General features: G+C 67.4%; 59 protein-coding genes and 1 tRNA gene (2 of these 60 only partly in view). 33 read left to right on the top strand and 27 right to left on the bottom strand.

Going from position 1 to position 53857, the window contains the following annotated elements; translation table 11 throughout:
• The 9 genes from RAH32_RS14835 to RAH32_RS14875 form a co-directional block, all read left to right on the top strand.
• Positions 1–175, top strand: the end of a protein-coding gene (locus RAH32_RS14835; protein WP_306608750.1) for an Lrp/AsnC family transcriptional regulator. The gene continues 281 nt to the left of window position 1, outside the view; the window shows 175 of its 456 coding nt (coding positions 282–456); the start codon falls outside the window, past its left edge; it ends in the stop codon at positions 173–175.
• Entirely contained in the window at positions 172–642 is a 471-nt protein-coding gene (locus RAH32_RS14840; protein WP_306608752.1) for an Lrp/AsnC family transcriptional regulator, read from the top strand. Before RAH32_RS14835 ends, RAH32_RS14840 begins: the two co-directional genes overlap by 4 nt.
• 49 nt (positions 643–691) lie before the next feature.
• Entirely contained in the window at positions 692–1168 is a 477-nt protein-coding gene (locus RAH32_RS14845; RefSeq protein ID WP_306608754.1) for a DUF305 domain-containing protein, read from the top strand.
• A gap of 47 nt (positions 1169–1215) precedes the next feature.
• On the top strand, positions 1216–2442 hold the full coding sequence (locus RAH32_RS14850; RefSeq protein WP_306608756.1) for a glutathionylspermidine synthase family protein: 1227 nt from the start codon (positions 1216–1218) through the stop codon (positions 2440–2442).
• 12 nt (positions 2443–2454) lie between these two features.
• Positions 2455–3033 (top strand): DUF1190 domain-containing protein, encoded by a 579-nt coding sequence (locus RAH32_RS14855; RefSeq protein WP_306608758.1) that lies wholly within the window; start codon positions 2455–2457, stop codon positions 3031–3033.
• Between the two features lie 73 nt (positions 3034–3106).
• Positions 3107–4012, top strand: coding sequence for a glycine betaine ABC transporter substrate-binding protein OsmF (gene osmF / locus RAH32_RS14860; RefSeq protein WP_373429722.1), 906 nt, complete (start codon positions 3107–3109; stop codon positions 4010–4012).
• Positions 4013–4015: 3 nt separating this feature from the next.
• Positions 4016–5155: an ABC transporter permease gene (locus tag RAH32_RS14865; protein WP_306608760.1), complete on the top strand. Its 1140-nt coding sequence runs from the start codon at positions 4016–4018 to the stop codon at positions 5153–5155.
• Positions 5152–6072, top strand: a complete 921-nt coding sequence (locus RAH32_RS14870; protein ID WP_306608762.1) for an ABC transporter ATP-binding protein — start codon at positions 5152–5154, stop codon at positions 6070–6072. The genes RAH32_RS14865 and RAH32_RS14870 overlap by 4 nt, the downstream gene beginning before the upstream one ends.
• Positions 6069–6803, top strand: coding sequence for an ABC transporter permease (locus RAH32_RS14875; RefSeq protein WP_306608764.1), 735 nt, complete (start codon positions 6069–6071; stop codon positions 6801–6803). The genes RAH32_RS14870 and RAH32_RS14875 overlap by 4 nt, the downstream gene beginning before the upstream one ends.
• Before the next feature lie 116 nt (positions 6804–6919).
• Here the strand turns inward: RAH32_RS14875 and RAH32_RS14880 are convergent, their stop codons facing one another.
• The 5 genes from RAH32_RS14880 to glgB form a co-directional block, all read right to left on the bottom strand.
• Complete coding sequence (locus tag RAH32_RS14880; protein WP_306608766.1) at positions 6920–9304, bottom strand: glycogen/starch/alpha-glucan phosphorylase; 2385 nt, start codon at positions 9302–9304, stop codon at positions 6920–6922.
• 173 nt (positions 9305–9477) lie between these two features.
• Entirely contained in the window at positions 9478–11553 is a 2076-nt protein-coding gene (gene glgX, locus RAH32_RS14885) for a glycogen debranching protein GlgX (protein ID WP_306608768.1), read from the bottom strand.
• Positions 11550–12977, bottom strand: a complete 1428-nt coding sequence (gene glgA / locus RAH32_RS14890) for a glycogen synthase GlgA (RefSeq protein ID WP_306608770.1) — start codon at positions 12975–12977, stop codon at positions 11550–11552. Before glgA ends, glgX begins: the two co-directional genes overlap by 4 nt.
• A complete protein-coding gene (gene glgC, locus RAH32_RS14895) occupies positions 12974–14230 on the bottom strand; it encodes a glucose-1-phosphate adenylyltransferase (RefSeq protein ID WP_306608772.1) in 1257 nt (418 codons plus the stop codon). The genes glgA and glgC overlap by 4 nt, the downstream gene beginning before the upstream one ends.
• The gene (gene glgB / locus RAH32_RS14900; protein WP_306608774.1) at positions 14227–16422 is read right to left on the bottom strand and encodes a 1,4-alpha-glucan branching protein GlgB; all 2196 of its coding nucleotides are present in this window, start codon (positions 16420–16422) and stop codon (positions 14227–14229) included. The genes glgC and glgB overlap by 4 nt, the downstream gene beginning before the upstream one ends.
• 114 nt (positions 16423–16536) lie before the next feature.
• Here glgB and RAH32_RS14905 point away from each other — a divergent pair, with 114 nt between their 5' ends.
• A complete protein-coding gene (locus RAH32_RS14905) occupies positions 16537–18138 on the top strand; it encodes an alpha-glucosidase (RefSeq protein ID WP_306608776.1) in 1602 nt (533 codons plus the stop codon).
• On the opposite strand, the gene RAH32_RS14910 is transcribed toward RAH32_RS14905, so the two are convergent.
• Together RAH32_RS14910 and RAH32_RS14915 are read right to left on the bottom strand one after the other, a co-directional pair.
• On the bottom strand, positions 18139–18321 hold the full coding sequence (locus RAH32_RS14910; RefSeq protein WP_306608778.1) for a hypothetical protein: 183 nt from the start codon (positions 18319–18321) through the stop codon (positions 18139–18141).
• 65 nt (positions 18322–18386) lie between these two features.
• On the bottom strand, positions 18387–19355 hold the full coding sequence (locus tag RAH32_RS14915; protein WP_306608779.1) for a LysR family transcriptional regulator: 969 nt from the start codon (positions 19353–19355) through the stop codon (positions 18387–18389).
• Positions 19356–19407: 52 nt separating this feature from the next.
• Here RAH32_RS14915 and RAH32_RS14920 point away from each other — a divergent pair, with 52 nt between their 5' ends.
• From RAH32_RS14920 to RAH32_RS14930, 3 genes are read left to right on the top strand one after another with little or no spacing between them, the layout of a single operon-like run.
• Positions 19408–20349 (top strand): ring-cleaving dioxygenase, encoded by a 942-nt coding sequence (locus RAH32_RS14920; protein WP_306608780.1) that lies wholly within the window; start codon positions 19408–19410, stop codon positions 20347–20349.
• Positions 20350–20370: 21 nt separating this feature from the next.
• Positions 20371–20931 (top strand): NADPH-dependent FMN reductase, encoded by a 561-nt coding sequence (locus RAH32_RS14925; RefSeq protein ID WP_306608781.1) that lies wholly within the window; start codon positions 20371–20373, stop codon positions 20929–20931.
• Positions 20928–21686, top strand: a complete 759-nt coding sequence (locus RAH32_RS14930) for a VOC family protein (RefSeq protein WP_306608782.1) — start codon at positions 20928–20930, stop codon at positions 21684–21686. The genes RAH32_RS14925 and RAH32_RS14930 overlap by 4 nt, the downstream gene beginning before the upstream one ends.
• 47 nt (positions 21687–21733) lie before the next feature.
• Here RAH32_RS14930 and RAH32_RS14935 read toward each other — a convergent pair whose 3' ends face one another.
• The gene (locus RAH32_RS14935; RefSeq protein WP_306608783.1) at positions 21734–22051 is read right to left on the bottom strand and encodes a GNAT family N-acetyltransferase; all 318 of its coding nucleotides are present in this window, start codon (positions 22049–22051) and stop codon (positions 21734–21736) included.
• Positions 22044–23567 (bottom strand): VOC family protein, encoded by a 1524-nt coding sequence (locus RAH32_RS14940; protein ID WP_306608785.1) that lies wholly within the window; start codon positions 23565–23567, stop codon positions 22044–22046. The genes RAH32_RS14935 and RAH32_RS14940 overlap by 8 nt, the downstream gene beginning before the upstream one ends.
• Before the next feature lie 165 nt (positions 23568–23732).
• Between RAH32_RS14940 and RAH32_RS14945 the strand changes: the two genes are divergently transcribed.
• The 5 genes from RAH32_RS14945 to RAH32_RS14965 all read left to right on the top strand — a co-directional run bounded on the left by RAH32_RS14945 (position 23733) and on the right by RAH32_RS14965 (position 26983).
• A complete protein-coding gene (locus RAH32_RS14945) occupies positions 23733–24674 on the top strand; it encodes a pirin family protein (RefSeq protein ID WP_306608787.1) in 942 nt (313 codons plus the stop codon).
• 3 nt (positions 24675–24677) lie between these two features.
• Positions 24678–25223: a DUF924 family protein gene (locus RAH32_RS14950; RefSeq protein ID WP_306608789.1), complete on the top strand. Its 546-nt coding sequence runs from the start codon at positions 24678–24680 to the stop codon at positions 25221–25223.
• A gap of 40 nt (positions 25224–25263) precedes the next feature.
• Positions 25264–25887 carry a GntR family transcriptional regulator gene (locus tag RAH32_RS14955; protein ID WP_306608791.1) on the top strand — a complete coding sequence of 208 codons (624 nt, stop codon included), beginning with the start codon at positions 25264–25266 and terminating at the stop codon, positions 25885–25887.
• A gap of 89 nt (positions 25888–25976) precedes the next feature.
• Positions 25977–26540, top strand: a complete 564-nt coding sequence (locus RAH32_RS14960; protein WP_306608793.1) for a biotin transporter BioY — start codon at positions 25977–25979, stop codon at positions 26538–26540.
• Positions 26537–26983, top strand: a complete 447-nt coding sequence (locus RAH32_RS14965; protein WP_306608794.1) for a DUF1284 domain-containing protein — start codon at positions 26537–26539, stop codon at positions 26981–26983. The genes RAH32_RS14960 and RAH32_RS14965 overlap by 4 nt, the downstream gene beginning before the upstream one ends.
• On the opposite strand, the gene RAH32_RS14970 is transcribed toward RAH32_RS14965, so the two are convergent.
• Both RAH32_RS14970 and hmuQ read right to left on the bottom strand, forming a co-directional pair.
• Positions 26959–28581 (bottom strand): acyl-CoA synthetase, encoded by a 1623-nt coding sequence (locus RAH32_RS14970; RefSeq protein ID WP_306608796.1) that lies wholly within the window; start codon positions 28579–28581, stop codon positions 26959–26961. The genes RAH32_RS14965 and RAH32_RS14970 overlap by 25 nt on opposite strands.
• A 21-nt stretch (positions 28582–28602) precedes the next feature.
• On the bottom strand, positions 28603–28923 hold the full coding sequence (gene hmuQ, locus RAH32_RS14975; RefSeq protein ID WP_306608797.1) for a heme-degrading protein HmuQ: 321 nt from the start codon (positions 28921–28923) through the stop codon (positions 28603–28605).
• Positions 28924–29062: 139 nt separating this feature from the next.
• On the opposite strand from hmuQ, the gene RAH32_RS14980 reads away from it, so the two are divergent.
• A complete protein-coding gene (locus tag RAH32_RS14980; protein WP_306608799.1) occupies positions 29063–29878 on the top strand; it encodes an MBL fold metallo-hydrolase in 816 nt (271 codons plus the stop codon).
• 54 nt (positions 29879–29932) lie between these two features.
• Complete coding sequence (locus RAH32_RS14985) at positions 29933–30622, top strand: fumarylacetoacetate hydrolase family protein (protein ID WP_306608801.1); 690 nt, start codon at positions 29933–29935, stop codon at positions 30620–30622.
• Positions 30623–30700: 78 nt separating this feature from the next.
• Here the strand turns inward: RAH32_RS14985 and RAH32_RS14990 are convergent, their stop codons facing one another.
• From RAH32_RS14990 to RAH32_RS15000, 3 genes are read right to left on the bottom strand one after another with little or no spacing between them, the layout of a single operon-like run.
• Entirely contained in the window at positions 30701–32053 is a 1353-nt protein-coding gene (locus RAH32_RS14990; protein WP_306608803.1) for an efflux transporter outer membrane subunit, read from the bottom strand.
• Positions 32050–35160, bottom strand: coding sequence for an efflux RND transporter permease subunit (locus RAH32_RS14995; RefSeq protein WP_306608805.1), 3111 nt, complete (start codon positions 35158–35160; stop codon positions 32050–32052). Before RAH32_RS14995 ends, RAH32_RS14990 begins: the two co-directional genes overlap by 4 nt.
• Before the next feature lie 4 nt (positions 35161–35164).
• A complete protein-coding gene (locus tag RAH32_RS15000; RefSeq protein WP_306608807.1) occupies positions 35165–36367 on the bottom strand; it encodes an efflux RND transporter periplasmic adaptor subunit in 1203 nt (400 codons plus the stop codon).
• 106 nt (positions 36368–36473) lie between these two features.
• Between RAH32_RS15000 and RAH32_RS15005 the strand changes: the two genes are divergently transcribed.
• Positions 36474–37067, top strand: a complete 594-nt coding sequence (locus tag RAH32_RS15005) for a TetR/AcrR family transcriptional regulator (protein ID WP_306608809.1) — start codon at positions 36474–36476, stop codon at positions 37065–37067.
• A 97-nt stretch (positions 37068–37164) separates the two neighbouring features.
• On the opposite strand, the gene RAH32_RS15010 is transcribed toward RAH32_RS15005, so the two are convergent.
• The 3 genes from RAH32_RS15010 to RAH32_RS15020 all read right to left on the bottom strand — a co-directional run bounded on the left by RAH32_RS15010 (position 37165) and on the right by RAH32_RS15020 (position 38554).
• Complete coding sequence (locus RAH32_RS15010; RefSeq protein ID WP_306608811.1) at positions 37165–37389, bottom strand: hypothetical protein; 225 nt, start codon at positions 37387–37389, stop codon at positions 37165–37167.
• Entirely contained in the window at positions 37386–37991 is a 606-nt protein-coding gene (locus tag RAH32_RS15015; RefSeq protein ID WP_306608813.1) for an RBBP9/YdeN family alpha/beta hydrolase, read from the bottom strand. Before RAH32_RS15015 ends, RAH32_RS15010 begins: the two co-directional genes overlap by 4 nt.
• An 89-nt stretch (positions 37992–38080) precedes the next feature.
• Entirely contained in the window at positions 38081–38554 is a 474-nt protein-coding gene (locus RAH32_RS15020; protein ID WP_306608815.1) for an Lrp/AsnC family transcriptional regulator, read from the bottom strand.
• A gap of 140 nt (positions 38555–38694) precedes the next feature.
• Between RAH32_RS15020 and RAH32_RS15025 the strand changes: the two genes are divergently transcribed.
• Positions 38695–39147, top strand: coding sequence for an RrF2 family transcriptional regulator (locus RAH32_RS15025; RefSeq protein WP_306608817.1), 453 nt, complete (start codon positions 38695–38697; stop codon positions 39145–39147).
• Here RAH32_RS15025 and RAH32_RS15030 read toward each other — a convergent pair.
• The 4 genes from RAH32_RS15030 to RAH32_RS15045 are packed head-to-tail and all read right to left on the bottom strand — an operon-like array spanning position 39144 to position 41236.
• The gene (locus tag RAH32_RS15030) at positions 39144–39794 is read right to left on the bottom strand and encodes a pseudouridine synthase (protein ID WP_306608819.1); all 651 of its coding nucleotides are present in this window, start codon (positions 39792–39794) and stop codon (positions 39144–39146) included. The genes RAH32_RS15025 and RAH32_RS15030 overlap by 4 nt on opposite strands.
• Positions 39791–40417, bottom strand: a complete 627-nt coding sequence (locus RAH32_RS15035; protein ID WP_306608821.1) for a LysE family translocator — start codon at positions 40415–40417, stop codon at positions 39791–39793. Before RAH32_RS15035 ends, RAH32_RS15030 begins: the two co-directional genes overlap by 4 nt.
• Positions 40414–40791: a GFA family protein gene (locus tag RAH32_RS15040; RefSeq protein ID WP_306608823.1), complete on the bottom strand. Its 378-nt coding sequence runs from the start codon at positions 40789–40791 to the stop codon at positions 40414–40416. Before RAH32_RS15040 ends, RAH32_RS15035 begins: the two co-directional genes overlap by 4 nt.
• Positions 40784–41236, bottom strand: a complete 453-nt coding sequence (locus RAH32_RS15045; RefSeq protein ID WP_306608825.1) for a GAF domain-containing protein — start codon at positions 41234–41236, stop codon at positions 40784–40786. The genes RAH32_RS15040 and RAH32_RS15045 overlap by 8 nt, the downstream gene beginning before the upstream one ends.
• Positions 41237–41322: 86 nt before the next feature.
• Between RAH32_RS15045 and RAH32_RS15050 the strand changes: the two genes are divergently transcribed.
• The 5 genes from RAH32_RS15050 to RAH32_RS15070 are packed head-to-tail and all read left to right on the top strand — an operon-like array spanning position 41323 to position 45008.
• Positions 41323–42645 carry an ATP-binding protein gene (locus tag RAH32_RS15050; protein WP_306608827.1) on the top strand — a complete coding sequence of 441 codons (1323 nt, stop codon included), beginning with the start codon at positions 41323–41325 and terminating at the stop codon, positions 42643–42645.
• A 9-nt stretch (positions 42646–42654) separates the two neighbouring features.
• Positions 42655–43278, top strand: coding sequence for a response regulator (locus RAH32_RS15055; protein WP_306608829.1), 624 nt, complete (start codon positions 42655–42657; stop codon positions 43276–43278).
• Positions 43279–43283: 5 nt separating this feature from the next.
• Positions 43284–43796, top strand: a complete 513-nt coding sequence (locus RAH32_RS15060) for a DUF2478 domain-containing protein (RefSeq protein ID WP_306608831.1) — start codon at positions 43284–43286, stop codon at positions 43794–43796.
• The gene (locus RAH32_RS15065) at positions 43793–44068 is read left to right on the top strand and encodes a sulfurtransferase TusA family protein (protein WP_306608833.1); all 276 of its coding nucleotides are present in this window, start codon (positions 43793–43795) and stop codon (positions 44066–44068) included. Before RAH32_RS15060 ends, RAH32_RS15065 begins: the two co-directional genes overlap by 4 nt.
• Positions 44069–44081: 13 nt before the next feature.
• Positions 44082–45008: an AEC family transporter gene (locus RAH32_RS15070; protein ID WP_306608834.1), complete on the top strand. Its 927-nt coding sequence runs from the start codon at positions 44082–44084 to the stop codon at positions 45006–45008.
• 17 nt (positions 45009–45025) lie between these two features.
• Here RAH32_RS15070 and RAH32_RS15075 read toward each other — a convergent pair.
• The 3 genes from RAH32_RS15075 to leuB all read right to left on the bottom strand — a co-directional run bounded on the left by RAH32_RS15075 (position 45026) and on the right by leuB (position 47233).
• Positions 45026–45102: transfer RNA gene (locus RAH32_RS15075), tRNA-Pro, on the bottom strand.
• Positions 45103–45149: 47 nt separating this feature from the next.
• Positions 45150–46109, bottom strand: a complete 960-nt coding sequence (locus tag RAH32_RS15080; RefSeq protein ID WP_306608836.1) for a DMT family transporter — start codon at positions 46107–46109, stop codon at positions 45150–45152.
• A complete protein-coding gene (gene leuB / locus RAH32_RS15085) occupies positions 46109–47233 on the bottom strand; it encodes a 3-isopropylmalate dehydrogenase (protein WP_306608838.1) in 1125 nt (374 codons plus the stop codon). Before leuB ends, RAH32_RS15080 begins: the two co-directional genes overlap by 1 nt.
• Positions 47234–47385: 152 nt before the next feature.
• On the opposite strand from leuB, the gene RAH32_RS15090 reads away from it, so the two are divergent.
• The 3 genes from RAH32_RS15090 to RAH32_RS15100 are packed head-to-tail and all read left to right on the top strand — an operon-like array spanning position 47386 to position 50229.
• The gene (locus RAH32_RS15090; RefSeq protein ID WP_306608841.1) at positions 47386–48576 is read left to right on the top strand and encodes an MFS transporter; all 1191 of its coding nucleotides are present in this window, start codon (positions 47386–47388) and stop codon (positions 48574–48576) included.
• On the top strand, positions 48569–49618 hold the full coding sequence (locus RAH32_RS15095; protein ID WP_306608843.1) for a glycosyltransferase family 4 protein: 1050 nt from the start codon (positions 48569–48571) through the stop codon (positions 49616–49618). Before RAH32_RS15090 ends, RAH32_RS15095 begins: the two co-directional genes overlap by 8 nt.
• The gene (locus RAH32_RS15100) at positions 49615–50229 is read left to right on the top strand and encodes a glycosyltransferase family 29 protein (RefSeq protein WP_306608845.1); all 615 of its coding nucleotides are present in this window, start codon (positions 49615–49617) and stop codon (positions 50227–50229) included. The genes RAH32_RS15095 and RAH32_RS15100 overlap by 4 nt, the downstream gene beginning before the upstream one ends.
• On the opposite strand, the gene RAH32_RS15105 is transcribed toward RAH32_RS15100, so the two are convergent.
• Positions 50226–50693 (bottom strand): DUF6644 family protein, encoded by a 468-nt coding sequence (locus tag RAH32_RS15105; protein ID WP_306608847.1) that lies wholly within the window; start codon positions 50691–50693, stop codon positions 50226–50228. The two genes, RAH32_RS15100 and RAH32_RS15105, sit on opposite strands and share 4 nt — an antisense overlap.
• 6 nt (positions 50694–50699) lie before the next feature.
• The gene (locus RAH32_RS15110) at positions 50700–51083 is read right to left on the bottom strand and encodes a DUF6152 family protein (protein WP_306608849.1); all 384 of its coding nucleotides are present in this window, start codon (positions 51081–51083) and stop codon (positions 50700–50702) included.
• Positions 51084–51226: 143 nt separating this feature from the next.
• On the opposite strand from RAH32_RS15110, the gene RAH32_RS15115 reads away from it, so the two are divergent.
• Positions 51227–52249 (top strand): aspartate-semialdehyde dehydrogenase, encoded by a 1023-nt coding sequence (locus tag RAH32_RS15115; RefSeq protein WP_306608851.1) that lies wholly within the window; start codon positions 51227–51229, stop codon positions 52247–52249.
• Positions 52250–52253: 4 nt separating this feature from the next.
• A complete protein-coding gene (locus RAH32_RS15120; RefSeq protein WP_306608853.1) occupies positions 52254–52853 on the top strand; it encodes a DedA family protein in 600 nt (199 codons plus the stop codon).
• Between the two features lie 27 nt (positions 52854–52880).
• On the opposite strand, the gene RAH32_RS15125 is transcribed toward RAH32_RS15120, so the two are convergent.
• Positions 52881–53528 carry a carbonic anhydrase gene (locus RAH32_RS15125; RefSeq protein WP_306608855.1) on the bottom strand — a complete coding sequence of 216 codons (648 nt, stop codon included), beginning with the start codon at positions 53526–53528 and terminating at the stop codon, positions 52881–52883.
• A gap of 142 nt (positions 53529–53670) precedes the next feature.
• Between RAH32_RS15125 and RAH32_RS15130 the strand changes: the two genes are divergently transcribed.
• On the top strand, positions 53671–53857 hold the start of the coding sequence (locus RAH32_RS15130) for a hypothetical protein (protein ID WP_306608857.1). Its footprint extends 191 nt past the window's final position; only the first 187 of its 378 coding nucleotides appear in the window; its start codon is at positions 53671–53673; its stop codon lies beyond the right edge, outside the window.

The following is a 53857-nucleotide window of genomic DNA, read 5'->3' on the forward strand; positions in this document are numbered from 1 at the left end:
CGAGATCCAGTCCTTCCTGGGCAGGGTGGACTGGCGGGCGTCCGTCATCGCGCGCGACATGGCCCATTGGCAGCAGGTCTATCGCGACCGGATCCTGACCCTGCCCCATATTGCGGAACTGGACGCCTTGATGCTGGTCGCGACCATCAAGGACAGCGGGGAACTGGCGCTGTGACCGATGTGGATGCAACGGACCTGGCGATTCTGCGCATGCTGGCCGCCGACGCCACGCGCAGCGCCGCCGATGTGGGGCGCGCGGTCGGCATCGGCCAGCCCGCCGCCTGGCGGCGCATCAAGCGGCTGACGGACCAGGGCGTCATCGCGGGGCGGCGGGTGGTGCTGGACCAGGCCGCGCTTGGCTTTGGCGTCACGGTCTTTCTGGGCATCAAGCTGGCCGCCAAGGGCCGCACCGGCCTTGAAGATTTCGAACGCGCCGTCACCGCCATCCCCGAGGTGCAGCTGGTCCAGCACGTCCTGGGCCAGTTCGATTATCGCCTGCGCATCACCGCCCGCGACATCTCCGATTTCGAACGGATCCTGCGCCGTCGCATCATGACCCTGCCCGGCGTGGGCCAGGTCGAGGCGAATGTGATGCTGTCCGAGGAACGGCGCCCGGGGCCATTGGGCGGGGCGGACACCTGAAACCTTTCGGCGCCGGGCCTGTTGGGCAATACCCGGAAGGAGCACCGCCATGAGCTATTCCCGCTTTCTCGGCACCATCGCCGTATCGACCCTCGTGATGTTCATGATGATGTATCTGAACACCTGGGACATCTCGCATGTCTGGTTCAGCCAGACGCGCGCCTGGATGGCGCTTTACATGGGCGGGGGCATGGCGATCGTCATGCTGGTCGCGATGTGGTCGATGTTTCCCGGCCGGGGGCGGAACATTGCCGTCCTTGGGGTTGCGGCCCTGGCCTTTGCCCTGGGCCTGTTCATGGTGCGCAGCCAGGCCACGGTGGACCAGGTGTCCTGGATGAGGGCGATGATCCCGCATCATTCCATCGCGATCCTGACCAGTTCGCGCGCCGATATCCAGGACCCGCGCGTCCGCGACCTTGCCGACCAGATCATCGAAACGCAGCGCCGCGAGATCGCCGAGATGGAGGCGCTGATCGCCGACCTGCAGGGCGGCCCTGCGGCGACTGCCGAAGTGGACGGCAGATGACGGGGATTTGGCTGGCCCGTCCTGCGCCGACAGGCTAAGGCTGTTCCATGCAAAAGATCACGCTTCCCGAACGGCCCGACTGGCGCGACACCGCGCGCGAGGCGGGATTCACCTTTGCCGACATGCATGGCGAACCCTATTGGGACGAAAGTTCGGCTTACCAGTTCACGCTGCGCCAGATCGAGGATGACATCGAGGAACCCTCGACCGACCTGCACGCGATGTGCCGCGACGCCGTGGCCGAGATCGTCACCAGTCAGGAAATGATGGACCGGATGGGCATCCCGCCCCAGCATCGCGACCTGGTGGCCGACAGTTGGCGCCGCAACGAACCCGAGATCTATGGCCGCCTGGACCTGGCCTATGACGGCAAGGGTCCGGCCAAGCTGCTGGAATACAACGCTGATACGCCGACATCGCTTTACGAAAGCGCGGCCTTCCAATGGCAATGGCTGGAAGATCAACTGGCGGCGGGCGTGCTGCCGCAGGGCGCGGACCAGTTCAACGGCATCCACGAGGCGCTGGTCGAACGCTTCCGCGCGCTGTTCGACCGCAACACCGACATCCACTTCACCGCGATGGCCGACAACCCCGAGGATTACGCCACCGTCGAGGCCATGGCCTGGGCCGCGCGCGAAGCCGGGATGGGCGCGCATTACAGCGACCTGGACAAGCTGGGCGTCACCAGACAGGGCCAGTTCGTCGATGCCGAGGATCGGGTGATCGGCACGCTGTTCAAGCTGTATCCCTGGGAAGACCTGCTGCGCGACGATTACGCGCGCCATATCGCGGGGTCTGGCTGCCTGTTCCTGGAACCGGCCTGGAAGGCGCTGGTGTCGAACAAGGGCATCCTGCCGGTGCTGTGGCAGATGTTCGAGGGTCATCCCAACCTGCTGCCCGCCTTTTTCGCCGACGACGTGGCCGACGCGCTTGTCGCCGGGGGCCGCCCGGTTCCTGCCGTGGCCGCGGCCTTCGACAAGGTGGCGGACCAGTTCAAGCGCGGCCATGTCGTCAAGCCGATCTTTTCGCGCGAAGGCGCGGGCGTCAGCATCGTCGAGGCTGGCGATGTGACCGAGGCGTCCCCAAATACCGATTATGACCAGCATCCGCGCATCGTGCAGGCCTATGCACCCTTGCCCGACTTCGACGGCTTCAAGCCGATCGTCGGCGCCTGGATCGTGGGCGACGCCTGCGCGGGCATGGGCCTGCGAGAGGACCGGGCGCGCATCACCCAGGATCTGTCGCGCTTCAAGCCGCACTTCATCGCGGACTAAAGGGGGAAAGACATGAGGAAACGTTCCAGAGCCGTTGCCCTGACCATCCTTGGCGCCGCCAGCTTCGCCATTGCCGGCTGCCGCGAGGAACAGGTGGACGCCCAGGCCTTCCCCGACCTGAACGCCTGCCTTGCCGCGGCGGACGAAGGCGGGCTGTTCACCGCCGACGAATGCCGCCAGTCCTTTGCCGAAGCCGAACAGCTTCATGTCGAATCCGCCCCCCGTTACGACAGCCTGCAGGTCTGCGAGGAACAGCACGGCGTCGGCAATTGCGGGTCCGAGGACCAGCAGGTCTCGAACGGCGGATCGGGCAGCATCTTCATGCCGCTTCTGGCGGGTTACCTGATCGGGTCGATGCTGGGGGGCGGCGGGCTGTCGCGGTCCCAGCCGATGTATCGCACCCCCCAGGGCGGCTATACCAATGCGGCGCGCACCAGCACGTTTTCCAGCAATACGGGCCGCGCCGCGCTGAACAGCAGCCAGTTCGCCCGGCCCGCCGCGACCGTCGGCCAGCCGCCAATGTCGCGGGCCACGGCGGCGTCGCGCGGGGGCTTTGGTTCAAGCGCGGGCAGCCGCAGCTTTGGCGGTTGACCCCTCGCGGATTTGAGTGAACCTTGACCGGGTCGGGCGTTCCGCCCTGTTCCCATTGTCCAGGAGTTCCAGCATGTCCCGTCTTGCCCCGCTTGCCGTCACCCTGCTGATGGCGGCGACGCCCCTTGCCGCGCAGGATATCGTCGTGTCCTCGAAGATCGACACCGAGGGCGGGCTGCTGGGCAACATGATCCTGCTGGCGCTGCAGGACGCCGGTCTGCCGGTGCAGGACCGGCTGCAACTGGGCGGCACGCCGATCATGCGTGACGCCATCGTGGCGGGCCAGATCGACATCTATCCCGAATACACCGCCAACGGCGCCTTCTTCTTCAACGAGGCCGACAGCGAAGTCTGGAAGGATGCGGCCCAGGGCTATGCCCGCGTGGCCGAACTGGACAAGGAACAGAACGACATCGTCTGGCTGACGCCGTCCCCGGCCAACAACACTTGGGCCATCGCCCTGCGCCAGGATGTGGCCAAGCAGAACGGCCTGGCCACCATGACCCAGATGGGCGAATGGATCGCGGGCGGGGGTCCGATCAAGCTGGCGGCCTCGACCGAGTTCGTGACCTCGCCCGCAGCCCTGCCGGCCTTCCAGGAGACCTATGGCTTCACCCTGACGCCCGACCAGCTTGTTCAGCTTGCAGGCGGCGACACGGCGGCGACCATTGCAGCGGCGGCGCAGCAGACCTCGGGCGTGAACGCGGCCATGGTCTATGGCACCGACGGCGCCATTGCCGAGGCAGGCCTGGTGGTGATGGAGGACGACAAGGCGGTCCAACCCGTCTATCAGCCCGCGCCCATCGTCCGGGCCGAGGTGCTGCAGGCCCATCCCCGGATCGCCGAGGTGCTGGAGCCGATCTTCACGTCCCTGACCTTGCAGACGCTTCAGACGCTGAACGGCCGGATCCAGATCGGCGGCGAACCTGCGGCGGCGGTCGCCGAGGATTACCTGACCCAGGCGGGCTTTCTGGACTGACCGGTGCCCCGGCTGTCGCCCCCCGCCGTCCTGTTCGCCCTGATCGGGCTGGCCGGACTGGCGCTGCCGCTGGTGCAATTCAAGGCGAACCGGATCGTGGCGGGCGAGGGGGTGGGATTGGCGGACCTGCCCCATGGTCCCTGGGTCTTGCCGGCGCTGGGCGCCATTCTGGTCCTGGCCTGCCCCGCCCGCTCGCCTGCCGCGGCGCGGCTGGCGTCGGCGGTCGCGGGGCTGGTTGCGGCAACGCTGATGCTGGGGACTGCGGCGTCCCATCTGCCGCCACCGGGCAACAGCTTGGCACGGGTCGCCCCGGCATCGGGCTTCTGGCTTCTGGCCCTTGCCTTCGGGTTGATGCTGGCCGATGCGGTGAACCGGCTTCGCCCCTCGCTGGCGCTGCGATGGGTGATGCTGGCGGGGGCAGTGGCGCTGACGGCGGGGATCCTGGTATCCGGCGTTCTGGATGGCGTATCGGTGATGCGCGAATATGCCACCCGGCGGGACCTGTTCCTGCGCGAGGGGCAGGCCCATCTTGCCCTGGCCTTCGGATCGCTGGGCCTGGCGCTGCTTGCCGGTATCCCCTTGGGCATCGTGATCTTTCAGGCGCGGCGCTGGCGCGGCCCGGTCCTGGGGGCGCTGAACATCCTGCAGACCATTCCGTCGCTGGCGCTGTTCGGGATCATGATCCCGGTTCTGGGCTGGGTTGCGGCCACCATTCCCGGCGCGGCGCAGGCGGGCGTATCGGGCATCGGCACCTTCCCTGCGCTGGTCGCGCTGTTTCTCTATTCGCTGTTGCCGGTGGTGTCGAACACGCTGTCCGGGCTGTCGGGCGTGCCCGCCCCCACTCAAGAGGCTGCGGTGGGCCTGGGCATGACCCGTGCGCAGGTCATGGCGCAGGTGCTGGTGCCGCTGGCCCTGCCCGTGCTGCTGGCTGCGGTGCGGATCGTGCTGGTCCAGAACATCGGCCTTGCGGTCATCGCCGGGCTGATCGGCGGGGGCGGCTTCGGCACCTTCGTCTTCCAGGGATTGAACCAGACCGCGATGGATCTGGTGCTGCTGGGCGCCTTGCCCACCATTGCCTTGGCGCTGGTGGCGGGAATCGCGCTGGATCTGCTGGTGCAGGGAACGCGCCGGGGGGCGGCATGATCGAAATCCGGCACCTCACGCGGGTCTATGACGGGGTCCCGGTCGTGAACGACGTCAGCCTGACGGTCGAAACTGGGGAACTGGCGGTGCTGGTCGGCACCTCGGGGTCGGGCAAGACGACGCTGCTGCGGATGATCAACCGGCTGGTCCAGCCGACGTCGGGCCAGGTCCTGGTCGAGGGCGTGGACACCGCCACCCTGCCCGCCCATCTGCTGCGCCGCCGCATCGGCTATGCCATCCAGGGCCACGGGCTGTTCCCGCACCGCACGGTCGCGCAGAACATCGCCACGGTGCCGCGCCTGCTGGGTTGGCCGCGTGCGCAGATCGACGCCCGCGTGGACGAGCTGCTGGTCCTGTTCCAGCTGGACCCGGCCACCTTTCGGGACAGGATGCCGCATCAGTTGTCGGGAGGTCAGGCGCAGCGCGTGGGCGTGGCCCGCGCCCTTGCCGCCAAGCCGGACCTGCTGCTGATGGACGAACCCTTCGGCGCGCTCGACCCGCTGATCCGCGCCAAGGCCCAGGCGGATCTGCGCGCGATTCAGCGGAGGCTCGGCACGACGCTGATCCTTGTCACCCACGACATGCGAGAGGCCGTGGATCTGGGCGACCGGATCGCCGTCATGGACGGGGGGCGGCTGCTGCAATACGACCACCCTGCCCGGATCCTGACCCAGCCGGCCGTGCCCTTCGTCCGCGACCTGATCGGCGCGACCGATCGGCCGCTGCGACTGCTGTCGTTGAAGACGGTGGGCGATCTGGCGCAGCCCGGCGATGCGGAAGGCCCCACCATCCCGCCCGAGGCGACCCTGCGCGATGCCCTTGCCGAATGCCTGTGGAGCGGGCGCACTGCCGTCCCGGTCCAGGGCGGCGGGATCGTGACGCTGGACGCGCTGCGCGCCGAGGCAAGGCCGCAATGACCCGTCGCATCCTGCCGGCCTTGGCAGGCCTGGCGCTGCTGGCATTCTTGATCGCGCCAGGCAGCTTTGCCCCGCTTTTTCAGCCCTTCACCCGCAACAATGCACCCGCCATCTATACCCAGACCAGCCTGCTGTCGCTGACCCTGTCGCATCTGGCGATCGTGGCCGTGGCGGTCGCGGCCTCGACCATCGCGGGGCTGGTGCTTGCGATCCTGGTGACGCGCGGCGCGGGGCGCGAATTCCTGCCCCTGGCGCGCACCGTCACCGCCGTGGGCCAGACCTTTCCGCCGGTCGCGGTGCTGGCGCTGGCGGTGCCGGTGCTGGGCTTTGGAACCGGCCCGACGCTGGTGGCGCTGTTTCTTTACGGGCTGCTGCCGGTATTTGAAAACGCGCTCGCCGGGCTGTCGGGCCAGCCCGCGCCGGTGGCCGAGGCGGCGCGGGCGATGGGCCTGACGCCCCGCCAGCGGCTGTGGCAGATCGACCTGCCGCTGGCCTTGCCGCTGCTGCTGGCGGGAATGCGGCTGACGGCCGTGATCTCGCTGGGGACGGCGACCATCGGATCGACGGTGGCGGCGCGCACCCTGGGCGAGGTGATCATCGCCGGGCTTTTGTCATCGAACACCGCCTTCGTGCTGCAGGGCGGGATGGTCGTGGGCATCCTGGCGGTGCTGATCCATCACGCGTTCCAGGCGGCCGAGATTCGGGCCAGGCGGCGGATCGGTCTGGACTAGCCCCCAGGCACGGCCGCAGGCCCAGGAACGCCGGACGAGGTTCCTGGGACGACATCATTCCGGTTGGCCGTCGGAAAACGCGATGCGCTTCCAGCTTCTGCCGCCCGGCCGCCTGCCTAGATCGCCACCGGCAGCACATTCCAGATGTCGGCCATGTATCCCCGGATCGTGCGGTCGGATGAAAAGAAACCCGACCGCGCGATGTTCAGGCAAGCCATCCGGTCCCAGGTTCCGCTGTCGCGATAGGCGGCGTCGATGCGGCGTTGCATGGCGAAGTAATCGTCGAAATCGCTGGCAACCAGGAAGGGGTCGTCGTTCCAGGTCCGGTCCAGCAGGCTGTAATAGGACTCGGCCCGGCCGAACCGGCCTTCCGATATCAGATGCAGCGCATCCTTCAGGTCCTGGCTTCTTTCGATGGCGCGGCGGGCATGGCCGGGGGTCGCAGCCTCTTGCGCGGCTTCGTCCGTCCTCAGGCCGAACAGGAAGAAGTTCTCAGGCCCGACCAGGTCGCGGATTTCCACATTCGCGCCGTCCAGGGTGCCGATGGTCAGCGCGCCGTTCATGGTGAACTTCATGTTGCCGGTGCCCGAGGCCTCTTTCCCCGCCGTGCTGATCTGTTCGGACAGATCGGCCGCCGGGATCAGATCCTCGGCCATCGAGACGTTGTAGTTCGGCGGATAGGCGATCTGCAGATAGCGCCGGGTCACCGGGTCGTTGTTGATGGTTGCCGCCACGTCGTTGATCAGGTGGATGACCGACTTGGCCAGCCAGTATCCCGGCGCGGCCTTGCCGCCGAAGATCTTGACCCGAGGCGTCCAGTCGCCGTTCGGATCGTCATGGATCCGCTTCCACAGGGCAATGGCTTCCAGGATGTTCAGAAGCTGGCGCTTGTATTCGTGGATGCGCTTGACCTGGATGTCGAAGATCGCATCCGGGTCGGCCTTGACGCCCAGATCCGCCAGCAGACCGTCGGCAAGCCAGACCTTATTGGCGCGCTTGACCTGGCCCAGGGCCTCGCGGAAGGCGCCATCCTGGGCATGGGGTTCAAGCCCGCGCAACTGCTCCAGGTCGGTGGTCCAGCCGTCACCGATCGTGTCGTCCAGAAGCCGGGCCAGGCCGGGGTTCGACATGCGCAACCAGCGACGCGGGGTGACGCCGTTGGTCTGGTTCACGATGCGGTCGGGGTGCAGGCGGTGCAGGTCGGCAAAGACCGTGTCCTTGACCAGATCGGTATGCAGCGCCGACACGCCGTTCACCTTGCCCGCCATGATGAAGGCCAGTTCGCCCATCCGCACCTGATCGTGCTGGACGATGCCGACATGGGCAGGCCGTCCGGTGGAGGCACGGTGGTCGTCGTCGATCATCTGGATGATCTGCATGTGGCGCGGCAGCACGCCGCCCAGCAGCCAGGTGGACCAGCGTTCCAGTGCCTCGGGCATGAGGGTGTGGTTGGTATAGTTCAGCGTTCCGCGCGCCAGATCCTGCGCCTCGCCGAAGGGCAGGCCGTGGTCGTCCATCAGGATGCGGATCAGCTCCGGTCCGGCGATCGCGGGATGGGTGTCGTTCAGCTGCATCGCGACCTTGTCGGGCAGCAGCCGCAGATCGCCATGTTCCTGCATGAAGCGCCGCAGGATGTCCTGCAAGGACGCCGAGGTCAGGAAATATTCCTGCTTCAGCCGCAGTTCCTTGCCCGCGTCGGTCGTGTCGTCGGGATAAAGCACGCGCGACAGGGTGCGCGCCAGCGCCTCGGGTTCCGCCGCCGCCGTGTGGTCGCCCGCGTTGAAGCGGTGCAGGTCCAGAAGCGTGGTCGGATGCGCCCCCCACAGGCGCAGCGTGTTGGCCCAGGTGCCGCCCCATCCCACGACCGGCGTGTCATAGGCACGTGCGATCACGCTTTCGCCTGGATGCCAGACGGCGCGGCCATCCACGATTTCGACATGGCCCTTGAAGCCGACCGTATAGCTGTAGTCGATCTTGACGAATTCCCAGGGGTGGGGCTGGTTCAGCCAATCCTCGGGCGTTTCGACCTGCTGGCCGCCTTCGAACCGCTGCCGGAACAGCCCGTGTTCATAGCGGATGCCATAGCCGAAGGCCGGGCAGTTGAGCGAGGACAGCGATTCCATGAAGCAGGCGGCAAGCCGCCCCAGCCCGCCGTTGCCAAGCGCCGCGTCCGGTTCGTTGTCCAGGATCTGCTGCTGGTCCAGGCCCAGCATCGCCAGCGCCTCCTCCATGGGCTTCTCCAGGCGCAGGTTGATGATCGCATCGCCCAGCATCCGCCCGATCAGGAATTCCATCGACAGATAGCAGACCCGCTTGACCCCCTGGTCGCGCGCGGCGCGGAAGGCATCGACCCAGGTTCCCGCCATCAGGTCGCGCACGGCATAGCTGACCGCCATCCGCCAGTCGAAGGTCGTGGCGAATTCTGCCCCGCGCCCTTGGCTGTGGGTCAGGTGATGAAGAATCTGATCGCGCAGGGCCAGGGCCGTAGGAGGGTTTTTCAAGATCGAACCTCGCAAGGGAGGGAAAGGGAATCGCATGTCACGCCGTCAAAGCGCAGAATAACCGCCGTGGGTTGATTTTCTGTTGCCAGCTTTCCGACGGGTTGAAAAGGGCCAGAGGCGCAAACCGCGCCCTGTTCACGGTATTGCCTGGAACATGGGCCGTAACGTCACATTCATATCAGGTCGCACAACACAAAGGCCGCGACGCTTTCCGCCGCGATCCGTTCCACCTGCCCCGCCCGTTCATCGGGGGGACCGTTCCGCGCGGTATCAAGGCGTCTGCGCCAGTGGCCGCCCCGGTTCGCATCGGGCAGGCGCACCGACGCATCGGGGCCGTTGTTGAAAACCAGAAACACCGCCCCCGGCAGCGCGGCATAGGCGGGCGTCCCGGATGCCATGCGCATTTCCGCCGCCAGCAGGCGCAGGTCCGGGTCGGACCAGTCCGCAAGGGTCATGGGCGTCCCGTCGGCGCGGCGCCAGAACAGGTCGGGCAGCCCGTCCTGTTCGCGCGGCTGGCTGTGCAGGAACCGCCGCTGGCGCAGGATCGGATTGGCCTTTCGGAACGCGATCACCTCGCGGCAGAAATCCAGGAACGCACCGTCCGCGCCCTGCCACCGGACCCAGCCGATCGGGTTGTCCTGGCAATAGGCGTTGTTGTTGCCGCCCTGGGAATTGCCAAGCTCGTCCCCCGCCAGGATCATCGGCGTGCCCTGGCTCAGCATGAGGGTGGCCATCAGGTTGCGGCGGCGGCGATCGCGACGGGCAAGAATCCCGGGATCGTCGGTCGGGCCTTCGGCGCCCATGTTGTCGGACATGTTGTGGTCGTGGCCGTCGCGGTTCCCCTCGCCATTGGCCTCGTTGTGCTTGTGGCTGTAACTGACGGTATCCATCAGCGTGAAGCCGTCATGGGCGGCGGTGAAGTTGACGCTGGATGTGGCCGCGCGGCCGTCATGATCGAACCGCGCCGCCGATCCGGCGATGCGTTTCGCCAGCTTGCCGACCTTCCCGGCATCGCCGCGCCAGAAGCTGCGCACCTGGTCGCGGAACCGGTCGTTCCATTCGCAGAAGGGTGCGGGATAGGCGCCCAGCTGATAGCCCCCCTCGCCCAAATCCCATGGCTCGGCGATCAGCTTCACGCGGTTCAGGACCGGATCCTGGCGGACGGCGCGAAAGAACGGCCCGTCGCGGTCGAAGACCCCGCGCGTCCGGCCCAGCACCGAACACAGGTCGAACCGGAAACCATCGACATGCATTGTCTCGACCCAATATCGCAGGCTGTCCAGGACCAGCCGCAGCGCGAAGGGATTGTCCAGATCCAGGACATTCCCCGTCCCCGCGTCGTTCACATAGAAGCGCCGGTCTTCGGACAGCCGGTAATAGGCGGCGTTGTCGATGCCACGGAAGCACAGGGTGGGGCCAAGCTCGTCCCCCTCGGCGGTGTGGTTATAGACCACGTCCAGGATCACCTCGATCCCGGCCCCGTGGAACCGCGCGACCATCTGCTGGAACTCGGCGATATGGCCCGCTTGCAGGTAACGCGGATCGGGCGCGAAGAAGCCATAGGACATGTAGCCCCAGTAATTCGACAGTCCCCGTTCGGTCAGGAAGCGGTCGTCCGAGAAGGCATGGACCGGCAGCAGTTCGATGGCCGTGACGCCCAGCCGGTTCAGATGATCCAGGATCGGGTCCGAGGCCATGGCCAGGAAGCTGCCGGGCCGGTCGATGCCCGGATGCAGCATGGTCAAACCCTTCACATGCGCCTCGTAGATCACGGTATCGGCCAGGGGGGTGCGCAGGGGGCGGTCCTCGCCCCAGCTGAAGGCCGGATCCACCACCACGCAGCGCGGCATGAAGGCGGCGCTGTCGCGGCGGTCGAAGGACAGGTCCGCATCCGCGTGCCCGGTCCGGTATCCGAACAGCGCGTCATGGATGCGCGGCGGCTTGGTCAGGCTTTTGGCGTAAGGGTCGATCAGCAGCTTGTTGGGGTTGAAGCGATGCCCGTCACGGGGGCGATAAGGGCCGTGGACGCGGTATCCGTATCGCTGGCCCGGCAACAGGCCCGCGATGTATCCGTGCCAGATGTGGCCTTCGCGTTCCGGCAGGGGGATGCGGGTTTCCCGGTCCCGATCGTCGAACAGGCACAGGACGACCTGTTCGGCGTGCTGGGAAAAGATGGCGAAGTTGACACCGCCTCCATCGAAACAGGCGCCAAGCGGGAAGGGATGCCCCGCCGTGATCGAATAGGTCATCGGTTCGTCGCAAGCCTGGCGTAAAGGGCGGCATAGGCGCGGGCCGACTGGTCCCAGCCCACGGGATGAGCCATCGCGTTCTGCTGAAGGCGGGTCCAGGTTTCGGTGTCCTGGTAAAGCAGGCAAAGCCGGGTCAGCGCGCTGCGCAGCGCATCCGCCGTCACCGGGGAAAACTGCAGGCCCGTCGCCGCGTCCCGCGCCAGGGCGGCAGGCGATGCGTTGATGACCGTATCCGCCAGCCCCCCCGTCAGCCCCACCACCGGCACGGTGCCATAGCGCAGCCCATACATCTGCGTCAGCCCGCAGGGTTCGAACCGCGACGGAACCAGGATCGCGTCGCCCCCGGCAATCAGGCGGTGGGACAGCGCCTCGTCATAGCCGATGCGGACGGCGACCTGCGGGTTCTGATCGCCTGCCATGCGGAAGGCGTGTTCCAGCCCGGGATCGCCCGATCCCAGCACCGCCAGTTGCCCGCCATGGTCCAGCAAGGCGGGCAGCGCCTGAAGCACCAGATCAAGCCCCTTCTGATGCGTCATCCGCGACACGATCACGCAAAGGGGGCCGTCCGCATCGGGCAAACCCATCTCGGCCCGCAGGGCGGCCTTGTTGGCGGCCTTGCCTTCGGGGCTGTCATAGGGCTGGATCGCCGGATCGGTGGCAGGATTCCAGGCCTCGGTGTCGATGCCGTTCAGGATGCCCGACAGGGCCTCGCGGCGGTGTCGCATCACGCCGTCCAGGCCCATGCCGAATTCGGGGGTCATCAGCTCCTCGGCATAGGTCGGGGACACCGTGGTCAGGGCATCGGCACCCATCAGCCCGGCCTTCAGCGCCGAAACGCCGCCATAGAATTCATAGGCATTCATGTGGAAGCGCCAGGGGTCCAGGCGCAGCGAACCGATCCGCCCGGGGTCGGTCGCGCCGGTAAAGGCGATGTTGTGGATGGTCAGCACCGTGGCCGGGCCGCCGCCCATCTGGCGCAGGTATTCGGTGACAAAGCCCGCCTGCCAGTCATGGCCGTGCAGCACCTGCGGATGCCAGCCAAGCGCGCCATGCACCCCCAGATGCGCGCCGACCCAGGACAGCGCGGCAAAGCGTTCGGGATTGTCCGGCCAGTCGCGCCCGTCCGGGGCCATGTATGGGCTGCCCGTCCGGGCGAACAGATGGGGTGCGTCGATCGCCAGCAGATCCAGCCCCGCCGCCCAGCCGGCCAGCACACGGGCCGGCGCGCCGAACAGGTCGTGGAAATAGTAAACCTCGGACACGTCCCGCAGTGCATCCATCACGGCGGGATAGCCGGGCAGCAGGGTCCGCATCTGCACCCCCTGCGCCCACAAGGCGGCGGGCAGCGCGCCCGCCACATCGGCCAGCCCGCCCGTCTTGACCAGCGGTGCGCATTCCGAAGCGATCGACAGCACCCGAATCACAGGCTTGCCGCCCGGTGGTCCAGCATGTCCTGGGTGATCAAGGTGATGCCTCCTTCGCTGACGCGGAACCACTTGGCGTCTTCCTGCGGATCCTCGCCCACGACAAGGCCCTCGGGAATGACCACGCCCCGGTCGATTACCGCACGGGTCAGCCGCGCACGCCGCTGCACCGTGACATAGGGCAGCGCCACAACATGGTCCAGCGACGCATAGCTGTTGGTATGGACCTGCGTGAACAGCAGCGAATTGCGGATCTCGGTCCCCGAAATGATGCAGCCCCCCGACACCATGGACGACACGGCGATGCCACGGCGGTCCTTTTCGTCATGGATGAACTTCGCCGGCGGTGCGCTTTCGGAGTAGGTCCAGATCGGCCAGTCGCGATCCCACAGGTTCAGTTCGGGGGTGAAGTCGGTCAGGTCGATATTGGCTTTCCAGAAGGCATCGACCGTGCCCACGTCCTTCCAATAGGGGGGCGCGCCCGGATCGCGCACGCAGGACACGTCGAAGCGGTGGGCCATGGCCTTGCCGTTCCTGACGATGCCGGGGATCAGGTCGTGGCCGAAATCGTGGCTGGAGTTCGGATCCTCGGCATCCTTCAGCAACAGGTCGCGCAGGAAGGGCCAGCTGAAGACATAGATGCCCATCGATGCCAGCGCGCTGTCGGGATCGTCGGGCATCCCCGGCGGATCGGCAGGCTTTTCCAGGAACGAGGTGATGCGCCCGGTCTCGTCCACGGCCATGACGCCAAAGGCCGTGGCCTCCATCCGCGGCACGGTCAGGCAGCCGATGGTCACGTCCGCCTGGCTTTCGCAATGCTCGCGCAGCATGATCTCGTAGTCCATCTTGTAGATGTGGTCGCCCGCAAGGATGATGATGTAATCGACGTCATAGCTGTCCACGATGTCGATGTTCTGGGTCACGGCGTCTGCCGTCCCGCGATACCAGTGATACTCGGACATGCGCTGGCTGGCGGGCAGGATGTCCATGAATTCGTTGCGTTCGGCGCGGAAGAAGTTCCAGCCGCGCTGCACATGGCGGATCAGGCTGTGCGCCTTGTATTGCGTCGCGACCGCGATCTTGCGGATGCCCGAATTCATCGCATTCGACAGCGCAAAGTCGATGATGCGGGTCTTGCCGCCAAAATAAACCGCCGGTTTCACCCGGCGGTCGGTCAGTTCCCTCAAACGGCTTCCTCGCCCCCCGGCCAGGACAAAGGCCATCGCGCGGCGGGTCAATCTCAGCTCACTCATGAAACATCCTCCCCTTTATCACCTTTGCCTTCCACAAAGATCACCACCGACAAGGGCGGCAGCGTCACCGCCATCGATGCGGGCTGACCGTCCTGCGGCTTGTCCGTGGCGTTGACCCCGCCCAGGTTGCCCATGCCGCTGCCGCCATAGACCTGGGCGTCGGTGTTGATCGCCTCGCGCCAATGCCCCGCCTGCGGCACGCCGATGCGGAAGCCGGGTCGCGGAACGGGCGTGAAATTGCAGGCGACGACCACCGGGGGGTCGCCCGCCTCGCCCCGGCGGATCCAGGCATAGGTCGATTGCGCCGGGTCGGTCGCGATCCACTGGAACCCGTCGGGGTCCGCATCCTTGCGGTAAAGCGCGGGCGTCGTGCGATAAAGGTGGTTCAGGTCGCGCACCAGCGCCTGCACCCCTTGGTGCATGGGCAGGGCGGCAACGGGCCAGTTCAGTTCGCCATTGTGGTTCCATTCCTCGGGCTGGCCCCATTCGCAGCCCATGAACAGCAGCTTCTTGCCGGGATGGCCCCACATGAAGCCGTAGAAGGCGCGCAGGTTGGCGAATTGCTGCCATTCGTCGCCGGGCATCTTGCGCAGCATCGATCCCTTGCCGTGGACGACCTCGTCATGGCTGATCGGCAGGATGAAGTTTTCGGAAAACGCATACATCAGCCCGAAGGTCATCAGGTCGTGGTGGTATCTGCGATGCACCGGATCGCGGCTCATGTAGCGCAGGGCGTCGTTCATCCAGCCCATGTTCCACTTGAAGCCGAAGCCAAGCCCACCCGCCTCCACGGGGGCGGAGACCTTGGGAAAGGACGTGCTTTCCTCGGCCACGGTCATGATGCCGGGGTGGTCGCGATAGGCGGCCACATTCATGTCGCGCAGGAAGTCAATCGCCTCCAGGTTCTCGCGCCCGCCATGCCTGTTGGGGATCCACTGGCCTTCGCGTCGGGAATAGTCGCGATACAGCATGGATGCCACCGCGTCCACGCGCAGCCCGTCGATGTGATATTCCTCCAGCCAGTACAGGGCGTTGGAGATGAGGTAATTGCGCACCTCGGTCCGGCCATAGTTGTAGATCAGCGTGTTCCAGTCCTGGTGGAACCCTTCTCGCGGATCGGCATGTTCGTAAAGCGCGGTGCCGTCAAACCGCGCCAGCCCGTGCGCGTCAGTCGGGAAATGGCCGGGCACCCAGTCCAGCAGCACGCCCAGGCCCGCCTGATGCGCGGCCTCGACCAGGTCGCGAAATTCATGCGGCGGGCCGAAGCGGATGGTGGGCGCATAAAGCCCGACCGGCTGGTATCCCCAGGAGCCGTCGAAGGGAAATTCGCTGACCGGCAGCAGCTCCAGATGGGTGAAGCCCATGTCGGCCGCATAGGCCACCAGATCGCGCGCCAGTTCCTTGTAGGACAGGGGCCGCCCGCCCTGGTCCAGGCGACGGCGCCAGGAACCCAGATGCACCTCGTAGATGCTGATGGGGGCGCGGCGGTCCTGCGCATGGGCACGGTTTGCCATCCAGTCCGCATCGGTCCAGCCGTAACCGGAGATGTCGCGCACCACGCTGGCCTTTTCCGGCGGGTGCTGGCTGCCGAAGCCCACGGGATCGGCCTTCATCAACAGCCCGCCATGGGCATCGAGGATTTCGTATTTGTAAAGCGCCCCCTCGGCCACGCCGGGCAGGAAGATCTCCCACACCCCGCTGCCGCCGACGCGGCGCATCGGATGGCGCCGTCCGTCCCAGGCATTGAACGGCCCGACCACCGACACGCGCCGGGCATTGGGCGCCCAGACGGCGAAATGCGTCCCCGCCACGCCTTCATGCACCATCACATGGGCGCCAAGCGCCTGCCACAGCCGGTGATGCGTCCCCTCGCCCAGCAGGTGCAGGTCGATGTCCCCCAGAACGGGACCGAAGCGATAGGGATCGTCGAACAGCCATTCGGCCCCGCCCGCCGACCAGGCCTTCAGGCGATAGCTGCCGCTGACCCGCCCCCGGAACAGATCGCCGAAGACCCGCTCCAGCGGCAGGGTGCCCGCATCGGTCACGGCCTCCAGCGCGGCAATGTCGGGGTGATGGACGGTCAGCCAGCCGTCATGCGGTCCCAGGATGTCGAACGGCCGGTCGCAACGCCCGCCGGACAGCGCGGCGATATCGTCATTCGTCAGCCGTGACACCTCTGGCACCTGTCCCATGCACCCACCTTAACCGGCCCCCGCAGCAGGGCAATCCGTCACCTAACGCCGAAACCGCCCTTCCGGTCCTACGTTAGTCGTGTTCTATCGCACCAAACCTTGCAGGAGACCCTTATGACCGAATGGTGGCGCGACGCAGTGATCTATCAGATCTATCCCCGCAGCTTTCAGGACAGCGACGGCGACGGCATCGGCGATCTGCCCGGCATCACCCGAAGGCTTGACCATGTCGCATCGCTTGGCGTGGACGCGATCTGGCTGTCGCCCATCTTCACCTCGCCCATGAAGGACATGGGCTATGACGTCAGCGATTACTGCGACATCGACCCGCTGTTCGGCACCCTGGCCGATTTCGACGCGCTTGTGGCGCGCGCGCATGAGCTGGGGCTGAAGGTCATCATCGACCAGGTCCTCAGCCATTCCAGCGACCGCCACCCGTGGTTCGCCGAAAGCCGCACCAGCCGAGACAACGACAAGGCCGACTGGTATGTGTGGGCCGATCCGAACCCGGACGGCACGCCGCCGAACAACTGGCCATCCGTCTTCGGCGGCCCGGCCTGGGAATGGGAGCCGCAGCGGCGGCAGTACTACCTGCACAACTTCCTGATCGAGCAGCCCGACCTGAACCTGTGGAACCGCGATGTGCAGGACGCGCTTCTGGGCACCATGCGCTTCTGGCTGGACCGGGGCGTGGACGGCTTCCGGCTGGACACGGTGAACTTCTATTTCCACGACGCCCGGCTGCGGAACAACCCGCCCAATCCCGACAGCACGGCGCCCGACACCTATAACATGCAGCGCCACCTCTATTCGAAGAACCGGCCGGAGAACATCGCCTTCCTGAAGCGGATGCGCAAGCTGACCGACGAATACGACGCCCGCATGATGGTGGGCGAGGTGGGCGAAGGTGGCGACACCTCGATCCGCATCATGGCCGAATACACGGCGGGCAGCGACCGGCTGCACATGTGCTACAGCTTCGAGATGCTGAGCCACGACTTCACGGCCCGCCATTTCCGCCACACCATCGAGGGTGTCCATAACAGCGCGCCCGACACCCATGCCTGCTGGTCGTTTTCAAACCATGACGTGTTCCGCCATGTCACCCGCTGGCTGCCCTATGCCGAATCGCCCCAGGCCCTCGCGCGGCAGGCGGCGGCGATGCTCTTGTCCTTTCCCGGCACCATCTGCCTTTACCAGGGCGAGGAACTGGGCCAGACGGAAACGGAACTGGTCTATGACGAACTGACCGACCCCCCCGCCTTGCGCTTCTGGCCCGAGATCAAGGGCCGCGACGGCTGCCGCACGCCGATGGTCTGGGACGACAGCCCAAACGCGGGTTTCTCCGTCGCAAAGCCGTGGCTGCCGGTCAAGGAACACCAGGCCGCGCGACACGTGGCGGGCCAGAAGGGCGACAATGACAGCGTGCTGTCGGCCTATCGCGCGACGCTGGCCTTCCGCAAGGCGCAGATGCCGCTGCGGCGGGGCGAGACCTCGTTCCTGGATCTGCCCGAACCGATCCTGGCCTTCCATCGCGGCATCGGGGGCGAGGCGCTGACCTGCGTCTTCAACCTGTCGCCCGACGCCGCGACGCTGACCCTGTCGGACAAGGCGGCGCTTGTCGGGCCGTCGCGGGCATCGCTGTCAGGCACGGTGCTGGACCTGCCGCCGAACGGCTTCGCCTGGCTGGACCGGGCGGTGGACCTGCTGGCCTGATCAGTCGGGCTTGCGGCGCACGAACAGTTCGAACGCCAGATAAAGGCCGGCAGCCCCCGACAGAAGCGCCCAGAAGGGGCTGCCGGTGTAAAGTTCGACCCCTGCCCAAGCCAGCGGCACGGCCACACACAGGATCCGCACCCACAGGGGCCGGAAAAACGGGGCATTGGGGTCAACCAGCATCTGACGGCTCCTGCTTTTGCCTTGGTTCAAATATCCCGGGGTCCGGGGCAGCGCCCCGGCCTTGCCTACAATCCCTCAAGCCAGGGCGGCGTCCCGGCAAAGGCCTCCGCCACATGATCGACAAAGGCCCGCGTCTTGCGGGGCATCGGCCGGACCGGCGGCCAGACCAGGCTGACCGGCAGGGGACGCTGCGGCAGATGCGGCAACAACCGCACCAGCCGCCCGTCGCGCAAGGCGTCATGAACGATGAACATCGGCAGCAGCGCAAGCCCCAGCCCGCCGATCGCCATGTCGCGGATGGCATCGCCATTATTGGCGGTGATGGGACCAAGGGGCGGCGGGACCACATCCGCAAAGGGCCACAGATCGCCCATGCGCGCGTTCAGATAGCCGATGGCATGGTGGCCCGCCAGGTCCTCCGGCGCTTCGATGGCGCCATGCACCGCCAGATAGTCGGGGCTGGCGACCAAGGCACGCGGATCGGCGCAGACGCGGCGGGCCATCAGGCTGCTGTCCTTCAGGTCGCCGATGCGCAGCCCCACGTCGAAGCCCGCGCGGCCAAGGTCGGCCAACTGGTCGTCGTAGTCCAGCACGATCTCCAGCCCCGGATGGGCGCGGGCGAAGCCGGCGATGACCGGCCCCAGGTGGCGGATGCCAAAGCTCATGGGCGCGGCGATGGCCAGGCGGCCGCGCAACTCGGCCTGCCCGCCCACGCTTTCGGTGGCCGCGACCAGTTCCGCCAGTGCCGGGCGCAGCCTCTCGGCAAGGGCCAGGGCGGCATCGGTGGGCGCAATGCGCCCCGCGTGGCGGGTGAACAGCGCCACGCCGATGGCCGACTCGAAATCGCTGATCCGCTTGCTGACCACGGACTTCGACAGATCCGCCCGCGCGGCGGCAGCGGATATGCTGCCCGCGTCCAGCACCGCCAGAAATGTCCGAATATCGCTGATCGACCAATCCATCCGGCGCAGCATAGCCCGCAGGTAGCTGTTCGCAAGAACCGAACGCCGCATTCCCCGCAAGACGGCTGTCACGAACGCCCTTGCTACGTCATATTGGCATCAAGCAAAGACAGGGAACCGCATCATGCAACTGACCGGCATCCACCACCTGACCGCGATCACGGCGGACGCGGCAGGCAACAACCGCTTCTATACCGACACCCTGGGTCTGCGCCGGGTGAAGAAGACCGTGAACCAGGACGACACCTCGGCCTATCACCTGTTCTTCGCCGATGGCGCGGGCACGCCGGGCACGGACATCACCTTCTTCGACTGGCCCGCCCCGCGCGAACGGCGCGGGACCCATTCGATCAGCCGCACCGGGCTGCGGGTGGCCGAAGACAGCCTGGACTGGTGGGCCACGCGCCTGTCGGATCTGGGCGTCACGACCGGCAAGCTCACCATGCTGGACGGCCGTGCCAGCCTGGATGTCGAGGATCCCGAAGGCCAGCGGCTGCGCCTTGTGGCCGCCCCCGACCCGGCGGGCCAGCCCTGGGACCAAAGCCCCGTCCCGGCCCCGCACCAGATCCAGGGCTTGGGGCCGATCACCATATCCGTCCCCAACCTGGCCCCGACCCAGGCGGTGCTGACGCAGGTGATGAACATGACCCTTGTGCGCGACTATCCCAGCCCCGACGGTCAGGGACAGGTCCATGTGTTCCAGATGGGCGATGGCGGGGCGGCCGCCGAACTGCATGTCGCGGTCCAGCCCGGCCTGCCCACGGCCCAGCAGGGCGCGGGCGGCGTCCACCATGTCGCCTTCCGGGTTCCCGACACCGCGGCGCTGACCGGATGGGCCGACCGCGTCCGGGGCTTCCGCGTCCCCAATTCAGGCGAGGTCGAGCGGTATTACTTCCGCTCGCTTTACTTCCGCGAACCGGGCGGAAACCTGTTCGAGCTGGCGACCGACGGCCCCGGCTTCGACGTGGACGAACCGCGCGAGACGATGGGCCAGGGCCTGTCCCTGCCGCCCTTCCTGGAAGGCAGGCGCGCCGCCATCGAGGCCGGGCTGAAGCCGCTGGACTGACCGCAGGAAAGGACAACCAACATGACCACCATCCTTGGCCTGTCGGGCAGCCTGCGCCGCGCCTCGCTGAACAGCGGATTGCTGCGGGCGGCCCGCGACGCGGCGCCCCAGGGCACGCGGATCGTGATCGGCGACATCTCGGGCGTGCCGCTGTATGATGGCGACGACGAGGCCGCGAACGGCACGCCCCCTGCCGTCGCCGCGCTGAACCGTCAGCTTGCACAGGCCGACGGGCTGCTGCTGGTGACGCCGGAATACAACAACGGCATTCCCGGCGTCTTCAAGAACGTCATCGACTGGATGTCGCGCGGCGACGGGCTGGCGCTGTTTGCGGGCAAGCCGGTCGCGGTGATGGGCGCATCGCCCGGCGGCTTCGGCACCACGCAGGCGCAGACGCATTGGTGGCCGGTGCTGCGGACGCTGAAGACCCGGCCCTGGTGGGACGGGCGGCTGATGGTGTCGCGCGCGGGCGGGCTGTTCGACGCAGACGGCAACTTGACCGACGACAAGACCCGCCAGCAGCTTGCCGATTTCATCGCGGGCTTCGTGGCCAGCCTGACGGCGGAAAGGACCGCATCATGACCCCTGCCATCGACCATGTCGCGCTGACGGTGCGCGACCTGCCTGCCATGACGGCATTCTATCGAGACACACTTGGCTTGGCCGAACTGGGCGGCGACGGCGAAACCGCGCGGCTTGGCGCCGGGGACCGCACCCTGCTGGAACTGCGCCGCGACGGCGCCGCGCGCCCACGCGACCCGCGCCAGGCGGGGCTGTTCCACACCGCCTTCCTGCTGCCCGACCGCCGCGCGCTTGCCCGGTGGCTGCGCCATGCCGCGGACAGCGGCATCCGCCTGACCGGCGCCAGCGACCATGGCGTCAGCGAAGCGATCTATCTGGACGACCCCGAAGGCAACGGCATCGAGATCTATCGCGACCGGCCGGAAGCGGACTGGACCCGCGACGGCGACCGGATCGAGATGTTCACCCGCCGCCTGGACCTGGACGGCCTGCTGGCGGCTGCCGATGCCCCCTGGAAGGGCGCGCCTGACGGAAGCACCGTCGGCCATGTCCATCTGCAGGTCGGCGATCTGGACAGGGCGGATGATTACTTCGCGGTCGACTTGGGCCTGACCCGGACCTTCGACGCGCAGGGCGGCGCATGGTATGGCTGGAACGGCTATCACCACCACCTTGCCGGAAATACCTGGAACAGCCATGGGGCGGGGCCGCGTGACGCAGGGATGACGGGCTTGGCCGAGGTCGTCATCGGGGATCCCCAACGCGCGGGGCAGGCGGTTGCGGACCCTTGGGGGACTCCGTTCCGCTTCGTGTGAAGCTGCATCGGTGCTTGCAAGCACGCACCCTACGCCTTCGCGCATCCCTACGGGCGTTCCTCCGGCGCGGTGGCGAAGACGTCGGCCCATTCCGGGTTCTTCGCCAAACGATCCGCGACATAGGAACACAGCGGCACGATGCGGAAACCCTGCCTGCGCGCATCCGCCACCATGGCATCCACCAGGGCCGCCGCCGCGCCGGTGCCGCGCAGCGCCTCGGGCGCGCCGGTATGGTCGGCGCTGACCTGGCCCTTGCCGCGCCGGGTGAAGGTCAGTTCAGCCTCGGCGTCGATGCCCGCGATCCGGGCGACATAGCGGCCGTGGCGCGCATCGGTATCCTCGCGGGTGATGGTCAGGTCAGGCATCGGTTTCCCCTTTCATCCAGTCCGTCGCGGCTGCCAGGTCGTCGGCCACGACATCATGGCCCGCCTGCACGACGCGCGCGTCCAGCGTCGCGCCCCGCGCCGCCAGCCAGTCGTTCAGGCGCGGCGCATGGACGCCATAAGGATCGCGCGCCCCGGTCAGGGTCAGCACGGACAGGCCGGTCAGATCCACCTGGGGCAGGTCGTCAAGCACGGCCATCGGGCGCATCAGGATCGCCCGGCGGATCAGGCCGGGATGCAGGCCCATCACCGCGCCTGCGAAATTTGCGCCGTTGCTGTATCCCATCACCGTGATCCGGGCCGGATCCAGGCCGTAAGCCGCCAGGGCGCCGGTCCAGAAGGCCGCGAAAGCCTCGGCCTCGGCGCGGATGTCGTCCTGGTCGAAGCTGGTCATCGCGGTGCGGCGGAAATACCGCGCCACCCCTTCCTCGGTCGAACGGCCGCGCACGCCCAGCAGCGTGGCATGGGGCGCGATCCGGTGGGCCAGCGGCATCAGGTCGGCTTCGGATCCGCCGGTGCCGTGCAGCAGCAGCATGGCCGATCCGTCCGGCTGGTCGGGCTGGCGCAGGCGGTGGACAAAGGGAAGCTCTCTCATCACGGTCCTTTCCTCGCCCGGACGGGCGAATTGCGGCAGGCGCAGGCGCAAGTCGCCAGTGTTTCCGGCATGGGGCGGAAACATCAAGGTGCGGCCCAGGTCATCGGCGGCTTCGTCCACCGCCATGCCCGGCCCGTCGGTTGCCAGTTCGACCAGCGTATCGCCCGGCTCGCGGACGTAAAGCGAGGTGAAATACGTGCGGTCGTGAACCGTCACCTCGCTGGCATTGCGCGCCCGCAAGGTGTCGTGATGGGTCTGCAATGCCGCAAGATCGGGCACCCGCAGCGCCACATGATCGATGACGCCGGTTCCCGGAATGCCCGGCACGAAACCCGATGCGTCGCGGATGTCGATGGCATCGCTGTCGGACACCAGCCGCGTCAGCCCGCCCTCGGCCCCGCCCTCGCGATAGCCGAAGGGGCGCAGGAAGGCAGCGGTCCGTTCGGGCAGGGCCGACCAGATCGTCACCGCCCGGAGCCGGCCGGGGGCGGCGGGCCAGCCCCGGTCGGGCATGTCCGTGCCCACCAGCTTGACGATGATGCCGTCGGGATCCCTCAGCCGCAGCAGGGGTTCGCCCCATTCGCGGGTCGGGCCCTCGATGCGCAATCCGCGCTGCATGGCACGGGTCAGCCAGTCGCCGATCCGCGCGCGCGGAATGGCCAGGGCGATTTCCGCCACGCGGCCATGGCCCACCCGTCCCGGCGCGCCATCCTGCCAGACCAGGAAGCTGACCAGGCTGCCGGGGCTGCCGGCGGGATCGCCATAGAACAGGTGCAACTGCTCGGCATCCTCGAACCCCGCTGTCTGCTTGACCAGGGACAGACCCAGAAAGCCCATCCAGAAATCGACATTCGCCTGAACGTCGCGGGTGATCGCCGTCACATGATGGATACCGCTGGTCATCGCGCACCTTTGCCGCAAGAAACATTCGCGCCGAAGATGCGGTTCCGGCACGGCCGGCGCCAGTCGGGACCGGACCAATCCGGCGTTCGCGTCCGGCGAACGGCTTTGTCCTTCCCGTTCTGCCGCAGCGGACCTATCCTGATGGGCGACACAGGAGGAACCGTCATGAGCTGGAACCCCGCCCTGACCCCCGGCTGCCCCGACGAAATCGGCCCGGACGCCATCGAGACCCTGATCATCCCCCGCGCCCGCGACCTTGGCGGCTTCGAGGTGCGCCGCGCCCTGCCCGCGCCCAAGCGCCAGATGGTCGGCCCCTTCATCTTCTTCGACCAGATGGGTCCGGCCGAGTTCCTGACGAACCAGGGCATCGACGTGCGACCTCATCCCCATATCGGTCTGGGCACCGTCACCTACCTGTATCGCGGCAGCTTCCAGCATCGCGACAGCACCGGCGCCGACCAGATCATCACGCCCGGCGCGCTGAACTGGATGGTCGCCGGGCGCGGCGTCACCCATTCCGAGCGCAGCCCCGAGGCCGCGCGCCAGGGGCCCAGCAGTCTTCTGGGCATCCAGACCTGGATCGCCCTGCCCGACAGCCACGAGGACATGGCACCCGCTTTCGAACACCACGGCCAGGACGCGCTGCCGGTGATCCGCGACGCGGGCGTCGAGGCGCGGCTGATCCTGGGGCGCGCCTATGGCAAGACCGCACCCGCGACGATGTATTCCGACACCTTCTATCTGGATGTGACGCTGGACCCCCGCGCCCGCTTTCCCATGCCCGTCGATCACGAAGACCGCGGCCTTTACGTCACCGAAGGGAGCATCAGCGTCGCAGGCCAGGACTTCGAGGCCGGGCAGATGATGGTCTTCCGCCCCGGCGACGCGATCACCGTGCAGGCGGGCGAGCGGGGCGCGCGGCTGATGGCCCTGGGGGGCGAGACGCTGAACGGGCCGCGCCATATCTGGTGGAACTTCGTGGCCTCCTCGCGCGAGCGCATCGAGGAAGCGAAACGCCAATGGCAGGCGGAACGTTGGGGCCAGGGATTGTTCGACCTGCCGCCCACCGACCGGGCCGAGCACATCCCCCTGCCGGAAAGGAACTGACCCATGACGATCAAGACCGCCCAGGACGTGCTGGACTTCTGGTTTTCCGAGGACATGGAGCCGTATTGGTTCGCCAAGTCGGACGAGATCGACGACCGCATCCGCGACGGCTTCGCCGACACTTATCGCGCGGCGCATCACCGGGACCTGGACCCTTGGGCCGCGACGCCCGACGGCGCCCTGGCGCTGGTGATCCTTCTGGACCAGTTTCCGCGCAACATGTTCCGGGGCACCGGGCGCGCCTTCGAATCCGATGACATCGCGCTGGAACACGCCCGCGCCGCCGTGGAGGCGGGTTTTGACCAGCAGGTCGATGCGCGGCGGCGGATGTTTCTTTACCTGCCCTTCGAACACAGCGAGGATCTGCCCGACCAGACCCGATCGGTCGAACTGTTCGAGGCCCTGGGCGATCCTGGCTATCTGGACTATGCCATCCAGCACCGCGACATCATCGAACGCTTCGGCCGCTTTCCGCATCGCAACGCCCTGCTGGACCGACGCAATACCCCCGCCGAGGACGATTTCCTGAAAGACCACAAGGGTTTCTGACCGGCTGGACTGCGGCAAGGGGCCAGATTATCTATAATCCATGACACAGGAACCCCTTGCCCACCGCATCAGCCGCGAACTGACCGCGCGCATCGTTTCCGGCCAGATCGCGCCCGGCGAACGGCTGCGGCAGGATCACGTCGCCGCCGAATTCGGCGCAAGCCATGTCCCCGTGCGGGAAGCCTTCCGCCACCTGGAAAGCCGCGGCCTTGCTGTCAGCGAACCCCGGCGAGGCTTTCGCGTGGCGGGCTTTTCCCTGGCCGAGGTGCGCGAGGTGGCCGAGATGCGCGCCGCGCTCGAGGTGCTGGCCCTGCGTCACGCCGCGCCGCACCTGACGCCCGCCATCCTGGACCGGGCCGAGGAGGCGACGCGGGCAGGCGATCACGCGAGCGATGTCGAAACCTGGGAAGAGGCCAACCGCCAGTTCCACCGTCTGATTCTGGACCCCTGCGGGATGCCCCGCCTGCTGAAGTCCATCGCGGATCTGCACACCGCAAGCGCTCGCTTCCTGTTTTCCGGCTGGCGCGCGGAATGGGAGGCGCCGACGGATCGTGACCATCGTGCCATCCTGCACGCGCTGCGGTCGGGCGATCTGGACCGCGCCTGCGCCGTGCTGGCGCGGCATGTCCAGTTCAGCGGCCAGCGGCCCCGAACGCGGCGCTGACCAATCCCCCCTTGATCCGATAGATAATCCGTGGACTATCCTGGCACGACGAATCCATAATTATCTATAATTCAGGATAGGGACGATCAATGACGCCAACTCCAGCCTTCAGCCCCGTGGACCTGCACAGCCGGTCCCTGCCTGTCCGCCTGCTGGCGGTCGCCTTTGGCACGATCCTGCTGGCCATCTCCTCGCGGATCGAGGTGCCGATGGTGCCGGTCCCGGTCACCATGCAGACCTTTACCGTGGCGATGATCGGCGCGCTTTACGGCTGGCGCCTGGGGGCGCTGACGGTGCTGGCCTGGCTGGGACAGGCGGCTTTGGGCCTGCCGGTTCTGGCGGGCGGCGCGGGGGGCCTTGCGCATTTCGCGGGACCGACCGGCGGCTATCTGGTGGCCTTCGCGGTCATGGCCGCGCAGATCGGCTGGCTAGCGGAACGCGGCTGGAACGGCGACCGGGCCGGGCTGGCCTTCCTGTCGATGCTGGCGGGCAACCTGATCTGCCTGGCCGTGGGCGCGGCCTGGCTGTCGCGCGGCATCGGCTGGGATGCGGCGATCGTCCACGGCGTCACGCCCTTTCTGGTCGGCGCGGTGCTGAAATCCGCCGTCGGCGCGCTTGCGCTGCGTCAGTTGGGCCGTCCGCGCCGCGCATGACGATCCGCCTGCGCGCGCATCACCTGCTTTGCCTGCTGACCTGGGCAGGCAAGGGCTACAGCCCCGCCTTCACGGCGGGGTTCACCGCCATCGCGGGCCGCATCGCGGCGGGCGAGGCGGTGATGATGGTCAATGGTCCCGACGATATCTGCGCGCCGATGCTGGCCGATCCCGGCTGCCATTGCCGGGGCGGCAGCGTCGCCCGTCGCGACGCGCAGGCCGCGCGCGACCTGACCGCCCTGCTGGGACGCCCGCTGACGGCCGGGCAGCGGCTGGTGCTGGACCCCGCCACCCTGGCCCGGATGCGCCACGCCTTCGCGGGCGGCGCGATCCGGGACGCCTGCGCGGGCTGCGAATGGTCCGGCCTGTGCCGCGACATCGCCGATGACGGCTTTGCCGGGACGGTGCTGCCCGCCCCTCAGCCGGACAGGCTGCGGGCCTGATCGCGCAGCACGAACTTCTGGATCTTGCCGGTCGAGGTCTTGGGCAACGGTCCGAACACCACCGTCTTCGGCGCCTTGTAATGGGCCATGTGGTCGCGGCAGAAGGCGATGATATCGGCCTCGGACGCGTCCTTCCCCGGGCGCAGGTCCACGAAGGCGCAGGGGGTTTCGCCCCATTTGGCATCGGGACGCCCCACCACCGCCGCTTCGTTCACCGCCGGGTGGCGGTACAGCACGTCCTCGATTTCCACGGACGAGATGTTCTCGCCGCCCGAGATGATGATGTCCTTGCTGCGGTCCTTGATTTCCACATAGCCGTCGGAATGCATCACGCCCAGATCGCCCGTGGCGAACCAGCCGCCGCGAAAGGCCTTGGCGGTGGCATCGGGGTTCTTGAGGTAGCCGCGCATCACGTTGTTGCCGCGCATGAAGATCTCGCCCAGCGTTTCCCCGTCATGGGGAACGGGGGCCAGCGTCTCGGGATCGGCCACCATCAGCCCGCCAAGCGCCGCGTTGCGCACGCCCTGCCGGGCCTTCAGCCGCGCCCTTCGATCTGGTGGCAACTCGTTCCATTCCGGCTTCCAGACGCAGACGACCGAGGGGCCATAAACCTCGGTCAACCCATAGACATGAGTCACCTCGACGCCCATGTCCTCCATCGCCTGGATCACGGCGGCGGGGGGCGAGGCACCGGCGGTCATCACCTTCACCGGATGGTCGAAGCGTTTCAGATGCGCGTTCTGCGCCAGCATGTTCAGCACGATGGGCGCGCCGCAGAAATGGGTAATGCCTTCGCCTGCGATCAGGTCGAAGATCGGCTCGGCCCGGACCGCGCGCAGGCAGACCGAGGTTCCGGCATTGGCGGCCATCGCCCAAGGGAAGCACCAGCCGTTGCAGTGAAACATCGGCAGCGTCCACAGATAGACCGAATGCGCGTGCATCCCCCAGTCCTGCAACTGCGAGATCGCGTTCAGCGCAGCCCCCCGGTGGTGATAGACCACGCCCTTGGGATTGCCCGTCGTTCCCGAGGTATAGTTCAGCGCGATCGCGTCCCATTCGTCGGCGGGCGGCTGCCAGTCGAATGCGGGATCGCCCTCGGCCAGCAGGGCCTCGTAATCCAGGTGGCCGATGGTATCGCCGTGCGAAACGGTCGGGTCCAGGATGTCCACGACCAGCCCGATGTCGCAGCCCTTCAACGCCTCTCGTGCAAGGGGGGCGAACTCGCTGTCCACCAGCAGGGCCTTGGCCTCTCCGTGCTGCAGGATGAAGCGCACGGTGTCCGCGTCCAGCCGGGTGTTGATCGCGTTCAGCACCGCGCCCAGCATGGGGATGCCGAAATGGGCCTCGTAAAGCTCGGGGATGTTGGGGGCGATCACCGCCACCGTGTCGCCCCGCCCGACCCCGCGCGCGGACAGCGCGCTTGCCAGGCGGCGGCAGCGGTCGTGGGTCTGGCCCCAGGTCCGGCGGACGGGGCCGTGGACCACGGCCAGCCGGTCGGGATGGATCGCCGCCGTGCGGGCCAGGAAGTCCAAGGGCGTCAGTTGCGCGAAATTGGCCGCGCAGGCGTCCAGGCCCTGGTCGTAGATCGTGTTGGTCATGTCCCCCTCCCCTTTTCGCGATCAGCCGGCCCGGCCGATATGCTGGATCGCGGTGAAGCCTTCGAAGCGGGGACCGCCTTCATACAGCTTCTTCGTCTCGCCCGCCCGCGCATGGGCGTCGCGGAACTGCTGGCTGCGGGTCCAGCCGATGAAATGCTCCTCGCTCTCCCATACCGTATGCGAGGCATAAAGCCGCCGCCCGTCCTCCTCGGGGCCTTTCAGCATGTGAAATTCGACAAAGCCCGGCAGGGTGTCCAGCTTGCTGTCGCGCGACAGCCACAGGGCTTCGAATTCGTCCGCGTTCTCGACGGGAACGGTGAAACGGTTCATGGCGATGAACATGGCGCAACTCCTCTTTGCCGGCGATCCTGCCGATCTTGCCGACATGGATAAGCCCCGGCCAGCCGCCTGTCACGCGCTTGTGACGGGGGTTGGGGGCGTTCCGGGTTACGCTTCCCGCGATCTTTCCGGGGGGATGACCATGCGCCTTGCCCTTGCCACCGCCGTGATCGCCGTTCTGCCGCTGGCCGCGCAGGGCCAGGAACGCAGGCCCAGCCATTGCATCGCCATCGCGGGCGGACCCGAACGCATCCAGCAGGCCGCCTGGTCCGATCCGGTGCCGGAACGGTCGGTCAGGCTGTCCTTTCTGGGACACGCGATGTTCCTGATCCAGACGCCGGGGGGCCTTGACATCGTCACCGACTTCAACGGCAACCTGCATCCCGACGCGCCGGTGCCGGACGTGGTGACGATGAACCGGGCGCATTCCAGCCACTGGACCGACCGGGTGGACGGAATCCCCCACGTCCTGCGCGGCTGGTCGGACCAGTTCGGGGTGGCGGCCGACCATTACCTGACGCTGGGCGACGCGCTGATCCGCAACGTGCCGACCGACATCCGGTCCTGGGGCACGGTCGAGGAGGGCGGCAACTCCATCTTCGTCTTCGAGGCGGGGGGCCTTTGCATCGCGCATCTGGGCCACCTGCACCACGAACCCACGGACGAGGATTACGCCCGCCTGGGCCGCGTGGACGTGCTGCTGGTCCCGGTCGACGGCAGCTACACGATGGAGCAGGCGGCGATGATGCGCGTCGTCAGCCGCCTGAACAGTTCGGTGGTGATCCCCATGCACTGGTTCGGCCCCGCCCGGCTGGAGGCCTTCCTGACCGGCATGTCGGGCCAGTTCGACATCCAGCGGCCAGGGGGCAGCGAATACCTGGCGTCCTTGCGCGGGCTGCCGGACCGGCCGACCGTGGTGGTGCTGGAACCGGCCTCCATGGGGCGAAGCTGGCCTTGACGGGGCATTGCGGGCGCGGGACAGTCCGCCGCAACCCAGCGAAAGCCCCCTCCCATGTCCGACTTCGTCATTCCGCCCGCTGCCCTTCCGTCCCTGCCCGTGGCGGGCGACAGCCGCCGCTTTCCGGTCCGCCGCATCTATTGCGTCGGCCGCAACTATGCCGACCACGCGCGAGAGATGGGGCATGACCCCGACCGCGAACCCCCGTTCTTCTTCTCGAAACCCGCGGATACGCTGCTGGTGGGGGACGCCGACCTGCCCTATCCCCCGCAGACCGGCGATCTGCATTTCGAGGCCGAACTGGTCGTGGCGCTTGGCGCAGGCGGGGTGGACATCGCGCCTGACGGCGCGCAGGGGCTGATCTGGGGCTATGCCACCGGCAACGACTTCACCCGCCGCGACTTGCAGGCGGTGGCGAAGAAGGCGGGGCGGCCCTGGGATCTGGCCAAGGGCTTCGATCTGTCGGCGGCCTGCGGTCTGCTGCATCCGGTCAGCCAGACCGGCCCGCTGAACGCAGGCCGGATTGCGCTGACGGTCGATGGTGCGTTGCGCCAGGAATCGGACCTGTCGCAGATGATCTGGCCGGTGGCCGACGTCATCGCCCAGCTGTCGCAGTCGGTGCGGCTTCAGCCGGGCGACCTGATCTTCACGGGAACCCCCGCAGGGGTTGGCGCGGTCACGCGGGGCCAGGTCGTGACGGTCGAGATCGAGGGACTTACACCGCTGGTGACGCGGATCGTCTGACAGGCGGGCGCAAGGTGCGTGCAAGCACGCACCCTACGGTCGGGGCGGCGTAGGGTGCGTGTTCACACGCACCATTATCTATCTCGATCCTGCACCCGTGGCGATTTGCAAGGTTGCCCATTCCTTGGCAGCAGCATTCCGGGCCTGTGCGGCGGCAAGGCGGGCGCTTGCGCGGGACCGGTCAGCCTCCAGCAGGTCGACCAATGCCAGGGCGCCTGCCTCGAAGTTCTGGCGGGCCAGCGTATAGGCGCGGTCGTATGACGCCGCCGCCTCTTCCAGCGTGGCGGCCCGCTGGCGGAAGCGGCGCAGGTTCGACTGGGCGGTCTGCACATCCTCGACCGCCGCGACGATGGCGGACTTCCAGGCGATCTCGGCCTCGCGCGCCTCGGACAACCGGCGGGACCGGGCGGCTTGCAGCGCGCCCTGGTTCAGGACCGGCAGCGACAGGCCGGGACCGAAACCCCAGGCGGTGGCCCCGCCCCGGTCCGTGACCGTGCCCGTCAGCGAAATCGCGGGCAGCAGGTCGGCCGTCGCCACCCCCACCGCCGCAAGCGCGGCCGCATAGTCGGCCTGCGCCGCGCGGATGTCGGGGCGCGAGCGCAGCAGGTCGGCGGGAACGCCGGTTCCGGGACCGGGCGGCGTGCGCAACTGGGCCGATCCGCCGCGCATCTGCCCCATCAGCGGCGCGGATTGCAGGTTCAGCAGCGTGGACAGGCGATAAACCTGGGCGTTGAACTGCGCGTCATAATTCGGCAGGTCGGCGCGGGCGGTCTGCAACAGCGCCTCGGTCTGGGCGACGTCGTATTCGGTGGCGATGCCCACGGACTGGCTGTTGCGCGTCACCTCCAGCGTGCCTTCACGCGTGCGGATCGTGTCGCGGGTCAGGGCCAGGGCCTGCTGAAAGAAGCGCGCGTCGGCATAGGCGGCGATCACCTCGGCCAGCCAGGCCAGGCGGACGGTCTGCGCTTCGGCTTGGGCCGATTGCAAGGCGGCCGCTGCGCCTTGGCGGGCGCGGCGGGCGCCGCCGAACAGGTCGAAGACGAAGCTGGCCGACAGGGCGGCGGTATTGGCGGTGCCGGCGGCGACGGCATCGCCGCCCGCCCGTTCCCGCCCCGCCGTGGTCGTGCCGCCGATCTGGGACGCCCAGGGCCGGGCCGCCCGCACATCGGCCTGGGCCGCGCGGATGCGTTCGTTGGCGGCCATGATGTCGAAGCTTTGGTCCATGCCCTGCCCGATCAGGCGGTTCAGGGTGGCGTCGTTATAGCCCGACCAGAAGGCCGCCTGCGGGGGCGTGGCCCTCCCCTCGCCCTCGTTGAAACCGGCGGGGACGGCGGGGGTGGGCAGCGCGGTGGGATCGGGGCCGACGGCGGCGCAGGCCCCAAGCGCCAGGACGGAACCAAGCATCGCGCGGCGGTGCAGTGCGAAAGTCATGCGGGTTTACCCCTTCTTTTCGTGACAAGCTCGACCGCCTTCAGCACGGCCACATAGAAGACCGGAACCAGGAAGATCCCGATCACGGCCGACGAGGCCATGCCGCCCAGAACCCCGATCCCGATCGAGTTCTGCGCCCCCGCCCCCGCGCCGCTGGCGATGGCAAGCGGCAGCACGCCCAGCATGAAGGCGAAGGTGGTCATCAGGATCGGGCGCAGGCGCATCTTGGAGGCCTCGATTGCGGCTTCCAGAAGCGGACGGCCCTGCGCCACCAGCGATTGCGCGAATTCCACGATCAGGATGGCGTTCCGCGCAGCCAGGCCGATGGTCGTCAGCAGGCCCACCTTGAAATAGACGTCATTGGTCTGGTCGAAGAACAGCGCGGCAGCCAGGGCGCCCAGGATGCCCACCGGCACGGTCATCATCACCGCCAGGGGCACCGTCCAGCTTTCGTAAAGGGCGGCAAGCGCCAGAAACACCACCAGGGCCGACAGCGTGAACAACAAGGGCGCCTGGTTGCCCGACAGGCGTTCCTGATAGGACAGGCCCGTCCAGGCCGTGCCGTATCCGCCGGGCATGTCGGCCACCATCTCCTCCATCGCGTCCATCGCCGCACCCGACGACAGGCCCTGGGCGGCCGCGCCCGACAGTTCCAAGGCGCGGGTGCCGCCATAACGGGCAAGCGCCTGCGGTTCCTGGTCCCAGACGCGGGTGGTGAAGGCGCCGAAATTGACCATGTCGCCATCGGCATTGCGGGCAAACCAGCGGTCGATATCCTCGGGCTGGGACCGGGCCTCGGCCTCGCCCTGGACGATCACCGGGCGCAGTTCCGTGCCCAGGGCAAAGTCGTTCACGTCGCGCCCCGAGAAGATCACCGACAGCATCGCGTTCACTTCCGCGATCGACAGCCCGAAGGCCGCGGCCTTCTGCTGGTCGATGTCCAGCCGCAGCGAGGTCTCGAACGGCGCCTCGTTGCCGCGCAGGTTGGTGACGCGGCCGTCTTCCTGCGCCGTCGCGACAAGTTGGTCGGCGGCGGCCGTCAGCGCCTCTTGCCCCCGGCCCGACTGGTCCACGAGATACATCGAGAAGCCCGAGGACGCGCCCATGCCGGGGATCGCCGGCGGTTGCAGGAAATAGGCCTGGCCCGCCCGATTGTTCATGAAGAAATAGCCATTGGCGCGCGTGACCAGGGACGCCACGTCCAGGCCGGGCCGCTCCTCGTAGTCGCGCAGCTTGGCGAACAGCAGCGCCTGGTTCTGGCCCGATCCCCCGAAGCTGAACCCCAGGACCGAGAAGGTGGATTCCACCGTATCGGCTTCCTGCACGCGCAGGTATTCCTCGACCTTCTCGACCAAAGCCTGGGTCTGGGCGGTGGTCGATCCGTCAGGCGTCTCGATCATCACCATCATCACGCCCTGATCCTCGTCCGGCAGGAACGATCCGGGCAGGCGTTCATACAGCGCGGCGGCGCCGAAGCCGATCGCCACCAGCACGATCAACATGCGAAACGGACGCCGCACCAAGCGGGCCACGGCCTTGCCATAGCCGTTGGTGGCACGGTCCAGGTTGCGGTTGAACCAGCGGGCGGGCGCGATCCCCTCGCCATGCTTGCGGGGCTTCAGAAGGCTTGCACACATGGCAGGTGTCAGGATCACGGCCACGCCCAGCGACAGCACCATGGCCGTGATGATCGTCAGCGAGAACTGGCGATAGATCACCCCGGTCGCGCCCGACATGAAGGCCATGGGCAAAAACACCGCCGACAGCACCATCACGATGCCCACCAGGGCCGAGGTGATCTCCTCCATGCTTTTTTGCGTGGCCTCGACAGGGCCGAGGCCCTCTTCCTCCATCACGCGTTCCACGTTTTCGACGACCACGATGGCGTCATCGACCAGCAGGCCGATGGCCAGCACCAGGGCGAACATGGTCAGCGTGTTGATGGAAAAGCCCGCCACCGCCAGCACGCCGAAAGTGCCCAGCAACACCACGGGGATGGCGATCACCGGGATGATCGTGGCGCGCCAGCTTTGCAGGAAAGCCAGGATCACCAGGAAGACCAGCACCACGGCCTCGGCCAGGGTCTTGTAGACCTGGTGGATCGACTTTTCGACAAAAGGCGCGGTGTCATAGGGATAGACGACCTCGACCCCCTGGGGCAGCGAAGGCGCGATGCCGTCGATGACCTCGCGCACGGCATGGGCGGTATCCACGGCATTGGCCCCCGTCGCCAGGTTCACGCCGAAGCCCGCCGCCGGATTGCCGTTGTAGCGCGCGGCACCGCCATAGGATTCCTGCCCGATCTCGACCCTTGCCACGTCGCCCAGGAAGACCGTCGATCCGTCCGGGTCCACGCGCAGCAGGATCCGCTCGAACTCCCGGGCGGAGGAAAGCTGCGACTGCGCCGACAGGGTCAGGGTCAGCCGCTGGCCTTCGGCCGAGGGTTCGGCGCCCAGGTCGCCCACGGTGACGTTGGTGTTCTGTTCGGACACTGCGGCGGTCACGTCGGCGGGCGTGACCTGGTATTGCGCCATCTTCATCGGGTCCAGCCAGATGCGCATCGCATAGCCCGACCCGAAGGTGTTGATGGATCCGACGCCGGGGGTCCGCTTGACCGGATCCTCGATCATCTGGGACACCAGGTCGCCCAGTTCGACCGTGGAATAGCTGCCGTCGCTGCTGGTCAGCGCCCCCACCAGCAGGATCGAGGAGGTGGAGCGCGAGACGTTCACCCCCTGCTGCTGCACGATGTCGGGAAGCTGGCTTGTCACCAGTTGCAGCTTGTTCTGGACCTGCACCTGCGCGATGTCGGCATCGACCGTGTCGTCGAATGTCAGCGACACCGAGGCCGAGCCGGGCGTCGAGTTCGAGGTCATGTAGATCAGCCCGTCGATCCCGGTCATCGCGTCCTCGATCACGGTGGTGACCGAGTTCTCGACGATCTCGGCGGATGCGCCGGTATAGGTCGCGCTGATGCGGACGGTGGTGGGGGCGATCTGGGGATATTGCTCGATCGCCAGGGTCTGCAGGCCAAGGCCGCCGACCAGCATGGTCACGAAGGCCAGAACCCAGGCGAAGACGGGGCGGTGGATGAAGAAACGGGCCATGGGATCACTCGGCCGGAGCAGTGGCTGCGGCGTCTGCGGGGGCGGCGGCAGGCTCGCCCTCGGGGGCGGGCTGTTCGCGCACGACGCCGTTCTCGTCCAGGGTGACGGGGACGGTCGTGACCTCGGCCCCCTCGGTCAGGGCGGCGAAATTGTCCACGATCAGGCTGTCGCCGGGCTGAAGCCCGTTTGTCACGATCCAGTGGTTCTGGTAGCTGCCGTCATCGGCCAGATCCACCTGCGTGGCCTTGCCGTCGCGCACGACCCAAGCCGACAATTGCCCGGTCTTGTCGCGGGTTGCGGCGTTCTGCGTGACCAGAAAGGCCTCGGTCGTGCCCAGGTTGACCTGGCCGCGCAGGAACATGCCGGGCAGGATCAGCCGGCGCGGGTTTTCAAAGCGGAACCGCGTGTCCACCGCCCCGGTCGAGGTCGAGACGGTATAGCCCGGCGCCACCAGTTCACCGGTCGCCGCATAGGTTTCGCCGGTTTCCAGCGTCAGGGTGGCCTGGATCCTGTCGTTCAGCCGCAACCGCCCTTCGCTGATGTCGTCGCGCAGGGACAAGAGCCGGGCCGAGGGTTCGAACATGTCCACCTCGATCGGATCCAGTTGCGTCACCGTCGCCAGGGCATCTGCCTGGTTCGCCGTCACCAGATCGCCCACCGACACTGCCGGGACGCTGGCCATGCCGTCGATCGGGCTGGCGATGGTGGTCCATTCCAGTTCCGCCTGCGCCAGTGACAGCGCGGCCTCGGCTGCCTGCAGGGCCGACCGCGCCTGTTCCAGCGTGGCGCGCGAGGCATCGACCTGCGCCTGGGTCGTGCCCGATCCCAGCAGCTGTTCGGTGCGGCCGAACGAGGTTTCGGCCTCGGTCAGGGCGGCGCGCGCGGATGCGACCTGCGCCTCGGCACTGGTCAGGTTTGCCTGATAGATGGTCGGGTCGATGCGGAACATCGGCGCGCCCGCCTCCAGCGCCGTGCCGGGCTGATAAAGAACCTCGGTGACCAGCCCGCCGACGCGGGGACGGATCGCCGCCTGCGACTGGGCCACGGCGCGCCCCGGCAGCGTCAGGATGCGCGGAACCGGCTGGGGCTGGACCGTGACCACGCCCACCTGCGGCGGCGGCATCTGGGCCTCTTGGGCCGCGGCAGGCACGGACAGGAACCACAGGGCGATCAGGCCGGCACAGGCCATCGGGTGAAACAGGGACATCGGATCATTCCTTCCAGCGGGCGGACCAGCATTCGGAAAGGCTTGTTGCACGTTGATGCACAGTATGCAATATTTGCCTGGGGTGAATTTCTAAGGGAATGGCATCATGGCGGCGAAATCGACGCTTCGTGATCGACGGCGGCAGCAGACAGCACGCGACATCCAGCGCGCCGCGCTGACGCTGGCGCTGCGGCTGGGATATGATTCGGTGACGACGGAACAGATCGCGGCCGAGGCGGGGATCAGCCAGCGGACCTTCTTCAACTATTACCTGAACAAGGATGCGGCGATCATCGGGACGGCGCCCAGCTTTGCCGACGACACTGTGGCCTGGTTCCGCGAATCCTCCGGCCCGTTGCTGGGCGACCTGTTGAAGGCGCTGCGGCATCTCTTGTGCCATGCCGACCTGGACCGGGGCATGTCGCAACTGATCAACCGGCTGCTGGACGAAGCGCCCGAACTGCTGCCGATCTTCTATGGATCACTGAAACGGCTGGGGGATCAGATCGCCGATCTGGCCGTAACCCGCCTGGGCGAGGACGCGCGCCCCGATGCGGAACTGCTGGCGCAGGCGATCTCTCATGCCCTGGCGGACACGTTCCGCATCTGGGCCAACGACGATGCGATGTCCGAAGGCAGCATCGTCGATGTCACCGCGGCCAAGCTGCAGACCCTGCGTGGTTTTCTGGAACAGGTCTAGGATATCCGCTGCGCCATGACGACAGGGGACCGGCGCCATCCGCATTGGGCCAGGAAGGCCGTCGGAGCGGGAGCCGGGATCATGGGCACCCTTCGGATCAGATCAGCACAGCGGCAAGCAGCGCAAGAGCCGACAGGTTCATCACGATCAGGATGACGCAGACGGCGCCGCTGTCGTCACCCTGTGGGTCGCGCGCCGTGCGGCGCAGATGCAGTTCGGTCTGCATGTCGAACATGGCAGGGACTCCGAAATCGACAATGGGGACGGATTCGGCGGGGACAGGTTCGGCGAGGCGATGAAAGCTGCGGCCGGGCATCGTCACGCCCCCGTCAGGCGCGGCCGCGCCTGGGCTGCCTGACCAAGCCACCGGCGCAGGACCGAGGGGCGTTCGGTCCGGTCCAGCAGGCGGTCGCGGATCACCTTGCCGCCGGGCCAGGGACCAAAGCCGGCTGCCACGTTGACATGGCCCGCCTGGCCCAGGTCGATCAGGTCGGCGCCAAGCGTGTCGGCCAGATCGCGGCTGCGGTCGAAGGTCATCCAGGGGTCGTTGCGGCTGGCCACCAGCACGGCAGGCACGTCCAGGGCCATATCGGGCAGGGGACCGAAACGACGGATACGCTGGCAGCCATCTGTCCCTGCCAGCGGATCGGCGGGGGCAACCAGCACCGCACCGCGCACCCGCAGCCCCGACCAGCGGGCCAGCATCTGCGCGATCAGCACCGAACCCAGCGAATGGCCGACCAGGATGCTGTTGGGGTGCCGCAGGATCACCACCGCCAAGGCAGCCTCCCAAGCCTCGCGCACGGGGCGGCGGGGATCGGGCAGATCGACGATCATCGCATTGGGATCGGTGCGCGCCCACCAGTCCTGCCAATGGGGACCGGGCGATCCGTCAAGGCCGGGAACGATCAGGGTCTTGGACATGGTGCAGTTTCTCCCTCTAACTCCCGGTAACTCTACTTTGTTTGTCGTGATTTTGTTTCCAAAGATCGGCCGGGAAAGGGAACAGGGATCTAGCGGTCGCGGGTGTTGACGGGATAGGCGGTGGTATGGCGCAACCGCTCCATGGCGAAATGCGAGGTCAGGTTCTTGATCGGCACGGCATCCGTCAGCCGTCGATAGAAATCGTCATAGGCCGCCATGTCGGGCACCGCGACCTGCAGCAGGTAGTCCATCTCTCCGGCCATGCGATAGGCTTCCATGACCTCGGGGAACTTCTTGATGGCCGCCAGGAAGGCGTCGCGCCAAGCGGCGCCATGATCGACGGCCTCGATTCCCACAAAGACGGTAAGGCCGAAGCCCAGCTTTGCCGGATCGGCCAGGGCCACGCGCCCGATCAGAACGCCCGTCGATTCCAGTTTCTGAATCCGCTTCCAGCAAGGGGTCTGCGACAGTCCCACACGGTCGGCGATCTGGGCGATGGGTTGGGTCGCGTCCTGCATCAGGGCGGCGACGATCTTGCGGTCGATCAGGTCCAGGCCGGTCATATGCTCCTCGGCAAGCCGTTTCGCAGGCCAGAGTGCCACAAAAATATCAAATGTCTAGCGTCTTAATCGTATATCTGGTTGCATCATGTTGCCTGAAATCTCGACCTTGATGCGGGTATTTTATCGCCGTAATGTGGGCCATGATCACGCAGAAGATGAAATACGCGCTGAAGGCGATGCTGGTTCTGGGGGACGAGGCCGCCCAGCCCGCGCCCGAGGCGCTGACCATCGAAAAGATCGCCCGCAGGTCCGACACGCCCAAGCGGTTCCTGGAACAGATCCTGCTGGAACTGCGCAATGCGGGCATGGTCAGCTCCATCCGCGGCCGGTCGGGCGGCTATCTGCTGATCAAGCGGCCCGGCGACATTTCCATATCCGAGCTTCTGCGCCTGATCGACGGGCCGATCGCCCCCCTGCCCTGCCTGTCGCGCCGCGCCTATCAGCGCTGCGAGGATTGCCGGGACGAGGCGTCCTGCCGTATCCGCAAGGTCTTTGCCGAAATCTTCTGGTCCTATCTGATCCTGATCGAGTCGCTGACGCTGGAGGACATGCTGCGGTCCGAACAGGTGGCCGAACAGGTGATCGGGGCCTAGAACGGCGCGGGCTGGCTGAAGCTGACCTGCACGCCGCTGTCGGGATGACGCAGGCGCAGGCTTTCTGCGTGCAGCATCAGGCGCGGGTGATCAGCCGCAGTGCCCGTCGCGTAAAGCGGATCGCCCAGGATCGGGTGGCCGGTTTCGGCCATGTGGACGCGCAACTGGTGACTGCGCCCGGTCAGCGGGAACAGCCGGACGCGGGTTTCGGCATCGCTCGCGCGGATCACCCGCCATTCGGTCAGCGCGGGCCGTCCTTGGTCGTGATCGACCTTCTGGCGCGGGCGGTTCGGCCAATCGACGATCAGCGGCAGATCGACGGTGCCGGTCTTCGGCTCCAGCCGCCCGGACAGGCGCGCGACATAGGTCTTCTTGACCTTGCGTTCCTCGAACTGCTTGGCCAGGGTGCGCTGCGCATGGGGGGTCAGGCCGAAGACCATCACGCCCGAGGTGTCCTGATCCAGCCGATGGACCAGCAGCACGGTCGGGAACGCCCCGCGCAACCGGTTGATCAGGCAGTCGTCCTTGCCTTCGCCCCGTCCAGGGACCGACAGAAGGCCCGCAGGCTTGCCCACCACCAGGATCTCGTGATCGGCATGGATCACCTGGGGCGCATCGGGCGGCGGGGCATAGGTGAAGGCGGTCACTTCGTGACCAGCCGGATGGCCAGGCCCGCGAACATCACGGCCGCGATCTTGTTGATCAGGCCCAGCCGCCTGCCGATCACATGGCCCGCATAGCCCGCGACGATGCCGTAACCCATTGTGACCAGCGTGCCGGTAAAGGCGAAGATCAGTCCCAGGCCCAGGATCTGCTGCCAGACCGGACCCCAGGCAGGGTTGGTGAACTGCGGCAGGAAGGCCAGCAGGAACAGGACTGGCTTGGGGTTCAGCGCGTTCGACAGGAAGCCGCGCCGGATGATGTTCCAGGGCCTGACGCTGCCGCGCGCCGAAGGATCGGCCGGCCCGGCCCGCCAGCTTTTCCACGCCAGCCACAAGAGATAGGCCGCGCCCGCGTATTTGACGGCCAGCAACGCCTCGGGATGGGCGGCGACGATGGCGCCCAGGCCAACAGTGGCCAGCGTCACATGCATCAGCACGCCCAGGCCCACCCCGAAGCCGGCCAGCGCGCCCGCGCGCGGCCCGCCCTGGATGCCGCAGGCGCTGGCGAAGAACACGTCCTGACCGGGCGCGACGTTCAGCATCAGCCCGCCCGCGACAAAGGCGGTCAGCTGCGCCAGGGGGATGGCGGCGACGGTGTCCCAGATCATCCTTGCGATTCCTGCGGCAGGCCGTCCGCGATGTCGTAATAATCGCCCTTGTCGGCGACATAGATATGGCCCTGCAACCGCTGCCCCGTGGGGTTGTCCACGGCGCCCGGCGCGACCTCGACCCCGCTGCCGTCCAGTTGGCGCCAGAACAGGCTGCTGCCGCATTGGGGGCAAAAGCCCCGCTCGGCCTGGTCCGAGGACCGGAACCACTTGACCGCGCCCCGGATCGTCAGATCGGCTGTCCCGGCAGCGGCCCAGACATGCCCTGACCAGCGGCGGCACTGGCTGCAATGGCAGGCCCGCAGCGGATCGCCGCCCCAGGTGCCGCTGAAGGTGACGGCGCCGCACAGACAGCGTCCGGTGAAATCAGACATGGCCGAAAACCTCCTCCAGGATGGCGGCCAGGCGCGTTGCGTCTTCGGGGGTGAAGGCGTCCGGCCGGTCGCTGTCGATGTCCAGAACGCCGATCAGGCGGCCACCGTTGCCAAGAACCGGCAGGACGATTTCGGACCGGGTGGAACTGGCGCAGGCGATATGGCCGGGAAAGGCGTCCACGTCGGGAACAAGCTGGATCTGCCGCGTGCGCGCCGCAGCCCCGCAGACCCCGCGCGAGAACGGGATCACCAGGCAGCCGTGCCCCCCTTGGTAAGGGCCGATCTTCAGCAATTCGGGCGCGACCACGCGATAGAATCCGGTCCAGTCGAAGCGATCGTCCGAATGGTGGATTTCGCAGGCAAGCGTCGCCATCAGCGCAACCTCGTCGGTTTCGCCATGGGCAAGGGCGCGGATGCGCGCGGAAAGGGCGTCGTAATCTGTCATGGCCCCCTTTTATGCCGCGCAAGGCGGCACGAAAAGCCGCGATTGCGCCATGGACGACCTTGCGCCGATTGGCCAATCTGCGGGACATGACCCGCCTGTCCCTGACGCGACGCATCTTCCTGGTGATCCTGGCCGTTCAGGCGGCGCTGTTCGCGGCCCTGGCCGTGGCGAGCCTGGAAGGCGCGCGGCGCGACATCGCCACAGAAACCCGGCTGGCGGTGGAAACCGCGCGTGCCCTGGTTCTGGCCACCGTGGGAACCATGCACGGCGCGGTGCCGCCCGACCGGATCATGCAGCTTCTTCCCGAACGGCTGGTGGTGCCGCGCCATGTGACGCTGGGAACCGTCGATATCCTGGACGGAGTGGTGCGCCGCGCATCCGTGCCCGTGCAGGTCCATGGCCAGGCGCCGCAATGGTTCGCGTCCATGGTCGCACCCGACCTGCTGGAAACCCGCCTGCCGGTGGTGATCGGCGGGCGACCGCGCGGCTATGTCTTCATCGCCACCGATCCGGGGGCGGAAATCGCCCTGGCTTGGCGCAACCTGTCGGCCTTCCTGGGACTGGCGGCCCTTGCGGCGGTGGTCCAGGGGCTGCTGATCCTGTGGGCCACTCGCCAGGCCCTTCATCCGGTGGCGGTCATCGCCAGCCGCCTGACGGATCTGCGCCGGGGCGATCTGTCGGCCCGGGTGGGACCGGTTGCGCAGCGCGACCTGGCGCCCATTGCCGCAGGCGTGGACGACCTGGCCCAGGCGTTGCAGCAGGCGCAGGCCGACCGCGCGCGGCTGCAACGCCGCGTCGTCACCCGCGGCGACGAGGAACGCAAGGCCATCGCCCGCGACCTGCATGACGAGATGGGTCCCTGCCTGTTCGGCCTGCGGGTCGAGGCCGACGCCCTGCACGAGGCTGCCCCCACCCCCGCCATCGCAGGCCATGCGGCGGCCATTTTCCAGATCGCCGAGGAAATCGCCCGCGTGAACCGCGCCCTGCTGGGCGATCTGCGCCCTGCCGCCATCGGGCAGTTGCCGCTGGCAGCGGTCCTGTCGGATTATCTGTCCGATCTGGGGCGGCGCTTCCCCGACCTTGACATCGACCTGGATCTGCCCCCCGGCCTGCCCGAACCCGATGAGGCGACCGCCCTGACCCTGTTCCGCATCGTGCAGGAAGGCACGACGAACGCGCTGCGCCATGCGGGGGCGTCGCGCGTGACGGTGCGGCTGTGGACCGATCCCGCGCACTGGCGGATCGAACTGTCGGACGACGGGCAAGGCATGGCGCCTGGCACGCGCGAAGGCACCGGCTTGACCGGGATGCGCGAACGCATCACCTTGCTGGGCGGCGATTTGTCCTTGTCCTCGGGGGCGGGGGGGACCACCATCAGCGCCAGCCTGCCCTTGCAGCAGTCGGAATGAAGGCCACAGATGAAATCCGCGCTTGTCATCGACGATCACCCGATCACCCACCTGGGCGCCAACCGCCTGCTGCGCGACCTGGGATACGAGCGGATCGGCCAGGCCATGTCGGGCGAGGATGCGCTGGCGCAACTGGAAGCGGGAGAGGCGCCGGACCTGATCGTGCTGGACATCAGCCTGCCGGGCGCGGGCGGCCTGGATCTGGTGGCGCCGCTGCGCAATGTCGCCCCCGCCGCGCGCATCCTGGTCTTTTCGATGAACGACCAGACGGGCTTTGCCGCCCGCGCCCTGCAAGCGGGCGCGCAGGGGTTCCTGTCGAAGAACGCGCCCCCCGCAGATTTCCGCGAGGCGGTGCGAATGCTGGAGTCGGGCGAATTCTATCTGTCGCCCAAGCACGCGATGGCCTTGGCGACGCTGCGGGCGGGGGCCTCGGCCGATCCGCTGGGGGCGCTGTCGGACCGCGAACGGCAGGTTCTGGCGCTGATCGGCCGCGGGCTTGGCCTGCAGGCCATCGCGGACGAACTTGATGTCAGCTACAAGACGGCGGCGAACACATCCTCGGCCCTGAAGAAGAAGCTGGGCGTGGACGGCATCAACGGACTGATGAAATTCGCCCTGGACAGCGGAGTATGAGACCGATGCTGGGATGGTTCAGCCTGGACGACGACGCCCCTCCGGGAGAGGCCGACCGCATCCTGGCCCGGCTGTGTTCGGGCTTGGCGGACGCGGGATTGCGGTTGGCGGGCGCCGTTCAGCAGAACACCGACCGCGGCGCGGATTGCGCCTGCGACATGGACGTGCTGGTCCTGGGCGAGGAAGACGCGCCGATCCGCATTTCCCAGTCCCTGGGCGGCGGCTCCAGCGGCTGCCGCCTGGATCCCGGCGCCTTGGAGATGGCGGCGGCGCGGGTCTCGGCCAGGCTTGCGGGCGCGGAACTGCTGATCGTGCCGAAGTTCGGCCGCCAAGAGGCGATCGGCCGGGGCTTTCGCAGCGTGATCGCCCAAGCCATCGCCCAGGATGTGCCGGTCCTGCTGCATGTGCCCCCGGAACAGCGTGCGGCCTTTGCGGAGTTCTGCGACGGCATGGGCGAGCCTGTCCCGCCGGCGGGCTTGGTCGAATGGTGCCTGGACCAGGTTACGGGCGTGCAGTGACCGAAGCCCCGGTCATCGACGCGCGCGGGCTGCTGTGTCCGTTGCCGGTCCTGCGGCTGCGCAAGGTTCTGCTGGACCAGCCGGCGGGCGCGCGGGTGCGGTTGTGGGCGACCGATGCGATGGCCCTGATCGACGTGCCGCATTTCTGCGACAGTGCAGGGCATCGGCTGGTCGGGCAAGGGCAGGTGGCGGACGGTGTGCATGAATTCACCGTAGAAAGGGGGCTGTCTGCCCCCTCGGCCGCAAGCGGCCTCATCCCCGAGGATATTTGAATAAAGAAGAAGCATGCTGGCGGTCTTTCTGAAAACCCTGCCCTTCTTCGGGCTGATCGGCCTGGGCTGGCTGGCCGCGCGGACGCGGTTCTTTCCGCAGGAAGGCGCGGCCTGGTTGACGAAGTTCGTCTTCTATTTCGCGCTGTCGGCCATGCTGTTCCGGTTTGCGGCGGGGCTGGATCTGGCGGCGCTGTTCGACGGGCGATTCGTCCTGGCCTATCTGGCGGGGTCGCTGGCCGTCTGGATGATCGGCATGGCAGCGGCGCGGGCGCGCGGCCTGCCCGTGGCCGAGGCGGCGATGGAGGCGCAGTGCTGCATGATCGGCAACACGGGCTTTCTGGGCGTGCCCATGCTGGTGGTGCTGCTGGGCGAACGGGCCGTGGGTCCGGTGCTGATGGTGCTGACCATCGACATGCTGGTCTTTTCCACGCTGATCACGCTGATCATCCATGCCGGGCGCAGCGGCGGGCTGCGCCCGGCCACGGTGGTTCCGATCCTGCGCGGCATCGTCGCCAACCCGATGATCCTGTCGATGGTGGCGGGCCTGGCCTGGGCGCAGATGCGCCTGCCCCTGCCCGGTCCGCTGGACGAGTTCCTGGCGATGCTGGGCGCCGCCGCCACGCCCGGGGCGCTGTTCGCCATCGGCGCCAGCCTGGCGGGACGGCGGATCGGACGGCTTGCGGCCTCCGGTTGGCTGAGCGCGGCCAAGCTGGTGCTGCATCCGCTGGCGGTGGGACTGGCGGCCTGGGCCTTGCGGGTCGATCCCGTCGCGGCAGGTGTCATGGTCGCGGCGGCTGCCCTGCCGGTCGCAGGCAACGTCTATATCTTGGCGCAGTATTTCGGCGTGGCGCAGCAGCGGGTGTCGGCCGCGATCCTGATATCGACCGCCGCCAGCATCGTGACGATACCGCTGGTGATGCTGCTGATCGGGCAGGCCTAATGTGATTTCGGGAAAAATGGTCGGAGCGAGAGGATTCGAACCTCCGACCCCCTGCTCCCGAAGCAGGTGCGCTACCAGGCTGCGCTACGCTCCGACCGTGCTGGGGCAGGTAGCGCGGGGCGCGCGGCAATGCAAGCCCCGTCAGGGGCGAGGCGGCCATATTCTTTGCAAAAGCGACGTGCGCGGCGCCGTGACCGTTTCCGCCCGGATGCGCGAGGCGATCACCGGGCGGTTGGCGGAATTGCCGCCCCGCCCCTCGCGCCAGACGATATAGATGCCCGATGCGATGATGATGGTCGCGCCAAGGAAGGTAGGCAGGTCCAGGACCTCGTTGAAGAAGATCCAGCCATAGGCGGTGGCCCAGAGGATCTGGGAATACTGCATCGGCGCGACGATCGCGGCCTCTCCGGCGCGATAGGCCAGGATCAGCAGGAAGCCCGCAACCAGGCCCAGGCAGGCGATCACCCCGGCAAGGGCCAGGTGCGGCAGCTCCATCGGGCGATAGTCGATGGCCAGCGAGGCGCCGGTGGCCAGGAAGTTGCCCAGCATCGGCCACATCAACAGCACCAGCGGGCGTTCCGACCGGCCCAGCTTGCGCAGGATCACCGCCGTCGTGGCCGAGGCGATGGCCGAAGCGAGCGCCGCGAGATGCCCCCAGCCCAGGGACTGCGCGCCCGGGCGCAGCACGACCAGCACCCCCAGAAGGCCGATCACCACGGCCGCCCAGCGATGCAGGCCGACCTTCTCGCCCAGAAGCGGGATCGACAGGATCGTGACCAGCAGCGGCGCGGCGAACAGGATCGAATAGACCTGCGCCAGGGGCAGTTGCGAGAAGGCGAAGAAGCTGCCCATCCCGGCGATCACCCCCACCACCGTGCGGACCGCGACCCAGCCGGGATTGGCCGGGCGCAGCGTGCCCGGCGTCGGGTCGCGCATGATGATGACCATCACCAGCGGAAAGGACAGCAGGGACGAGAAGAACAGCACCTGCAGCGCAGGATACTGCGCCCCAAGCACCTTGATGACCGCGTCATGCGTCGCATAGATGCCCATCGCCAGCAGGGCGAGGGCCGCGCCGCGGACGTTGGACGCGGCTTCCATCAGGCTTGCGACAGGGCCGCGACGATCCGGTCGCCCATCTCGGCGGTGGATACCGGCGTGCCGCCTTCGGGACCCATCAGGTCTGCCGTGCGCACGCCGTCGGCCAGCACCTTTTCCACCGCCCGTTCCAGGTCGGATGCGGCCTGTCCTTCGTCAAAGGAGTAGCGCAGCGCCATGGCGAAGGACAGGACGCAGGCGATGGGGTTGGCCTTGCCCTGCCCCGCGATGTCGGGCGCCGATCCGTGGACGGGTTCGTACATCGCCTTGGGCCGGCCATTCGCCATCGGCGCCCCCAGGCTGGCCGAGGGCAGCATCCCCAGGCTGCCGGTCAGCATCGCGGCGGCATCCGACAGAAGGTCGCCGAACAGGTTGTCCGTCACGATCACGTCGAACTGGCGCGGGTTGCGCACCAACTGCATCGCGCCGTTGTCAGCATACATGTGGGTCAGGTCCACATCGGGATATTCGTTGTCATGGACCCACTGCACCTCCTCGCGCCAGAGGATGCCGGATTCCATGACGTTGGCCTTCTCCATCGAGCAGACCTTGTTGTTGCGGCGCCGCGCGAGCTCAAAGGCCGAACGGGCCACGCGGCGGATCTCTCCGCTGGTGTAACGCTGGGTGTTGATGCCGACGCGGCCGCCCTCGTTGTCGGGATTGTTGCCGTCGGCATGGATGCCGCGCGGTTCGCCGAAATAAACGCCCGAGGTCAGTTCACGCACGATCAGGATGTCGAGGCCCGCCACCACCTCGCGCTTGAGGCTGCTGAAATCGGCCAGGGCATCGAAGCACTGCGCCGGCCGCAGGTTGGCGTAAAGGTCCATCTCCTTGCGCAGGCGCAACAGGCCGCGTTCCGGTTTCACGCTGAAATCCAGCACGTCGTATTTGGGACCGCCCACCGCGCCCAGCAGCACCGCATCGACCGCCTGGGCCTGGGCCATCGTCTCATCCGTCAGGGGCGTGCCATGCGCATCATACGAGGCGCCGCCGACCAGCCCGTGCCGGATGTCGAAGGACATGCCGCGATTGGACCCGAACCAGTCGATCACCTTCACGACCTCGGCCATGACCTCAGGGCCGATCCCGTCGCCGGGCAGGATGAGAAGCGAATAGCTGTCGGACATGGTTCCTCCGGGTCATGGGGCGGCATCGCGTCCGGTGCTAGCCCCCCGGCATGGGCTGGTCAAGTTGACGCAAGGCGGCGAATTGCACATCTTGCACCTTCCTTGCCCATGGCCCAGCCTGCAGCCCGAACCGCAAGCAAGGAACGCCGCGAATGCCAGCCCTGTCCATCGGCATCGTCAGCCTGGTGCTGGCTTATGTCCTTTCCCAGTTCTACCGGGCCTTCCTGGCGGTGCTGACGCCGGTCCTGGGCGCGGAACTGGGGGCCAGGCCGGGGGATCTGGCGCTGTCATCGGGGCTGTGGTTCGCGGCCTTCGCCTTGATGCAGATCCCGGTCGGGCGGATGCTGGACCGGATCGGGCCACGCCTGACGGTGGCCTTGCTGCTGGGCGGCGCGGGCGGCGTGGGGGCTGCGATTTTCGCCCTGGCCCAGGCACCGTGGCATCTGCATCTGGCCATGGCGTTGCTGGGTGTGGGCTGCGCGCCGGCGCTGATGGGTTCATATTATATCATCGCCCGCAAATATCCGGCTGCGGCATTCGGGGGGATGGCCGGGATGATCGTGGGCTTCGGCTCGCTGGGCAACATCATGGGGGCGACACCGCTGGTCTGGGCAATCGAGGCGCTTGGCTGGCGCGCGACCATGGCGGGCCTTGGCGTGGCGACCGTGGCGGTGGCGCTGCTGATCGCGGGCACCGTGCGCGATCCGGCGCGGCTGGGCGCAGGCCACCCCCAGGGATCGCTGGCCGAGGTGCTGCGCATCCGCGCGCTGTGGTTCATCCTGCCCCTGTTCTTCGTGAACTATGCCGCATCCGGTGCGATCCGGGGGCTGTGGGCCGCGCCCTATCTGGAGCGGGTCTTCGAGGCGGATGCCGTGCTGATCGGGCGGGCGACGCTGGCGATGGGGCTGGCGATGATCGCGGGCAACTTCCTGGTGGCCCCTGCCGTGCGGCTGGTGGGCAGCCTGCGCCGGACGGTGCTGATCTTCACCGGCTGCACGCTGGCCGTGATGGGGTTCCTGGTGCTGAACCCCGATCCGGGCCTGTCGGCCGCGGTGGTGCTGCTGGCGCTGATCGGGCTGTCGGGGGCAGGCTATGTGCTGCTGATGGCGCATGGCAGGTCCTTCCTGCCGGATCATCTGGTGGGTCGGGGGGTGACCTTTCTCAACATGATCTCGATCGGCGGCGTCGGCGTCATGCAGTTCGCCTCGCGCCCGGTGTTCCAGGCGGCGGCTGCGGCCTATGCCCCGCCGCAGGCCTTCGCTATGCTGTTCGGGTTCTTCGCGGTCCCGCTTGCAATCGGGTTCGCCCTGTATTTCCTGACGCCCGAGGCCCGGAATGCCTGATCCGAGGACGGACCCGCTGGTCATCGCCCCCAACCTCAAGCGCCGCTTGTCGGGCGTCACCGCGACCGTGGTCCGGCTGATCCCGGTGCAGGCGCGGATGATCGCGATCCGCGCCACCGGCCCCGGCCTGCCGCCCGAGGTGCCGCATATCCCGCTGTGGCGCGCGGCTCTGATGCCGCGCAACCGCTGGCGCGTCTGGCACGCCCGGCGCAACACGGAAATGGCGCTGGGGCTGATCCTGCGGCGCGTGCTTCGGCGCAAATACCGGCTGATGTTCACATCCGCCGCGCAGCGCCGCCATACCGGGTTCACGAAATGGCTGATCCGCCAGCAGGACGCGCTTGTCGCCACATCGGACAAGGCAGCCAGCTATCTGGACCGGCCCGCCACTGTGGTGATGCACGGGGTCGATACCGACATTTTCCAGCCGCCCGCCGACAAGGCGGCGCTGCGGCGCGCGTTGGACCTTGACCCCCATGCCGTCCTGATCGGCTGCTTTGGCCGGGTGCGCGCGCAGAAGGGTGTCGATCTGCTGATCCGGGCCGGGCTGCGGCTGCTGCCGGACCGCCCGCGCGCGCAGATCGTCTTTACCGGCCGCATCACGCCGGACAACCGCGCCTTTGCCGACGAACTGCTGGGGGAAATCCGCGCGGCGGGGCTGGAAGGCCGCATCCGCTTCCTGGGCGAACTACCCTGGGACCAAGTGGTGCGCCATTATCAGGCGCTCGACCTGTTCGCGGCCCCTGCACGGTGGGAGGGCTTCGGCCTGACGCCCCTGGAGGCGATGGCCTGCGGGGTGCCCTCGGTCGCGGCCCGCGTCGGCGCCTATGAAACGCTGATCCGCGACGGCGTGACCGGCAGCCTGGTGCCGCCCGACGATCTGGATGCGTTGACCGATGCTCTGCGGCATTGGCTGGACGATGACGCGGCTCGCGCCGCCGCTGGCCGCGCCGCCCGCGACCATGTCGCCACGAGCCATGCCATCGAAGGCGAGGCCCGCGCCCTGGTTGCGATCTACAACGACTTGCTGGCCCGGCCATGAACAAGCTGTCCTTTTATTCCGCCCGCGTGATGCGCGACGAAGCCGCCCTGCAGTCCCTGTCCGTCCCGCAAGGCAACCTGCTGGCGGATCTGGAAGGCAAAAGCGTCGCGCTGATCGGCAATGCGCGGTCTTTGGCCCAGGCCCGGCATGGCGCGGCCATCGACGCCGCCGGCCTGGTGATCCGCATCAACCGGGCGCCGATGCCCAGCCCTGACAGCCACGGCACCCGGACCGATTGGCTGGCCCTGGCGGTCCGCCTGGCGGATGAGGATCGTGCCCGCCTGCACCCGTCGCGCCTGTTGTGGATGTCGCCCAAGCGCAAGCGGCTGGGCTGGCGGGTCGCCAGCAGCCCCGGCTTCTATCTGCATCCCCTGCCCGATTATCACGCGCTGAAGGACCGGCTGGCCGCGCCGCCGACCACGGGGGCGATGATGATCGACCTGCTGCTGCGGTCGTCGCTGGCAAGCCTGACCCTTTACGGCTTCGATTTCTTCGCCAGCCAAAGCCTGTCCGGCCGCCGCACCGCCGACCAGGTGCCTCACGACTTCGGCGCGGAAGCCTCATGGGTCGCGGATCTGCGCCGCAGCGATGCCCGCCTGACGCTGGCCTAAAGAAACCCGATCCAGCGGCCCGCCAGCAGCACCGACAGCCATAGCAGCGCCGAGGCCGCGGCAAGCATCCGCGTGGCCGTGTCAGCAACCCCGGTGGCTATGACCCGGTGCCAGCCCAGCCGGTGCAGCAGGACGACATTGCTAAGCGCGGTTGCCAGCAAAACCATCTTCCACCGGAAGGCCGCGTTGCCCAGGTATTCGGTCGCGCTGACCGACCACAGGCAGAACCCCGTCAGCATCGCCAGGCCCAGCCCCGCGCCCGCCATGCGCGACAGGAAGGGGCCGATCACCTGCAAGGGCGGTCCGCGCAGAACCCCCAGGATCCGCAGATCCAGCGGCAGGATCGCGCCCAGCAGCAGCCCGATTGTCAGGATATGCGTGGCATTCAGGACCATGTACAGGCTGCCCGACCCGCGCAGCACCCGCGCCAGGCTTGATGCCTCGATCCAGGCCGCAAACTCCACCACCCGTCAGTCGGACTGGATGCGTTCGGGATACATGTCATAGTTCCGCCCGTCGATCACGATGCGCACAGCCTTCATGTGCGCCTCGCCCGGGTCGCGGTCGCGATTGCCGATCACCGTCACCAGGTCGCCCACTTCGGCCGTGTCCGCCCCAAAGCCTGACCGTGCGGTCCGGCCCGGATTGCCCAGTTCGACAAACCAGACCGTCCCGTCCGCCGCCCGGACGCGCAGGCTGGGATGGGGCGGGGCCATGGAAATGTCCTCGATCACGCCTTCCAGCCGGACCTGACCCTCCTCTGCCCAGGACCAGCCGTGATGTGCGCTTGCAGGCGCGGCCAGCGTCAGCGCAAGGCCAAGCAGGGCGATCATGGAACGAATGGCGTTGAACATCGGTCTTCCCCGTCCTGTCCTGCGGGGCAGGATAGCCTGCCTTGCGCCCGGGCCGGATGACATTGGCGTGACCCCTTTTCCCTTCCCCTGCGCCCTTGCTTGCGCTAAACGCACCCGACCGCCAGAAAAGGAGTCCCAAGGAGATGGGCTACAAAGTCGTCGTCGCAGGCGCCACGGGCAATGTGGGCCGCGAAATGCTGAACATCCTGGACGAACGCATGTTTCCGGTGGATGAGATTGCCGCACTGGCCTCGCGCCGGTCGCAGGGCACCGAGGTCAGCTTTGGCGACAAGGCCATCAAGGTGAAGGATATCGAGCAGTTCGACTTCACCGGCTGGGACATCGCGCTGTTCGCGATCGGATCGGACGCGACCAAGATCCATGCCCCCCGCGCCGCCGCGGCGGGCTGCGTGGTGATCGACAACTCCTCGCTTTACCGCTACGACCCCGAGATCCCGCTGATCGTGCCCGAGGTGAACCCCGAGGCGGTGAATGACTACAAGAACAAGATGATCATCGCGAACCCCAACTGTTCCACCGCGCAGATGGTGGTGGCGCTGAAGCCGCTGCATGACCGCGCGCGCATCAAGCGGGTCGTCGTGTCCACCTACCAGTCCGTCTCGGGCGCCGGCAAGGAAGGCATGGACGAGTTGTGGGACCAGACCAAGGGCATGTATGTGCCGGGTCAGGAAAAGGAACCCAAGAAGTTCCAGAAGCAGATCGCCTTCAACGTGATCCCGCAGATCGACGTCTTCCTGGACAGCGGCGACACCAAGGAAGAATGGAAGATGACGGCCGAGACGAAGAAGATCCTCGACCCGTCGATCAAGGTCACGGCGACCTGCGTGCGCGTCCCGGTCTTCGTGGGCCATTCGGAATCGATCAACATCGAGTTCGAGGATTTCCTGGACGAGGACGAGGCCCGCGACATCCTGCGCGAGGCGCCGGGCATCCTGGTCGTCGACAAGCGCGAACCGGGCGGCTACACCACGCCGGTCGAATGCGTGGGCGACTTCGCGACCTTCGTCAGCCGCATCCGCCAGGATGTGACGGTGGAAAACGGGTTGAACCTGTGGTGCGTCAGCGACAACCTGCGCAAGGGCGCGGCGCTGAACGCGGTGCAGATCGCCGAACTGCTGGGCAACCGCGTCCTGAAGAAGGGCTGAGCGGGTGTTCGACTGGATCGCCGGATTTCTGGATAGCGGCGGTGCGCTTGCCATCGCCGCGCTGATGCTGCTGGAAAACGTCTTTCCACCGATCCCGTCGGAACTGATCATGCCGCTGGCGGGCTTCAACGCCGCGCGCGGCGGCACGCCCCTGTGGCTGGCGATCCTGGCCGGCGGCCTGGGGTCGCTGGCCGGGGCCTGGCTGTGGTATCTGGTCGGGCGCGCCTTTGGCGCCCACCGGATGCGCCGCCTGATTGTCCGCCACGGACGCTGGCTGACCCTGACCCTGTCCGAATTCGAAGCCGCTGAAGGCTGGTTCGACCGCCACGGCCGCGCGGTCATCTTTTTTGGCCGCTTCATCCCGACGGTGCGCACGCTGATCTCGATCCCCGCCGGGATCGAGCGGATGCCGCAGGGTCAGTTCCTGCTTTATACCGCGCTTGGCAGCTTCATCTGGTCGGGCGGGCTGGCGCTTGCGGGATATCTGCTGGAAGACCAGTATGAAAATGTCGAACACTGGATTGACCCGCTGTCCACGGCGGTCGTGGTGGGGATCGTCGCGCTTTATCTTTGGCGCGTGATCCGCTGGAAGCCCGACGCCTGAGGGCACCGGGCATCCCCTGTTCCTGGATCAGACTTCCACCCAGCTGCGGCCGCCTTCGACGGCCTGGACCAGGGTGCCTTCGCTGATGTCGTGGACAAGTCCGTGGATCGACATCTGCCCCGATTCAACGGCCGCCTTCACGAAGGGGAAGGTCATCAGGTTCTCGATCGACACCAGCACGGCCTCGCGTTCCAGGGCGGCGACCTGCTGGTCCTCGGGCAGGTCCTTCACCCGGTCATAGCCGGGGCGCAGCACGTCCATCCAGCGGCCGACGAAGCTGGTCTTTTCCTCCAGCTCGGGGGCGCGGCCCGAACACATCGCATGACAGCCCGCGACACCGCCGCAGCTGGTATGGCCCACGATGATCAGATGGGCCACCTTCAGCGCGGTCACCGCGTATTCCACCGCGGCCGAGGTGCCGTGCTGCAGCCCGTCCGGCGCATAGGGCGGCACCAGGTTGGCGATGTTGCGATGGATGAAGAATTCGCCCGAATCCGCGCCGAAGATGCTGGTGACGTGGACCCGCGAATCGCAGCAGGAAATCACCATCGCGCGCGGACGCTGCCCGTCGGTCGCCAGACGGCGATACCAGGCGCTGTTTTCGGAATAGGATGTGGCCCGCCAGCCATGGAAACGGCCGACCAGATAGTGCGGCAGGGGGCGGATGTTGTGCATGTCTCACCTCTCTTGTCACGCTGCTTGATAGGCGGTGATTGAAACAAATTCGAGAGGTTTCTTTTGCCGCCATCAAGCCTTTCTTCATGGCAAGGCCCCATGTTGCGGGGACCGGACGCACAAGAAGATGAAGGTAAGGCAGATGGCACAAATCATGGCGCTGGCCGTATCGGAACCCGTTCGGGTCGATTCCCGGCGCGTCGGCGATATCGTCACCGAACTGGGCGAAACGGCGGCCCAGAATGTCATCGGCCTGGCCCTTGAACAACTGGCGGGCGCGCTGACCTCTGCCGATGGGGCTGTGCGCGCGGGCGATCTGCCCGAGGTTG

It is taken from the genome of Paracoccus yibinensis, from assembly GCF_030846195.1.
GTDB classification, from domain to species: Bacteria; Pseudomonadota; Alphaproteobacteria; order Rhodobacterales; family Rhodobacteraceae; genus Paracoccus; species Paracoccus yibinensis.

What these genes read in the sequence shown, in the direction of transcription:
- RAH32_RS14845 (WP_306608754.1), top strand. Translation starts at nt 692, where the DNA reads ATGAGCTATTCCCGCTTTCTCGGCACCATCGCCGTATCGACCCTCGTG.
- RAH32_RS14850 (WP_306608756.1), top strand. Translation starts at nt 1,216, where the DNA reads ATGCAAAAGATCACGCTTCCCGAACGGCCCGACTGGCGCGACACCGCG.
- RAH32_RS14855 (WP_306608758.1), top strand. Translation starts at nt 2,455, where the DNA reads ATGAGGAAACGTTCCAGAGCCGTTGCCCTGACCATCCTTGGCGCCGCC.
- osmF (WP_373429722.1), top strand. Translation starts at nt 3,107, where the DNA reads ATGTCCCGTCTTGCCCCGCTTGCCGTCACCCTGCTGATGGCGGCGACG.
- RAH32_RS14870 (WP_306608762.1), top strand. Translation starts at nt 5,152, where the DNA reads ATGATCGAAATCCGGCACCTCACGCGGGTCTATGACGGGGTCCCGGTC.
- RAH32_RS14875 (WP_306608764.1), top strand. Translation starts at nt 6,069, where the DNA reads ATGACCCGTCGCATCCTGCCGGCCTTGGCAGGCCTGGCGCTGCTGGCA.
- glgX (WP_306608768.1), bottom strand. Translation starts at nt 11,553, where the DNA reads ATGACCTATTCGATCACGGCGGGGCATCCCTTCCCGCTTGGCGCCTGT.
- glgC (WP_306608772.1), bottom strand. Translation starts at nt 14,230, where the DNA reads ATGAGTGAGCTGAGATTGACCCGCCGCGCGATGGCCTTTGTCCTGGCC.
- glgB (WP_306608774.1), bottom strand. Translation starts at nt 16,422, where the DNA reads ATGGGACAGGTGCCAGAGGTGTCACGGCTGACGAATGACGATATCGCC.
- RAH32_RS14905 (WP_306608776.1), top strand. Translation starts at nt 16,537, where the DNA reads ATGACCGAATGGTGGCGCGACGCAGTGATCTATCAGATCTATCCCCGC.
- RAH32_RS14910 (WP_306608778.1), bottom strand. Translation starts at nt 18,321, where the DNA reads ATGCTGGTTGACCCCAATGCCCCGTTTTTCCGGCCCCTGTGGGTGCGG.
- RAH32_RS14920 (WP_306608780.1), top strand. Translation starts at nt 19,408, where the DNA reads ATGCAACTGACCGGCATCCACCACCTGACCGCGATCACGGCGGACGCG.
- RAH32_RS14925 (WP_306608781.1), top strand. Translation starts at nt 20,371, where the DNA reads ATGACCACCATCCTTGGCCTGTCGGGCAGCCTGCGCCGCGCCTCGCTG.
- RAH32_RS14930 (WP_306608782.1), top strand. Translation starts at nt 20,928, where the DNA reads ATGACCCCTGCCATCGACCATGTCGCGCTGACGGTGCGCGACCTGCCT.
- RAH32_RS14935 (WP_306608783.1), bottom strand. Translation starts at nt 22,051, where the DNA reads ATGCCTGACCTGACCATCACCCGCGAGGATACCGATGCGCGCCACGGC.
- RAH32_RS14940 (WP_306608785.1), bottom strand. Translation starts at nt 23,567, where the DNA reads ATGACCAGCGGTATCCATCATGTGACGGCGATCACCCGCGACGTTCAG.
- RAH32_RS14945 (WP_306608787.1), top strand. Translation starts at nt 23,733, where the DNA reads ATGAGCTGGAACCCCGCCCTGACCCCCGGCTGCCCCGACGAAATCGGC.
- RAH32_RS14950 (WP_306608789.1), top strand. Translation starts at nt 24,678, where the DNA reads ATGACGATCAAGACCGCCCAGGACGTGCTGGACTTCTGGTTTTCCGAG.
- RAH32_RS14955 (WP_306608791.1), top strand. Translation starts at nt 25,264, where the DNA reads ATGACACAGGAACCCCTTGCCCACCGCATCAGCCGCGAACTGACCGCG.
- RAH32_RS14960 (WP_306608793.1), top strand. Translation starts at nt 25,977, where the DNA reads ATGACGCCAACTCCAGCCTTCAGCCCCGTGGACCTGCACAGCCGGTCC.
- RAH32_RS14965 (WP_306608794.1), top strand. Translation starts at nt 26,537, where the DNA reads ATGACGATCCGCCTGCGCGCGCATCACCTGCTTTGCCTGCTGACCTGG.
- RAH32_RS14970 (WP_306608796.1), bottom strand. Translation starts at nt 28,581, where the DNA reads ATGACCAACACGATCTACGACCAGGGCCTGGACGCCTGCGCGGCCAAT.
- hmuQ (WP_306608797.1), bottom strand. Translation starts at nt 28,923, where the DNA reads ATGTTCATCGCCATGAACCGTTTCACCGTTCCCGTCGAGAACGCGGAC.
- RAH32_RS14980 (WP_306608799.1), top strand. Translation starts at nt 29,063, where the DNA reads ATGCGCCTTGCCCTTGCCACCGCCGTGATCGCCGTTCTGCCGCTGGCC.
- RAH32_RS14985 (WP_306608801.1), top strand. Translation starts at nt 29,933, where the DNA reads ATGTCCGACTTCGTCATTCCGCCCGCTGCCCTTCCGTCCCTGCCCGTG.
- RAH32_RS14990 (WP_306608803.1), bottom strand. Translation starts at nt 32,053, where the DNA reads ATGACTTTCGCACTGCACCGCCGCGCGATGCTTGGTTCCGTCCTGGCG.
- RAH32_RS14995 (WP_306608805.1), bottom strand. Translation starts at nt 35,160, where the DNA reads ATGGCCCGTTTCTTCATCCACCGCCCCGTCTTCGCCTGGGTTCTGGCC.
- RAH32_RS15000 (WP_306608807.1), bottom strand. Translation starts at nt 36,367, where the DNA reads ATGTCCCTGTTTCACCCGATGGCCTGTGCCGGCCTGATCGCCCTGTGG.
- RAH32_RS15005 (WP_306608809.1), top strand. Translation starts at nt 36,474, where the DNA reads ATGGCGGCGAAATCGACGCTTCGTGATCGACGGCGGCAGCAGACAGCA.
- RAH32_RS15015 (WP_306608813.1), bottom strand. Translation starts at nt 37,991, where the DNA reads ATGTCCAAGACCCTGATCGTTCCCGGCCTTGACGGATCGCCCGGTCCC.
- RAH32_RS15020 (WP_306608815.1), bottom strand. Translation starts at nt 38,554, where the DNA reads ATGACCGGCCTGGACCTGATCGACCGCAAGATCGTCGCCGCCCTGATG.
- RAH32_RS15025 (WP_306608817.1), top strand. Translation starts at nt 38,695, where the DNA reads ATGATCACGCAGAAGATGAAATACGCGCTGAAGGCGATGCTGGTTCTG.
- RAH32_RS15035 (WP_306608821.1), bottom strand. Translation starts at nt 40,417, where the DNA reads ATGATCTGGGACACCGTCGCCGCCATCCCCCTGGCGCAGCTGACCGCC.
- RAH32_RS15040 (WP_306608823.1), bottom strand. Translation starts at nt 40,791, where the DNA reads ATGTCTGATTTCACCGGACGCTGTCTGTGCGGCGCCGTCACCTTCAGC.
- RAH32_RS15045 (WP_306608825.1), bottom strand. Translation starts at nt 41,236, where the DNA reads ATGACAGATTACGACGCCCTTTCCGCGCGCATCCGCGCCCTTGCCCAT.
- RAH32_RS15050 (WP_306608827.1), top strand. Translation starts at nt 41,323, where the DNA reads ATGACCCGCCTGTCCCTGACGCGACGCATCTTCCTGGTGATCCTGGCC.
- RAH32_RS15055 (WP_306608829.1), top strand. Translation starts at nt 42,655, where the DNA reads ATGAAATCCGCGCTTGTCATCGACGATCACCCGATCACCCACCTGGGC.
- RAH32_RS15060 (WP_306608831.1), top strand. Translation starts at nt 43,284, where the DNA reads ATGCTGGGATGGTTCAGCCTGGACGACGACGCCCCTCCGGGAGAGGCC.
- RAH32_RS15070 (WP_306608834.1), top strand. Translation starts at nt 44,082, where the DNA reads ATGCTGGCGGTCTTTCTGAAAACCCTGCCCTTCTTCGGGCTGATCGGC.
- RAH32_RS15080 (WP_306608836.1), bottom strand. Translation starts at nt 46,109, where the DNA reads ATGGAAGCCGCGTCCAACGTCCGCGGCGCGGCCCTCGCCCTGCTGGCG.
- leuB (WP_306608838.1), bottom strand. Translation starts at nt 47,233, where the DNA reads ATGTCCGACAGCTATTCGCTTCTCATCCTGCCCGGCGACGGGATCGGC.
- RAH32_RS15090 (WP_306608841.1), top strand. Translation starts at nt 47,386, where the DNA reads ATGCCAGCCCTGTCCATCGGCATCGTCAGCCTGGTGCTGGCTTATGTC.
- RAH32_RS15095 (WP_306608843.1), top strand. Translation starts at nt 48,569, where the DNA reads ATGCCTGATCCGAGGACGGACCCGCTGGTCATCGCCCCCAACCTCAAG.
- RAH32_RS15100 (WP_306608845.1), top strand. Translation starts at nt 49,615, where the DNA reads ATGAACAAGCTGTCCTTTTATTCCGCCCGCGTGATGCGCGACGAAGCC.
- RAH32_RS15110 (WP_306608849.1), bottom strand. Translation starts at nt 51,083, where the DNA reads ATGTTCAACGCCATTCGTTCCATGATCGCCCTGCTTGGCCTTGCGCTG.
- RAH32_RS15115 (WP_306608851.1), top strand. Translation starts at nt 51,227, where the DNA reads ATGGGCTACAAAGTCGTCGTCGCAGGCGCCACGGGCAATGTGGGCCGC.
- RAH32_RS15125 (WP_306608855.1), bottom strand. Translation starts at nt 53,528, where the DNA reads ATGCACAACATCCGCCCCCTGCCGCACTATCTGGTCGGCCGTTTCCAT.